Genomic DNA, 57,671 nt, shown 5'->3' on the forward strand with positions numbered 1-57,671 from the left:
GACGCAGATGGGTACAGGCGATACAGAAGTCACCCTTGATAAAGGTGAAGTCAGTATTCCTGATAGCTGGCATGTGGCGCATATGGCACAGGAAGTTGGTGCTACGACGCAGTCTGCAATTGATTATGTATTGAGCGGTGATGAGCAGTGGTATGAAATTAATGCTGCGCTAAACGATTTGAGCAGTGTCAGTGATGAGCAAATTGGTGTGCTACACCAGCAGTTCGATGAAATCGACGGATATCGTACGCCGACCAAAGCGGCACAAATTATGGCAGGTCTTGGTTTTAAGACTAGCCAGCATGAGCTGCCCGTAGAAGGGTTTTCTGGTGGTTGGCGTATGCGCTTAAACCTCGCCAAAACCTTGATGAGCCGTGCTGATTTGATGTTACTCGATGAGCCAACCAACCATTTGGACTTGGACGCTATCTTGTGGCTTGAAACATGGATCAATGCCTATATGGGTTTGGTCATTGTGATTTCGCATGACCAAGCGTTTTTGGATGCGACAGTCGGTCATATCCTGCATGTCGAGCAACAAAAAATCACTCTATATACTGGTAACTATCAGCAGTTTATCCGTACCCGTCACGAACGTATGGCGCAGCAGCAGCAAGCGTTTGAAAAGCAAGAAGCGACAAAGGCTCACTTGGATGACTTTATTCGTCGTTTCCGTGCTAAAGCCAGTAAAGCCAAGCAAGCACAGAGCCGTATTAAGCAGTTAGAGCGCATGGCAGAGCTGTCACCAATGATGGCTGACAACCCGTTCTCGTTCCAGTTCTATGAGCCAGCAAACATGAGCTCACCGCTGATTGAGCTGACCAACGCAGATATTGGCTATAGCGAGACACCGCTTCTACATAATGCCAATGTACAGGTAACCCCTGATACCCGTCTCGGCTTACTGGGTATGAACGGCGCTGGTAAATCAACGCTGATTAAAGCATTAGTCGGTGAGCTTGGCGTACTAACAGGGAAATATCGTGTTTCGGATACCCTAAAGCTAGGCTATTTCAATCAGCATCAAATGGATATCCTAGATGCCAAAGCAACACCTATAGAGATGTTACGTCGCCTAGCAGGTAAAACCTCCGATGCGATGCTACGCTCGTTTTTGGGTAGCTTTGACTTCCGCGGTGAGCGTATTGACACCCCAAGCGAGCTATTCTCTGGTGGTGAGCGCGCGCGTTTGACCTTGGCGTTAATTGTTTGGCAACGTCCAAATGTCCTTGTACTCGATGAGCCAACCAACCATTTAGACTTGCAAATGCGTCAAGCGTTGACCATAGCCTTGCAAGGTTTCCAAGGCGCAGTGGTACTGGTATCGCATGATCGAGAACTAATTGCCAATGTCTGTGATGAGCTGTATCTAGTACATGATGGCATCATCGAAGAGTTCGATGGCGACATTGGTGACTATGGCAAGTGGCTAGCAGAGAAGCGCAAGCAAGAGAACGCATCAGATAAGAATACCGGTAAGAAAAAAAGTAAAAAAGAGAGTAAGAAGTTTGTTTCACGTGAAACAGACAGTAGCCAAGTAAGCAACAAAGCATCTGATAACTCATCAAATAGTAAAGCTGCGACGCCTGCACTTAGTAAAGAAGAGCAGCGTAAGCTAGCCGCTGAACAACGTAAAATGACAGCACCTATCCGCCGCGAGATAGAGCAAACAGAAAAAACACTGGCTAAGATTGATAAGCAGCTTGTAACGCTGGAAGAAAAACTGGCTGATACAGATCTGTACGAAGAGAGCCGTAAGTCTGACTTGCTTGTATTGCTCAATGAGCAAACAGCGCTACAGCAGCAACATAGTGATAATGAAGAAAAATTACTACTATCAATGACGACTTTAGAAGAGATGGAAGCTAAGTTCGCATAAAGCGTTATAGATAGTTAGTTATATAGGCAGACATGAAAAAGGGATGGCATAAGCCATCCCTTTTTTATTACATTATTCCTTACGATATTTGCCATCGCCGTACGACAGTATTTCCATCGTGGTCGTACAAAGCTGACAGTTTATTTCACCAGCAGCGGCTTTTGATAAATCAAGGATACGACCTCTAATAAAAGGTCCTCTGTCCGTGATTTTTACAACGACGCTCTGCTTTGTCTTTTGATTGGTTACTTGTACCTTCGTGCCGAACGGTAACGTGCGATGTGCAGCGGTTAAAGAGTTCATGTTGAAGATGCTGCCACTCGCTGTGCGCTTGCCATGAAACTTACTACCGTAGTAACTGGTATTGGCAGCGAAAACTGTGGTGCTAAGTAGTAGCGATAAAGTGACAACCAAAGACTTGATTAAATAAGACATTTAATACCTTTAAGCAATTAATAAAATAGACAGATGCTCTTGCCTACGTTATCTATACTCCCTATGAGTATGAATAATAGGGGATTCTACAAGAGCTAGCTTGTCATATTATTACTGCTGTGTAAAAAACTCATGAGGTCAAATAGCTGTTTTTTAAGGAAAAATAGCTATTTTTTAGCAAAAATAATGATGACGTAGATACTAAAATTAGACTTATAAAGAGTGATTCTCATAAAGAAGCCGACAAAATACTGGAAAGCTATTAATACAATATAAATAGGTAATATATAAAGACCAAATCTATCGATATAGCATAATTATCGTTATGAAAGCTCAAGTAGAAATAGATAATATAATGTAAAAAAACCTTGCTATATTCTTACTATTTTGTAGAATGGATAAGGTTAGACATTATTCTAGAGTATCTATCAAATATACTCATAATAAGTTTGATTTTTTATCAAATAATCTATTTTTTATCGTCTTTCGAGGAAGTTTTATGTTAAAGAAAATTGCGATTGCTTCAGTTGTTGCTGCTATGATTCCATTTAGCGCAGCTAATGCCGATCTTGGTTCTAGCTTTAAAACGGCAGAAACTGGTCGCACTATCGAGCAGATTTATAAGCAGTGTGGTATTGGTGGTGCTTTGTTTGGTAATTCTAGCCCTATCTTAGCTATTATCTCTAACGTGACTTGGGATTTAGGTACTACGGCTGCTACTTCTGACTCTATGTCTCCTGAAACTTGCCAAGGTGGTAACGTTAGAGCTGCGGTTTTGATTAAAGAAGCCTTCCCAAGTGTTGAAAAAGATCTAGCTTCAGGCCAAGGTGCTCATTTATCTGCTCTACAAAGTGTTGCTAACTGTGATTCAGCCGCTAGCGTACGCGCACAGTATGGTCAATATACTCAGACTTCTGCCTATCGTACTGCTACGCAAGATCAAAATGCTGAGACGCTATTTAGCATCGTTAAGCAAAGCTGTACTATCTAAATATTGAAAGTGCTAGGTATTAAGTTTTTAGTTTAATACTCAAAATTTTGATAATTTAATGATAAAAACACGTAAACCTAGTGCTTACGTGTTTTTTATTGCTCATGTATTTATGGTATCTAAATAAAATGCAAAAGATGTTTTTATGGGTGGCTTGCTTGGCTGCAACGACTATTTGCAATGCGGAAGTTGATGAAACGAATGCCTATGCTTCAGATCCAGTAACAGTAGATAAAGAAAATAAATTCTCTTCTAGTAATGCTTCGTCTATCGCAGTAGATATGACTTCAAGTGATCGCGAGAACTTGTCAGATATTGTGCAAAGCGTACAACGACTCACTGAATCGCAGATACAAGAGCAAAACCGAAACTCTCAAAAAAATACCGCTATTGATCCCATAAAACTAAAATCATTGGCTAAGCACTCCCAGTGGCAACATTTATTGTTTTATAAAAATGGCAAGGCTGAAGTCATCTCACCAGATTTTTATTTAACCAATCCCAAGCCTCGTTCGAAACGTAATTTTGACCCCTATGCAGAGCTTATAGCAACGATAGAGCAAATGAATAATGAGGGCGTAGTTTGTAAGTATCCAGCCAGATATTTATGGCTTAATCATCATTTACCAGAACTGAACGTCGATCTCAAAAACTGCTCAAAATTACCCGATGCGAATCAAGAAATAAGCCTGATCCTAGTAAGCAGCTATCTAAAAAACCCAGCTTCTTCATTTGGTCATGTACTGGTCAAAACCAACACGTCTATAGATAATATAAATAATACGAACAGTGATGTTAGAGAGCTATCTAGCGAGGACTTACTTAATAATTCATACAACTTCGGCGCTCGTATTCCAGAAAATGAGAACGGTGCAATGTACGCGCTAAAAGGACTATTTGGGTTTTATGATGCTGGGTTTTCAGAGACGGAATTTTTTAAACAAGACGCGGTATACTCCAAGAACGAGCAACGTGATATGTGGGAGTACGTGCTCAATCTAGATGCCTTTGAAACACAATTATTGAACTATCATTTATACGAAGCAAAGTCCGCTCGCTTTGACTATTACTTCATCAAACAAAATTGTGGTTATCGCTCAGGAGAGATACTTGAGCTGATAAGCGACATAAAAACGACTGAGCGAGTAGGTCCTTGGTATGCGCCAGACTATGTATTCGATCAGCTATTAGAATACGATAACGGCGCTGATTCCTTAGTGTCTTCAGTACGCTATTTGCCCTCTGAACAAACGCAACTGCGCGAGAAGTTTGTACAATTATCTAAGCCAATACAAGCCGTCATAAACTCTGTCATTCGTACAGAAAGCACTGCCCCGCTTGCTACTTTAAACGCGGACGATAAGGCAATTGCGCTTGATTTTCTGATCTTACATCGTACTTATAAAATCACGCAAGACGATACACCGAAGCAGAGAGCTCTCAAAAGCGAATTGCTCAGTCAGCGTTTTGCGCTACCAGCTAGCAATGGTTTGGCTCAGCTGCCTGTACCAAACAAACCCTCTCCAGCATTGAGTAACAAAACCACGCAGACTACAGTCGTTTTATCTGAGGAGAGGGCAGAAGTTGGTTTATCGTTATTTGTAAAAGACCCACTGAACGCTCATACAGATATTGATAAACGTTTTGAAGCCGTAAAAGCGTCACTGGGTTATAGCTTTGATATGCATCAATGGACATTGACGGATTTCGTATTTTTAGACATGCAGCAGATTGAAGATCTTAGACAACCGTTATTAGGCGAACCTAAACTGTCTTGGCAACTAAAAACAGGTGCTCGTACAGATACGTTTACTGGTAATCGACATAGCCCTTACGCACAAGTTGGCGTTGGCGCAGGCGCTAAGTTTGGTAAACATATACTTGGCTATGGTATGGTCAATGCGACGGCCCATGATCAAGATAAACACGCAGATATCGGTATTGAGCTTGGCTTACGTATGAAACGTAATAACCAAAGTGCTGAATTGTCTTACGTAACTTCAAAGCGAGAAGGGCGCGCTGCTATTGATGTTGCCAAATTAACATTACGCCAGCAGCTATCAAAGAATAACGATGCTAGGCTTATAATGACATATTCAGACACTGTGATGGCCGATAATAGCGTAGTGTTAGGTGATTCAGATAAGATAGATGCTGCAGTCGCTTGGCATCACTATTGGTAATATTTATATAACGGTGTTTGTTGTAATTATTGTTATGATGATAAGTAGGCTACAAAAATTGCTATAGCAAAATCTAGTAGCCATTTATACCGTATCGTTTGAAATTGGCAGACTGATACCACTAATATGTTTTTATTTTGGGGAAAATAACATGGCAGAGAAAAACTACTATGACATTTTAGGGGTCAAAAAAGACGCCTCAGACGCTGATATCAAAAAAAAATACCGTAAGCTCGTTCGCCAGTATCATCCCGATGTCAGTGATCATCCAGATGCTGATAATAAAATTGCAGAAATAAACAACGCTTACGAAACGATCAGAGATAAAGACAAGCGCGCCGAATATGACGCTATGCTCAATAATCCGTTCGCAGGTCAAAGTAGATCAAGTGGGTTTGGTGGCAGTGGGCAAACTGATGCGGATCAAGGTGGGTTTCGCTGGAAAGATATCAAAGATCAGTTTGGTGACGGTGAGGCCTTTGGTGATGGTGGTTTTCGCTTCGATGACATTTTTTCAGCATTTGGTCGCGGCGCACGTGGGTCAACTGGTGGACAAACGGGCAGTCGCTCTCAAAGCAGCGGATTCGATCAATTTGGTGGTGGCTTTGGGACGCAAGACAGCAAAGGTCAAGATCAGCATGCCGAGATTACCGTTGATTTGTCTTCAGTATATAGTGGCGACGACTATAGTATTAAGCTAAACGTCCCTGTTCGTCAGCCCAATGGTAATGTCGACTACGATAATAAAACCCTTAAGATAAAAATTCCTAAAGGTATCACTGATGGTAAGCAAATTCGTTTAGCAGGGCAAGGTGCTGCTGGTAGCAGTAATGGCAAAAATGGCGATTTGTTTTTGAAGGTTAAAATTCGTCATGATGCCAGTATTCGTATAGAAGGCGCAGACATTTATCAAACTGTGAATATTGCACCGTGGGAAGCGGCATTGGGTGAAAAAATCAATGTCAGTACGCCAGCGGGTACGCTTGGTGTGACCATTCCTAAGAATAGCAAGTCCGGTAGCAATTTACGTCTTAAAGGCAAAGGTATTCCTGCCAAGCAAGCAGGCGACTTGTATCTAACTCTAAATATTGTCAATCCTGATGTCAGTAACGATGCGTCGATACAGGCTTATGAGCAGCTAAAACAAGCCTTTGCTGATACCAATATTAGTCGTTAAACGAGATTATGAGCAACCATTATTTATTACTGAAGTAATAGACGAATAGCAGAGATGAACACGATACCGATGAAATAAAGAGAAAACGAGGATAATAGCTATGAACCACTCGACTGAATTTACAGACATCATCATGAGCTTAGATGAACTGGTCTCTGCCTGTGGCCAAGAGCGCCAATGGGTCATCGAATTAATCGAAGAAAATATCATTGAATATGATGTACCAGAGCATGAAAAATTTACTGGTTATCAGCTGACGACAGTGCGCCGTGCATCGCGATTGAGTCGTGATTTTGAAGCCAGCGTACCTGCCATTGGATTGATACTTGAGCTGTTAGATGAGGTTGAGCAACTGCGCCAACTTAAACGTCAAATAGAGCAGCAAACACCAGTCATCGAAGTCGATATAGACAGTCTAAAGTAACCAAAACAGTAAAATACCACATAAAAAAAGGACCCTATAAAGGCCCTTTTTTTATATCTATATAAAACACGTCAGCAAAAATTAACGCGAATAAGTAGGATCCGCTGCTGCTGTAAACAACACATCAGTTGAAGAGTTCAAGGCAGTCTCAGCTGAATCCTGAATTACACCGATGATAAAGCCAATCGCAACTACTTGCATCGCAATATCATTTGGAATACTAAATAAACTAGCAGCGAGCGGAATCAATAGCAACGAACCACCAGCAACACCAGAAGCACCGCAAGCACTAATCGTAGCAACCAGACTGAGTAGCAGCGCTGATGCAAATGTCACTTCGATACCCAACGTATGAGCAGCAGCAAGCGTTAAGACGTTAATGGTAATTGCAGCACCAGCCATATTGATCGTGGCACCTAGTGGAATGGTCACCGAATAAGTGTCTTCATGCAATCCAAGCTTACGGGCAAGGTTCATATTGACTGGAATATTGGCCGCTGAACTGCGTGTAAAGAAGGCAGTAATTCCTGATTCGCGCAGACATCTGAATACGAGCGGATAAGGGTTTTTGCCCGTTTTAATAAGGACAATAAGCGGATTGGCAACCAACGCAATGAATAACATACAGCTGATTAATACCATCAAGATACGTGCGTAGCCTGCCAAAGAAGCAAAGCCTGTCTCAGCAACCGTGCTAGCGACTAGGCCTAAGATACCAAATGGGGCTAAAGCAATAATCCATTTAACCACTTGTGAGATGGCATCAGCGAAATCACCGACAACATTACGAGCAGTATCACTGGCTTGGCGCAGTGCAAAACCGATAATAATTGCCCATGCTAAGATACCAATGTAGTTGGCTTCGGCGATTGCATTGATCGGGTTGGCGACCAAGTTCATGAGCAAGTTCGTCAAAACTTCTTTTAAGTCAGCAGGTGGTACTTGTGCGATATCGGCGTTGATCAAGACCAGCTCTGTCGGGAACAAAAAGCTGGCACCGACTGCCGTTAGTGCTGCCAAAAAAGTGCCGAACATGTACATGATGAGCACCGGCTTTACGTAGACTTCATTGCCACTGCGATGTTGACTAATGGCTGCCATAACCAGAATAAATACTAGGATGGGAGCGACTGCTTTTAGGGCACCGACAAAGAGTGTACCGAGCAACCCTATGGCGGTGCCGATACTTGGCGCTAGCCAACCAATCAATACCCCTAACACCAAACCAATAATAATAAGCGGCACCAGCCCTATACGCTGATACATCGCAATTAATGAACGCATCTGTACACCCTCAAGTCCGTTAAAAGTAAGTGAATTGTCACAACAGAAAATTTATCGAAGAATGGTAGCATTTTTTGACATATTCGCATACCGCTCATAGCAGTAGCTGTCGCATGCAAATAGAGGAATAGTAGAGTTGTACAACTAGTATAAAAAAGAATGCAGCACCTATAGGCAAGAGCTGACTACTCAAAATACTTCATTCATAAGAAAGCAGAATTAGCGATATATAGCGTAAAGAGTATGTTTTGCTGCAAAAATAGAAGAAGATACGAGGGAAAATAAACGGCAGAGCTACACCTTAAAGTGGGTCAGATCGTAACCTAATTGCTGGTAGGCTTTATATTTGTTGCGACCTTCTTGTGTACTTGTAGCATCAGGTCGGATCAGCTCAAGGATTCGGGAAGGTTTTGAATTATTAGTAGCAGCCATAAAATCGTTGACGGGACGTGTCGTTGTATTGAGCACGATACCATTAAAATCTGCTGGCATATGATTGCCTAGTAGCACAGGCGCTAATACTTCAGAAGTAGCAATGTTACTATCATCAGTACCTCTATCACTGGTACTTTTATTGTCATTATCAGAAAGACATTGATGTGGTATAAAACTCGTAGGCTCTTGAGCCCAAAGTGCCGTATCTAGATTTGCTAGTAATGTCTCATCTTCAATTAAAATCAGCAAAGACTGAGCGCTTTTGTTAAGCGCCGTCTGAGTCAGCTGACAAATAAAGCCCAAGAAATCTTGGGCCTTACTTTCACTTAATACATAAAAACTAATTTTCATAAATGGATTAAGCCATCTCTGCGCTGTTTTTTAGATATTGCATAAACAGTGGCACAGGACGTCCAGTGGCTGCTTTGTCTTTGCCTGAGTTCCATGCAGTACCAGCGATGTCTAAATGCGCCCATGCTTGACCTTCTTCAATGAAACGCGATAAGAAGCAGGCGGCAGTTACGGCACCAGCACCTTTACCACCGATGTTTTGCATATCAGCGATTGGTGAATCAATCTGAGCTTGATACTCGTCATCTAAAGGCATATGCCAGATAAGATCGCCTGATAGGTTGCTGGCATTTTCTAAATCAAACAGCACATCTTCATCATTACTAAATACGGCTGAACGCACATGGCCTAGTGCAACCACACAAGCGCCAGTCAAGGTGGCAACATCGATGATGGCTTTTGGCTGATAACGCTGCACGTAGCACAAGGTATCTGCTAGTACTAAACGACCTTCAGCATCAGTATTTAAGATTTCGACTGATTTGCCATTCATCGCTTTAACAATATCACCTGGACGCGTTGCATCGCCTGATGGCATGTTTTCAGCACAGGCTAGCGCACCAACGACGTTGATTGGTAGACGCGCTTCACATAAGGCTTTGATTGTACCAAGTACTGACGCCGAACCACCCATGTCAAACTTCATCTCATCCATCGCCGCACCTGGCTTGATTGAGATACCGCCTGAATCAAAGGTAACGCCTTTACCGACTAATACGATAGGTGCGTCGTCATTGGTCGCTTGTGCATTGTCATTACTATTTTTGCTTGCATTTTTAGCTGACTTTTTGGTTGGTAGTTTATCGGCCAATGCCTTTAGACCACTTACTTTTGCGTTGCTAGTGGTTTGCTCGGTAGTGCCTGCATCTGAACTAAATTCTGATTTACCACGGTACTCCATGAGTACCAGCTTGCCTTCTTTGGTAGAGCCTTGTGCAACGGCCAAGAAGCAATGCATACCTAGCGCTGACATCTCGTCTTCACCTAGTACCTTCACGGTTAATAGATCAGGATAAGTTTTTGCAAGCTCTTGAGCTTGTTCAGCCATGTAAGCTGGGAAGCAAATATTGCCAGGCTCATTGGCCACATCACGAGTGAGGCTCTGACCAGCAAATACTGACTGAGCAAAGGCAAGTGCAGGCTGTAGTGACTCATCAGCTAATAGATAAACATCAGTCAATACAGGACTTGCTTGCTCAGACTTATACTTGTCAAAGCGGTAGCTAGCTGCCAACAGATTAAGGGCAAATTGACCAAAGTGGTTTTCTTCTAATGCATCACCTAAGGCGACAGTGATAGAAGACACACGCTTTTGTGTGCTGCTATAGATAGTGTTGGCGATTTTTTGCAGTACGGTGTTGTTGAACTTATCAGTGTTACCTACACCGACCAATAGCAGTTGTACAGGGTTTTGCTTAGTGGTCTTTTTATCACCTGCTAATGCGTAGTCAGCAACAGTCTCACAGGTAGTGCCCTTGAAGTGAGATACTTCAATCAGCTGCTCAATACGAGTGGTATATTCGGTTAGCACAGATTCAGCCAGAATGTTTTTCTTGTCATCGACTAAAACAACCAGACAAGCATCGTCTTTACTTTTGGCTTCTTTTTTCAGGATTTTTTGCGTATGGGTCTTTGGTAAATGCTGAGATAATTTGATATTCATATAGTTATCCTTATTAGAGTTATGAAAATTGCAGGATTTAAATGACTGCTTATACCTGTCAGATTATTAAATTATTTGGTCTGTTGAGCAATCACAGTAGTGTAGCATATTGCGATAATCGTGCGCAGTTAGCAAGTCTTGGGTAATACGTTTGAATTATTATGCTGTACTAACTTACGCTATGGTTTAACGGTTACATTATCATTTTTCGATGATGACAACATACTAGTCATTGACCAATTCATCGGTTGTTACCATCGCGGCAAATCTATCTTGTAGTGCTGCCATGGCAGTATCATGCATGATTTCAGCGCTTATCGGCTTTCTTGTAGCACTCGGTAAGTCGCGAGTGGCACAGGCATCGTGACAGACAAAACTATCGAAACCTAAATCAAATGCGGCGCGGACGCTTGAGCTGACGCACATATGACTCATAAAACCCGCAAAAATAATCTGCTTCTTTTCTGCTGCTGAAATCAGTGATTGTAATTGCGTATCATAAAAGGCATTCGGATGCTTTTTGGCAATCACTGTTTCACCATCTTGCGGCTGCAACTGTTCGACTATCTCAACGTTAGCTGATAAAGGATCAAAGACATTGCCATTCTCTGCGCCGTGATGAGTAATGTGGAAGATAGGTAAACCTTGCTGACGCGCTTTATCGAGTACTAGGCGCGCATTGGCGATGGCTTTTGCCCCAGCGTCCCCTAATGGCATAGCGCCATCGACATATTCATTTTGATAGTCGATAAGAACGAGTGCGCAATTTGACCAGTCAAGCGCATCAAAAGTGCCGCCAGCGAGCTCAAGTAGGGTAGAAGGTGTAGAGGTCGTTTTATTCATTAGTATTATTCTCCGTTTGACGATATAAGTATATTTTTCTATCAGTCAGTCTAGCAATTAATAACAGAGATAAATGTTCGATGATACGAATGACAAACAAACCTTTCTAAAATAAATAAAGCAAAAACTTAACGCCATAAATACTATCAATTCGATGTAATTTGAGGTTTTATCAATTATTTATCCAATATTTGCTATATTTATCACCTACTGTCAATAATGCGTTCTCAGCAAGGTGTAGGTAATGTTTTCAAACACATTTCACAGCCATTTTTAGGCAAAACATGCTAGCATTAGCGGCTATATTTGTCGCTTGTGTTTATTGAGTATGACTAACCAGTCGCTTAGTAACGTTTACCGTTATTTGAGTATGTAAATGACCCATATCATGCTGATGATATGTCGTCGTACGACCTAAATAGTCAATAAGCTCATCATCAATTGCGCACATACCAACCGTTTAAGAGTACCCATTGTGATATTACGCCGCTACATGACACAACAAGTTGCCTCGACCACTGCCTTAGTGTTGGGGTTTTTGGTAGTGATGATGCTCGGCGGTCGTTTGATACGCTATTTTGGCATCGCTGCTGAAGGTCGTTTGGACGTCAGCCTACTGTTTACTATCATTGGGTATAACCTACCGTATTTTTTAGAGCTCATTTTACCGTTAGCATTCTTTATCGCTTTGATGCTGGTATTTGGTCGCTTGTATGTTGATCAAGAAATGGCAGTGATCAATGCTAGTGGCGTGTCTCGAGGTCGGCTTGCTCGGTTAATGACACCGTTAATATTGGCGCTGTTCGTTGGTGAAGCGGCGCTATCTGTCGTTGGCAAGCCTTGGGGTGTTCGCTCGTCTGAGGCTGTGTGGCAGCAGCAAGCATTGACCAGTGCATTTGATTTGATTCGTCCGAACGAGTTTATCAGTAGCGGTAATTACCATTTATACGTGGGTAGTCTCAGCGATGATAAGAAAAAACTGCAAGATGTGATCTTGATCCAATCTGAACCGGCGAAAAAAGGTAGTGCTGCTGAAAGTGTTAATGCTACTGCCACTGCTACTGCCACTGCTACTGATATGAATAATACGATTGACAGTGAAACAGCCGAACAGATTGGCATCTCAGATATCCCTAAAGATATTATAAATAGTGGTGCAAAGGACATTAGCAAAGACACTATCACGCTGGCTAAGCGTGCTGAGCAAGTGGATACCGGCAATAGCGGCGTGACCCAGTTAGATCTGTTTCAGGGACGTCGTTACGAAGTTGGCGCAGGCAGTCTCAAATATAATCAAGTCGCTTTTGATCGTTATCGCATTACCTTGACTGAGTCTTCACAGGAAGTGATCACCGAAGACAATATTGAAACGCAAAAGATTGGACCATTATGGCAAGCCGCTACGAGTAGCTCACCATCAGGCACGAATAGTGCAATGCGTGCTGCACAAGGTGAGCTTGGCTATCGTTTGGCGCTACCATGGCTGATGATTATCGCGCCTATGTTGGCCGTGCCACTGGCGCAAGTCCGTCCGCGTCAAGGACGTTGGCTGCGCTTGTTTCCTTCTATCTTATTATTTGTCAGCTGTGCATTAGGTATCATCTCGCTCAAAAACGCAGTGAGTAAAGATAGCATCAGCGTATGGGCATATGCATGGCTCATCTTAGGGTTTATGGCATTGGCGCTTTATATGAATTGGGGTAGCCGCGTGCAACATCGATTGCGCTTTCGCAAACAAGAAAATAGGCTAGCCGCTGCCGCAACTGGTTCAGTTAGCGACATAGACAATCAGAACAACAGCTCACAAGGAGGGCAGTTTTAATGCGCTCTTTATTTGCTAAGTCAGCCAAGTCTAATCAATTGGCTAAAAAACCTGCCAATCTAAAAGTCCTCAGTCGCTATGTCAAACTCAACGCTCTATTGGCTATTATCGCTGCCGTCATTGGTTTATGGGCCTTGCAGCTGATTTTCTCTTACTTATCAGAGCTTGACTCGTTAGATGATAATTACACCATGGGCGAGGCGCTCAAATATATCTTTTATCGCTCGCCTTACTTTTTAGAGCAATTTATCCCAACGGGTGCGCTACTGGGTGCTGTCATAGGATTGGGCTTGCTGGCTAATAAAAGCGAGCTGGTCGTCATGCGCGCGGCTGGGGTCAGTATCTATCGTATCGTCGGTTGGGTATTGCAGCCCGCTTTGATATTTGTACTATTGGCATTAGCTATCAATCAGTTCGTTCTACCGTCTTCTAATCAGTTGGCAAAACAGATTAATGATGAAGACAGCACCTCACTGGTCACATCAGTGCGCGGTTACTGGACGATACAGCCACGTTTCGAAACCGCAGAGAATGGCAGTGCCACACCTGATGGTAGCGATATTTTATATATTGATTATGCTGATGTCGCGGGTAATATTGGCGAGGTGAAACGCTGGCATCTAGATAATAATGGCAATTTACAAACTGCTGTCCATGCGGAAGGTGGAAAGTATACTGGCCGTAAACCAATTGATGTGAATAGCGAAAAGCCAAGCGAGCAGTATCGTTACGAGTGGCAATTAAACGATATGGTTAAGCTCTCTATCAATCAAGGTTTTGAGAGTAGCCAAGCCGTTTCACCATCAGATACGCTAAGCTTACCCTTTGCCCCAGAGTCTGTGTATCTGCTGACGCGTAAGGCAGAGGATTTGTCATTGACGCAGCTGTATGAGCATCGTACGTTTATGCGTCAACAGGGCAATCGCTCTTTAGATCATGAAGTCGCATTTTGGCAAAAGCTACTATCGCCATTGTCGATATTGTCGCTAGTGATTGTCGCTTGCTCGTTTGTCTTTGGTTCGCTACGGACGCACAGCTTAGGCTTACGTATCGTCGTGGCATTATTGTTTGGACTACTATTCAGCTATATTCAGGACTTAGTCGGATTTGTATCGCTGGCGACAGGTTTTTCACCGATGCTTATGGTGCTATTGCCGATTATCGGCAGCGCGCTATTAGGCGGATATTTGATAAAACGCCAGATGTAAGATGACAGTTAATCATACAAAATAAAAAGCACGCTAAATTAGATTTAGCGTGCTTTTTTATGTCAATTTCAAACTTAATTTGAATAACTGGAACTTAATCAGGCAAAGCTAAAACTAGTCTTTGGTCGCCATCGTAATCGTATAGGTTTTACCTTGCTTGATTTTGTCGCTATTACCAAATACTTCGGTAAATGAGCGCTTAACAAATTGGCGTAGGCCATTAATCGTCACCACGTAAAAACGTCCACCTTTACGCATGCGTGCATAGGCATCGAGGAAGTATAAATAATGCTGCTCTTTACCGACTTTGGCTGGCAAGTTTGACATCACAAGGCTAAAGTCTTTGTCTTTTGCCACATGATTAAAACCATTTGATAAATGCACATCGACATTGTTTAGACCATTTTTTTCACAGTTACGACGTGCATATTCTACTGCCATAAAGTCTTTATCAATCAGCGTATGCTGACCATTTGGACATTCACGTGCTGCCGTCATACCAAGTACACCATAACCACAGCCTAAATCGATCGAATCATCATCTTGCTCAAAATCCACATAATCAAGAAGCATCAAGCTACCGTCATCGAGTTTTTGCGGTGAAAAAATACCCCACGTGGTCGCAAAATCAAACGGCTTACCCAGTACTTCTTGGCGAAAATTGATATCTTCGCGCCAGTGTTCGGCGTTTTTTAACAGGTCAGAAGGTGGTCTATGGCTCATGGGATTCTCGGATAATAGATAGGTAAAAGGTAGTGCGCAGCCCAGTTAGGTAGCATGTATATCATGACGCACTTTAATAAGGGTATTGTAACGAGAAAAGGGCAGGTTTGCAGCTATCTATTTATGGAACTGCATTTTGCGATATTGCAAAACTTTTTAAGAAAAAATGTTAGAGACATTAGATAAGAGGTATCGCTTAATATAGAATCGAATTTAACCTAATAGTCGCTAAGTATTATTTATGCCAGACATTATATTCGTATCTAAAGTAGACTTCTGGCTTGCACTGTTACTTTGGGGTTTGAGCTTATTTACTGTGTCTGTTCCATTATGGCAGTGGAAGCGAGATGCTCACAAATCCCTCATACAAACTCTATTAATGACGGTTACTCTCATACCTATTGCAGCACTAATGCTCATCCCTTTTTTCAGTACTAAGTACATATTAACGAATGACCAACTACAAGTAGATAGTGGGTTCTCTGTTCAAAAAATTGAGCTTACAGATATCACCTATATTATGCCGACTCGAAGTATGAGTTCTGCGCCAGCACTATCATTGGATAGGATTAAAATAGAATATCGGAACGAAGAAGTATTGATATCACCGAAAGATAGAGCAAGCTTTTATCAAGAAATACGAGCACGTAATCCCAAAATAGTGATAGATACAGCAGGCGAATAGAATAGTATTATCGTTAGCCGCATTCAGCTATACATCGTTCCTGATATGGAATTTTTCTTGAAATTACTTCCTCAAATTCTTCTTTAATAAATGATCAAATATAAACGGCCCAAATGGCAAGAATGAGCCGAGCACACCTGCAGGTAGCGCCCACAGCGGCATTTTTATTCTGCTCGCCGTAATGACCAGCACCACGATATAAGCAACGAATAATACCCCATGCACTGGACCGACATAGCTCACCGCTTCTGGAGTATCGAACATATATTTGAGTGGCATCGCGATACCAAGTAACAATAAAAAAGAAGTGCCTTCTAAATAACCCATGATAGTGAGGTTTCTAAGTGCAGAGTTTTGACGCTTCGTTAAAGCAGACGGTTGAGCTTGCGACACGATATATTCCTTTTACAATCATCAATAATATTAGATTTCAATGCTGCCCATATGACAATATGGTAAGGCTACCCACGTGGATGATGCTCGGCATGTAATTTCTGCAATCTTGCCGTTGCAACATGAGTATAGATTTGCGTGGTGGATAAATCGCTATGTCCTAGCAATAACTGCACACTTCTTAAATCTGCACCATGATTGAGCAAATGTGTGGCAAAGGCGTGACGTAGCGTATGCGGGGATAATTCTTTATCGATACTGGCAACTTTGGCGTACTTCTTAAGTAGATACCAAAAGTTCTGCCGCGTCATATATCCACCTTGCGCCGTCAAAAATACCGCTTGGCAATTCCCCGACTTCAAATGAGCAATCAAGTCGCCACGCCCATGAGACAGATAATCTTCCAATGCATCCGCTGCATATTCGCCGAGGGGCACCAGTCGCGTTTTATTGCCTTTCCCCGTGATTTGTAGCCAGCCTGAGTTTAGATTCACTTGCTCTAATGAGAGGTTAATCAACTCACTCACCCGCAGACCGCAGGCATAAAGCACTTCTAGCATGGCTTTGTCACGCAGTCCAAGTGCCGTACTGGTATCAGGTGCGGCAAGTAGATTATCGACATCCGCCTCGGCTAAGTCTTTTGGTAACGGTCGTCCGAGCTTTGGGCTTTTGATACGTTCACAAGGATTGTCTTCACGCAGATTACTGGCAATCATCCATAGATAAAACTGGCGCAAGCTTGAGAGCATGCGTGCTTGTGTACGTGGGGTTTTGCCATCTTGAGCAAGGAGTGACAGACAGTGCAGCACATCATCAGGCTGCCAGCGTGTCAGAGCGATAGGATTGGTCAGCTCACAAGAGCGTAGGTCGCGGACGTACGCATTACGAGTACGCGTCGCTAGACCGCGTGCCAGCATGGCTTGACGAAACTCAGTCATATAAGCTGGCTCATCATCGACCGCCAATGCTTTAGGCTGTCGTTGTTGCACGGCACGATCACGGCTCATAGGATAATACTCAGGTAGGGGTTAAGTTGGCAATAACAGACAGTTATTAAAATAATGCCAAACCTATCATGCCATTTTTTTCTTAACTAGATAGCGATATAGCGTTACGCTTGCAGGCGTATCATCATCGCTATCGATGGTGATTTCATCAGGATCAGCATCTAAGCTCACATTTTCAGCCAGTGTTTCTTGACCGATTAGCTCATGACCCAAATGACGACAGAAATTCGGAATGTCGCGCGTGGTAGCCGGATCCGTCGCCAATATTTCAATCACTTCACCGCCATCTGCTTTGCGAATGACGCGGTGTAGCATCATGACCGGCTCAGGACAAATCAGCCCTTGAGTATCTAAGTGATGGTGGATAGGCGTGTCTGGTATCGAAGTGGTCATAGTCATTATCATAAAGCTAAATAAGTGGGTTGGAGGACGAGTAGGGTAAGTAGTTTGCTTAAGTGCTTATTGCGGCGTACTTTGTAGGTCGTCTACGCTTCAGTACTTTCAGCCTCTTCGTCGGCATCAGGCGTATCAGCTATTTCTAAAAAGTTAAAAAACCGCTTAAAACTTACTTTAAATAAAAATGCCACGCCCAGCCAACAAGATAGTCCTAACCATGCAGTATCGGCAAAAATTAATCCACCAACCAATATAATGGTTGATACGCCAATACTCATGGCAATCATCGACGGTTGATTTAAGCGATAACGATAAACGACCAATGCATCGTAAATAGTAATAGGTATCGTGAGGGCTACTAGGGCATATGGCAAATTATAAAATAATTGATAAAGCAACTGGTTATCATGGAAGGCTTTGATACTAGCAATCGTGCCAAAGACCACAAATGCAAAAATAGCCGCATAAATGAGATAAATCGCTATTTGGTTGGCACGCTGTGCGCCTTTAATACGGGCAATAGCAAGTGGAGCAAAACCATGCTGTGACTTATGTTGCGAAGATTGGTCTGAGACAGTGGTCATAGTAATCAGTCATTTATCCGTTGAGAAGTACGATGTATCGAAGTGACATTATAGCCGCACACGTGTCTTTTACCTATTTGGCTGCTTTATTCTGCTTTGATCGCATCGATAGCGATACTGCTATTAGGATCAGCAAAATAGGTCGACATCAGAATACAAGCGGAGATATCATCGATTGGGTCGCGTTCGTTTTTGATCCAACCATTGTCCCATGCGATTTCTCTTGCTTCGATTGAAGTCAGCCGCTCATCACACAGTGATACGATCACTGGTAGATGTTGCTCCATCACTCTATGGGCCAGACGACGAGCGAATTTGTGCGCTCGTTTTGAGAGCATAGAGCTAGTGCCATCCATATTAAGCGGTAGACCAACCACGACTTGCGCCACGCCCCAAACTTTGATGATACCAATTAGATTGTCCCAATCTGGCTGACCGTTATTCATCGCCAATATGTCAAAGGCACGCGCTGTCTGCGTAATGGTATTACCGAGCGCCATACCCATCTTTTTGACGCCGTAATCTAGCGCCAAGATAAGATGCGGCTTTACTTCTGGCTCAATAGTTTCAGCAGTGCTATTGCTATCTTTATCGAGAGTATCAATATCAATGTCATTATCTATAGCGTCTGCGCTATTGGCTGTAACAGTACTATCTACCATAGTAATGGGTGTCCTTTATGTCTTTATCTAAATTCGTACAGCGTATGAGATTACGCATGACCTATGTCACTACTAAGGTAGTCGAAATTGACTCCGATTTTGTCGGCTGCGATTTGCCAGCGTTCTTCAAACGGTGTATCAAATAATAAGTTCAGATCAGCAGGGCAGACTAACCAGTCACCATTACTCAGCTCTTGGTCTAGCTGTTTTTTGCCCCAACTGGCATGTCCGAGGCACAGCTGATAGTGACCGACGCCTTGACCTGCGGCAATACGCTTTAGGATATCTTGGCTAGTCGTGATGCAAACGTTCTCCGAAATAGCAAAAGAAGACGCCCATTCCGGCTGACCAGTATGCAGCACAAAGCCAACCTCCGGATACATAGGGCCGCCTTCTAATGCCACATCCTCCATCACCTGTGGATTGGTCACTTCGATATCTAAATCTTCTAGCAACTTACCTACGCGAGATTGCTCAAGCGGACGATTGACCATCAGACCTAGCGCACCATGCTTGTCATGACGGCAAATATATATAAGTGCCTGCTCAAACCTTGGGTCTGACAGCTCTGGTGCTGCAATCAAAAAATGATGGGTCAAATTGGTTTTAGACATAGAAACAAACGCAACCTAATAATAAGGGTGAAAGACCACTATATGGTGATAATCAACAGAAAAGCAAGATTCGCACTAATTGCTACTAACAATCATACAGACTCAGCTAACCATGCGTTTTGATGAAAACGAATGATTATTCAACGTTAGATAGGTCAGATAAGCGTTATTTAACATCGGATAATAAGCTGCGGGCATGATCACGCGTGACATCAGTGATAATAACACCACCAGACATACGCGCTAGCTCGTCTACTTGCGCACTGTTGGTCAGTATGAGTAGCTCGCTTTCGGTCTGTTCTTGATGGTGCTTTTGTACCAAGATATGTTGATGCGCTTGCGCCGCGACTTGTGCTTGGTGTGTAATAGCCAGTAATTGCTGTGTTTGCCCAAGCGAGCGTAGCAGTTCGCCAACCACTTGCGCAGTACCGCCACTGATACCGACATCAACCTCATCAAATACCAACATAGGCTTGGCGGCATTGTTATCAGCATTGGTCGCTTGTAGTACTTGCATCACGAGTGCCATACGTGACAGTTCACCACCTGAAGCAATTTTATGTAGGGGCTGCATTGGCATACCGACATTGGCGCTGAATAATAAATCAATATCGTAGCAACCTTGTGCATTGTAATGACTAGGTTCGGCTTTCTTAGTAAAAACAAATTCACAGCGAGCATTGGGTAGCGCAAGCGGTTGTAGTTGTTTGATGAGTTGCTTACTAATTACCGGGGCAGCTTTTGTGCGCTCTTTATTTAACTGTGTGGCCAGAGCGAGATAGTCTTGCCAAGCCTGATCAATTTGCGCTGCCATTGCATCACTACTTGGCTCGTTCTCTAGCTGCTCTAATTGCGCCTCCCAGCCTTTTGCTTCATCAATTAAATCACTGGCGGGCAAGCTATGCTTACGTGACAAACGATGTCCTAAGCTGATTAGGTTGTCTAATGTTTGCAAGCGTTCAGGATCAGGGAGCTGCTGTTCGGCATAATCTGATAGCAGGGCAGTTACCTCAGTGATTTGCTGCTGTGCTAGATGCAGCTGCTCAGAGGCTTGTTCAAACGTTTGACTGACGCTTACTTGATTGTCACAGAGTTTGATCGCTTGCCCAAGCAAGGTCATGACGTCTGGCTCATCAGTATCATTGTCGAGCAAATGCAGACCATGACTAGCCTCTTGCATTAAGGCTTCAATGTTGGAGAGCTCTTCGTGTTCAGATTCAACTTCGGCGTAGTCCACAGCCAATAATGGCGCAATATCTGCTAATTGGCTCTGCAACAACTGAATACGATCTTGACGCTGGGCTTCGCGGCTCGCGATGTCATCTGCGCGACGTTTTAGCTGCTGATAGGCTTGATAGCTACTGGCAGTTTGGATGGCTAGCGGTGTTATCTGGGCCATCTCATCAAGCCATTGCACCACAAATTGCGGCTTGAGCAATGCTTGCTGAGCATGTTGGCTATGTATATTGACCAATAAAGTGCCTAAACTCTTTAGCTCCGCTAAGCTAACCGGTGAACCATTTAGCCATGCTTTTGAGCGGCCAGTATTGCTTAATTGTCGACGAATAAGTACTTCAGGCTCTTCTAGCGGTCGCTCATTTTTGGTAAACCACTCAGCGACGATACTGTTATTTTCTACATCGAATTGAGCGTAGATATCCGCATGCGCAGCGCCATGCCTGACCATCGCACTGTCTGCTCGCTCACCGACACATAGTGATAGTGCATCTAGCAATAACGACTTGCCAGCACCTGTTTCACCAGTGATGACATTAAAACCTTCAGCCACGCTCAGCTCATGCTGAGCAATCAACGCAAACTGATGTAAAGTTAACGATACTAGCATCAACGCCTCTCAGGACAGACAATGGACATCATATAAATCTTAGGAAGCCATCTATAAATAGGGTAAATAAGGAAGTGAAAATATCTATTTAAACTTGCTAATTAGATAAATATTGTAGGCAAATAGTATGGTGTTAAATGTGCGTAAATACAAACTTTAAGACGAGGTATAACAGAATTTATTATTGGGAGATTACCATAAAACTATTAAAAACTGACAATAAATCATCGACATAATACCTATGATATTAATCATTAGGGTCATTGGATATCCAAAGATAAGCATAGTATGAGAAGAAGTATTTTGACTGATAATGATAAAAAGATACCTAAAATGATGGTCTAGCATCCGCCTAGAAAAATACCAAATGAATATTAAACGAACGGGTAGATACTTGTCATCGAATAGAATTTTCCTCGTCGCTTTAACAAACTTTATAGATATAATGTGGTAGCATAATCTCACATAATGATAAACTCTTCTTATGAGTTTGATGCGCTATGCAACCTAATAACGAGTCATAATTTTGTAAAATTGTAGGCGTATAGTGGTGAAAAATATGCCACTCGATCATTATTCAAAAGCGTTTTCATAGAACCTGTGGCTACCTTTAGCGCGCAGATATCTATTATAGAGGGATAAAGTATTTAAAGCAGGCATGTTTGCTTACTGGTCGCGTATTTGAAGCCCAGTGCAACTCTGTCAGTACTTTAACCCGTTACTTATTTTTTAGTTTTGCCATAATTATTTGATAAGGAAGCCACTATGACAGCGGCGCAATTTACTAACGTAACAGTTAATGCCCAAGCGACAGTATCTTATGATGGTCGCTGCTCAAGCCATACCATTATGTTTGAGGATGGTCGTCATAAAACGCTAGGCGTTATCTTACCTTGTGACAACTTGGTTGAGCATTATCATTTTAGCACCAACACTTCTGAGCGTATCGAAATCACCAGTGGTGAGTGTGAAGTGAAGATCAATGGTGACGATGAATTCAGCTACTACCGTGCAGGTCAATCATTTGTCGTTGAAGGCAATAGCGGTTTTAACCTACGTACTGAAGAGATTGTTCAATATGTCTGTCATCTAGAAGGCTGATATTATTAATAGGGCGCTTGAGCTTTATTATTCTAGCGCCTGTTCTATCACACATTAGTATTTCGAGAAAATAAACAATATCGGATTGGTATTGTTTATTTCTTTTTTGACGTTTGGTTTACTGTTCTCTCATCATCAATGGGTCATGACACGTAAAATCTACGTTATCTTCTTTTATCCCGTCGCCTAGTGCGATATCCACTTTATATTTAGTAGGCCTATTATGGCAAAACCCATTTATTTTTACGGCATTCATGCCATTGATGCGTTACTTGAACATCGTCCTCTTGATGGTCTTAGTTTGTTTGTGCAGCAAGGGCGTGAGAGTGACAGTCATGTACAAGCTATCATGGCCGAAGCGGAAGCAAACGGTATTAGTATTCAACCGACCCAAAAAGACAAGCTAACGCAGTTGTGTGGTAGTCCGCAGCATCAAGGCGTGGTACTCAATGCTCGTCCGTTAGGTTTTGCTGATGAAGGTTTGCTTGATACTATTATTGGCCGTGAACAGTGCCTATTATTGGTACTGGATCAAATTACTGATGCACATAACTTTGGCGCTTGCCTACGTACCGCAGTGGCTATGGGTGTAGATGCAGTGGTTTGTCCAAAACACCATGCAGCGAGCTTAACGCCAACAGTTGCTAAAGTATCAGTTGGCGCAGCAGAGATGATGCCGATCGTCAGCGTTACGAACTTAGCACGCACGTTGTCGCAAATCAAAAATGCAGGCGTTTTCGTATTTGGTACGGCACTTAGTGAAGAGGCTAAGCCAATACATGCCGCTGACCTAACTGGCAAGACCGCTATTATTATGGGTTCAGAAGGAGAGGGTATGCGTCGCCTGACAATGGAAAGCTGTGATGAGTTAGTTTATATTCCAATGTCAGGAAACGAGCATGGTAATCTACAGAGCCTAAACGTGAGTGTTGCTACTGGCATGGCATTGTACGAGGTTAATCGCCAGCGAACTTTAGCTGCTGGGCAAGCGTAAGATACTCTTGGTGCAAGGGTTCTAACTGTAGATATAGAGAGGCAAGGTCGCTCTCATTGAGTATGACATTGTCTGCATGACGATTACGCTCTTCACGGCTCAGCTGATTGGTCATAATGGCCTTAATTTTTTGTATGCTTTGATCATCACGCTGACTGGCACGTGCAAGCTGCGTGTCTTCGGTCGCATCCATGACTAAAATACGTTGACATAAATTGGCCAGTCCTGCCTCTGCCGCCTCTATAAGTAGAGGCGCAGACAAGATTATATACGGTGAAGTACTAGCATCTAGCTGTGCTTTTGCTGTCTCACGTATTGCTGGATGAGTGATAGCCTCAAGCTCAATCAGCGCTTCAGGATTTGCGAATACGTGTGTACGTACAGCAGCCCTATCCATAACACCATCATCCGTCAGTATCCAATCACCAAATTTTTTCTGGATTTTCTGCAGAGTGGCGCTACCTTTAGCGACAGTCTCATGGGCGATTACGTCTGCATCAATAATATTGATGCCTTGCTCAGCAAACCAAGCACTAGCGGCAGATTTACCGCTACCGATACCACCCGTCAAACCAACTACGAGCTTCTTGCTTTTTGTTTGCATGGTTTGTGGCTGGTGTGAATAAGAGTGCGATGTATTTTTTGACATAATAATGGCTTATCTGAAAGATAGAACAATGAATGCAGCTATAAACTCACAATTGGCCTTTTAAGGCTTCGTTCATGAGTCACTGCCGAAAATTTACGACAATAATCTAGTGTATGTTATCAATTCTTAGACATACATACCGAGATACCAACTGACGATATTTGAGCCGTATAATAAGGCAACAATACCTGCAATAGCAATGTAAGGCCCGAAAGCAAAAGGACGGCTTTCACCTTGTTTTTTCATCAAGATCAGCCCAACGATAGAGCCAAGTAAAGACGATAGTAGGATGATTAAGGGTAACATCATAGGTCCGAGCCAAGCACCTAATACTGCTAGTAGTTTAAAATCCCCTTGACCCATTCCATGTTTCTTAGTGATTAAATAGAATACCTTGACTACTATCCATAGCGATAAAAACCCAAGTAGTAATCCCCATATTGATTGTGTTGGTGAGACGAACCAGCTTTGTGAATTCACCGCTAATCCTAAGCCTGCCAAAGGAAAGGTTAGACGATCAGGTAGTAGCTGTGTGTCAAAGTCGATACCTGTTAGAGCAACCAGTGTCCATACTAAAACCAATGCGGACAAACCTGTAGCATTTACCCCAAACTTATATATTACTAATACGGATAAGAGGGCAGTTACTAGCTCAACGAGAGGATAACGTAGACCGATAGCGGCTTTGCAATTTGAACAGCGTCCGCGTAGTAATAGCCAACTTACTAAAGGAATATTTTCATACCACTTAATTTTATGGGCGCAATGAGGGCAGCGTGAAGCTGGACGACTTAAAGTAATCAATTGGTCAGTAGCTACCATATTTGCTATGGGTAGCGTATGCTCGCGTGGCATATCTGCCTGTTCAGACATAAACTGGCTACACTCTTGTCTCCAACCATACACCATCATCAGCGGTATGCGATGAATCACAACATTTAAAAAACTGCCAACGCAAAGACCTAATAGACCAAATACGAATAAAGCTAGGGTACTGTTCTCTTGTAGTAACTGTATAAATTGCATCAAATAATTATCCTACTACTGAGCCCATCTGGAAGATTGGTAAGTACATTGCGATGACTAGACCACCAACTAATACACCTAATACTGCCATAATTAACGGTTCCATTAAGCTCGTCAAACCATCAACCGCATTATCAACTTCGTTTTCGTAGTAGACAGCAACTTTATCTAGCATTTCTTCTAAACTACCAGACTCTTCGCCAATACCAACCATTTGAATGACTAAACTGGGAAACAAGTTGGTCGAGCGTATAGAGAACTGTAATTGCTGACCAGTGGATACGTCATTTTTGATTTGCTGAGTAGCATTGTAAAAGACGACGTTGTTGGTCGCACCAGCAGTAGAGTCTAAGGCATCGATAAGCGGCACACCAGCGGCAAAAGTTGTAGATAGTGTACGAGAAAAGCGTGCAATAATCGCTTGATAGGCGATATTGCCAAATATCGGAGCTTTTAAGACAGCACGGTCTAAAAAGTCACGAAATTTCTTAGATCTTTTTTTAGCTTCTGAAAAGCCGATGATTGTACCGCCGATAGCAATGATAAGGATAAACCACCATGCCTGCATCCATTCGGACATGCCAACAACCATTTGCGTAAACGCTGGTAGCTCTGCGCCAAATGATTCAAATAGATCAGAGAATACTGGTACTACTTTTATCAATAGAATCATAGTAACAATGATAGCAACTACGATAACAGCAATAGGATACTTCATCGCCTTTTTGATTTTTGCTTTGAGAAGCTCGCTTTTTTCTTTGTAAGTAGCGACTCGTTCAAGCATCGTCTCAAGTGCACCTGATTGTTCGCCTGATTCAACAAGTGAGCAGAATAAATCATCAAAGTAACGAGGATGTTTGCGCAATGCAGAAGCAAAAGTACCACCTGCTTCAATATCTGCTTTGATTTGCAATACTAAGTCTTTCATACTCGGATTATCGAGGGAGTCGGCGACAATTTCAAAAGACTGAGTTAACGGTACACCTGCTTTCATCATTGTTGCCAACTGCCGAGCAAAAATAGCAATATCAATGGCTTTAATGGCTTTTTTGAAAGTATAAAGTGGCTTTGGTTTTTTCTTAATCCCTTTAACCGTGATACCTTGTTTACGTAGGGTTGCTTTCGCTAGCTCTAAGTTGCGACTGGTGGTTTCGCCCTTAACTTTCTGCCCGCGTCGGTTCACACCGTCGTAAACGAAATCTAATAACATATCGGTCTTAGCTTTTGCCATAGTACTACCCTCAAAATGGTCCAATATATATTGTAAATTTACAATAGAATACCAGACTTAGGATACCAGTCAGGCATACTTTATTTTAGCGTAAAAAACCAGTGGCTATCTGTTTTATTTTTAAAGATATACGATAAGGAACGTTGCTAGTTTATCACTCTTATAATAACTAAAAGTCAATATGCTAAGACATAAATTACGTGTTCTATGATTTTACTTATTATTCAGAAGTCACCCGCATCATTTCCTGAATACTTGTGACACCTTGCAACACTTTTAAAATCCCAGAACGTCGCAAGTCGCGGAAACCATTTTTGATGGCAGCGTCTTTAATATCTATTGCGTTACCATCTTCCATGATAATGCGTGAAATATCAGGGCTGACTTTCATCACCTCATAGATACCTACACGGCCTTTATAACCTTCACGGCATTCATTACAGCCGACTGGTTCATAAATGACATTATCAGTGTTATCTAAATCAGTATCGGTAAAACCAATCTCTAACAAGCTTTGACGCGGGATGTTAATAGGTTTTTTGCAGTTCTTGCAGAGACGTCGTGCCAAACGTTGAGCAATGACTAGGTTAACCGACGTGGCAATATTAAAGGAGGCGACGCCCATATTGCGTAGGCGCGTTAATGTTTCAGGTGCCGAGTTAGTATGCAAAGTAGAAAGAACCATATGTCCAGTCTGTGCTGCCTTAATAGCAATCTCAGCAGTTTCAAGGTCACGAATCTCACCGACCATGACAATATCAGGGTCTTGACGTAAAAAAGACTTAAGCGCATTGGCAAACGTGAGACCAACTTTGGCGTTAACATTGACCTGGTTAATTCCTTCAAGGTTAATTTCGACTGGATCTTCAGCCGTTGAGATATTGGTTGCGCCAGTATTTAAGATATTGATACCAGTATAAAGTGATACGGTCTTACCAGAACCAGTAGGACCAGTGATAAGCAACATGCCCTGCGGTTTGTGTAATGCCTCTAGAAACATTTCCTGCTGATCTGGTTCATAGCCCAATGCATCAATACCTAACATGGCTGATGATGGATCAAGGATACGCAAAACAAGCTTTTCACCGAATAACGTCGGTAATGAGTTTACCCGGAAATCAATGGCTTTATTCTTAGAAATTTTTAGTTTAATACGCCCATCTTGCGGTACCCGACGTTCTGAAATATCCATCTGAGACATGACTTTGAGACGTGCTGCAATTTTATTCGCAAGTTGAACCGGTGGGCTGGCCATTTTTTGCATGACGCCATCGACACGAAATCGTACTCTGAAAGACTTTTCGTATGGCTCGAAATGTAAATCAGAAGCACCCATACGGATAGCATCGACTAGCATTTTATTGACGAATTTTACGACAGGTGCTTCATCAACGCCGTCGTTCAGCTTAGTTTCGTCATTCTCTTTATCTTCGTCACCGTCTTCAAAGCCAACATTTAAATCACTATCAGAGAAGCTATCAAAGCTCTGCATCGTATCTGCGTATGCACTTTCGATACGCTTTTTAAGCTTATTTTCTTCGACAACAATGGTTTCTATCGACAGTCGAGAGTTAAAAGCAATCGCATCAATGGCGTCAACGCGTGTGGGATCACTCAGTGCGACAAACAGGCGTTGTCCTCGTTTAAAGAGTGGTAATGCATTAAACTTGCGAACGATTTTTTCATCAACCAAGTCTTTTGGAATAACATCAATGTTTAATGCATCAAGATCAAATAGAGGGTCACCGAAAGCTTGGGATAGCATTTGGGCAAGTAGATAAGCATCGGCTAGTTTATTGTCTACTAGATAGGGTACCAGTCCTATTTGCTGCTGTTGCGACTCAATCTGTGCCGTCTTCATGTTCGCTTCACTAACGACACCGTCGCTAATCAGCTGCTGCGCTAGACCGCCGTACTTACTGGTTGCGATAGACATTCTAACCTCTCCTTTGATACAAAATATTCTGTAGACTTGCTTGGTATTGCACGCTATATACTTGTTGTTGCTAGTTGATAACTCGCTATAACTGTCTTGCTTTGTTTATCTTATCTATCTGTATATCTATATATAGAACCAGCAACAATATTTGATTTTATAAACTCTGTAGTATAGAACTTTACTTTAGTTTGAAAAAATTATATATACCATTAGACGACTAGCTCGTAAAAATAACGGTCTATTGATGTATTGTCTGTAGATAAATTTGCAGAAGTGATTATGCTCATGGTGGCACGCTACTATAGCACTTACGAATTATTTGTTATACTGACGCGCATATTAGCCGAATTGGCATGAATACATGAGACAAGGTAAATAAGTATGCAAGCTTGGGTAATTGGCAATTGGAAACAGAATCCTGCGACTAACAGTGCTGTCAATGCACTATTGGACGACTTATTGACTAAAGTTAATACTGAAGAACAAGCCAACTCACAGGCGTCAAAAAATCGCTGTAAATTGATGGTAGCGCCAAGTTGTGTGCATTTAAGTACAGTGAGTACGCGTCTAGCAGATAGCTCAATACTCTGTGCAGCACAGGACGTTAGTACTTATAGTGCAAGTACAGGAGCCTATACGGGTGACTGCTCAGCCCAACAGGTAGCAGATGCAGGTGCTACTTGGACGCTACTTGGCCACTCTGAGCGTCGCCAATATCACAAAGAATCTCATGATTGCCTGATAAGCAAATTGTCTCATGCGTTTTCTCAGAACTTAGGCGTGGTGTTTTGTATCGGTGAAACGCAAGAGCAGTATGACAATGGTCAAACACTCGACGTTATCAATGAGCAACTCTCGGTGATTAAAGACTTGCTGACTCAGCAGCCAGAGTTAGCATCATCGTTATCTGAAAAGCTGCTCGTCGCTTACGAACCTGTGTGGGCGATTGGTACAGGTAAAGTGCCTACTGTGGCAGAAGTGAGTAAGACTCATCAGTATATCAAGCAAACGGTTGCAAGCTTTGCTGATATAACAAATACGATTACCGTGCTGTATGGCGGTAGTGTTAATGCTGATAATGCCAATAGCTTTGCTTCTGACGCTATGATTGATGGCGCGTTGGTAGGCGGTGCTTCATTAAAAGCAGAAAGCTTCCTAGCGATCGCCGACGCCTTTAACCAAGCCAATGCTTAAATGAATAAATAACGCTCAGATATCAAGATCATAGCTTATAGAGAGTATGGTTTTATCGGTTGGTAAAAGTAGGTTTAACACTGCCCTTGCAATCGTGTACAATGCGCCTTATTTATATAGTCGATTTGGCATTTGATCATGCCGATTGTCATTCTATTAACCTTACGTTTTATTTTCCGTTATCAGTCGTCATTACGCGGCAAAAGAGGCCACCATGTTTACGTTTATATTAGCCCTGCATATTATTGTGGCCATTGCCATGATCGGCTTGATTCTGATACAGCATGGTAAAGGGGCAGACGCTGGAGCTTCTTTTGGTGCCGGTTCATCAGGTACCGTGTTTGGCGCAGCAGGAACTGCTAACTTCTTGACGCGTGCCACGGCAGTACTAACGGTCATATTTTTTATTACGAGTATGACGCTTGCTGTTCATGCGCGTAAGCAAGCAGAAGATCAGTTTCGTCTAGATGCGCCAGTTTCAGCACCGCAAACGCCGCGTCCATTGACTCAAAATCCTGAGTAAGCCTCTTTTAAGTAGGCAGCGCTTGCTATTTTGGTAGGTTAGATTTACAATGCTTTCCTGTTTTCGCAACTCCTGTTCTATAGATGCCTACCTTAAGTATTATTGATTATAGACTGGATGATAGAAGCAGAGCAGTACAATGCGATTGTGGTGGAATGGTAGACACGCCATCTTGAGGGGGTGGTGGCGAAAGCTGTGGGGGTTCAAGTCCCCCCAATCGCACCAAGTTTTACAGACGCAGCATAGCGTCAGGTTGGATTTTTAGCAGATAATACTTAATTTATAATTAATTTAAAAAAAGTATTGACACTTCTACGAAACCTCCCTATAATATGCGTTCTAGATTGATGCGGGGTGGAGCAGTCTGGTAGCTCGTCGGGCTCATAACCCGAAGGTCGTTGGTTCAAATCCAGCCCCCGCTACCACTTTTTATACTGATGTTTTGTACACTAAATTTGTCAGTACCGATTAGCCCACCATTATGTTTGTGGGTTTTTTTGTATCTGAAGGTCAGTGTTATCGCGGTATCTATCCTACTTATGCTAAGCTCTAAGTCTATAGAGTACGATATTACTCGTCACTGGTCATCATCGGCCGCTACCGGCACGATGCTTCTTAAGCAACACTATCTTTTATTCCTCATACTTTTATCGATAGTAGTGCTTTATAAATAATAAAAGCATTGTTTGGCCGAGCTTGATGTTTTTTACGCTCGTCCCTATATAAATGCACAATATGTATCATATATTTGTGATTTAAAATTATATACTGACCGTGATTCTGATCATTATAAGATTACTATATACAGATAAGAGTCAATCCTTAATACGGTTTACTAAGTACGATAGATAAGTGAATAGGAAAATACAAAGAGATTATGAAGCTTTCGACTAAAGTTGCAGAACTGACTAATATTATTGCCCCTGCCGTGGCCGCTTGTGATGTGTCACTATGGGGTATCGAGTTTGCGCCACAAGGTCGTCGCTCTTTACTACGTATCTATATTGAGGCATTGCCAGAAGAGCAAGCCCAAGATAAACAAGTAACGATTGAAGACTGCGCGGCAGTAAATCACCAAGTAAGCGGTATCTTAGAAGTTCATGATCCTATCGCTGGTGAATACATCTTAGAAGTATCTTCACCTGGTTTTGATCGTGCGTTTTTCTCAGATGAGCAAATGCATGCGTATGTTGGTCAAACTGTGAGCTTGCGTCTGATTCAGGCTATCGGTACAGGCGATCAAAAGCGCCGTAAAGCCACAGGTACTTTAGATAGCATCGATGAAAACTCTTTAAAACTGACGTCAAGTGATGGCGAGCAGTTTGAGATTGCACTAAGTAATATTGATAAAGCCAATTTGATTTATGAAGATGCCTAGATTTTACTAGGGTAACTGTTTATAAATAGACAGTTTTATCTTCCAATAGCTTATGTGGCTTATAGCAACTATATAATAGCAGCACCCAAATTATAAAATTTAAGTCAATTAAAAAATGATAGGACAGGTATAGCATGAGTCGTGAAATCTTAACGGTAGTAGAAACTGTCAGTAATGAAAAGGGCTTAAATCCTGAAGATATCTTTGAAGCAATTGAAGACGCTTTGGTGGTATCGACTAAGAAAAAAGTATATACCGAGCAGCCAGAAGTGGCTGTACGGGTAGCGATCGACCGTGCAACTGGCGATTACGATACTTATCGTTACTGGACAGTGGTTGCAGATGAAGACCATGAAATGCCAGCTTGTCAGCTTGCTATCACCGATCTTGATCAGGAAGAATGGTCAATTGGTGATATTAAAGAAGAGCAAATTGAATCAATCGAATTTGGTCGTATTGCTGCTACTCAAGCCAAACAAGTCATCATCCAAAAGATTCGTGAAGCTGAGCGTGCATTAGTTGCAGATGCTTTCGAGCCACGTGTTGGTGAGATGATGTATGGCGAAGTCAAAAAACAGACTCGTGATGGCTATATCATCGATTTGGGTGACAATGCTGAAGGTTATTTGTCACGTGATCAAATGTTGCCACGTGAACAACTCCGTGCAAAGTCGCGTATCAACGCTATCTTGTACCATGTGAACCGTGAAAACCGCGGTGCACAGTTATTGTTATCTCGCACACATCCTGAAATGCTATCAGCATTGATGCAAAAAGAAGTGCCTGAGATTGCAGAACAAATTATCGAAATTCGTAATGTCGCTCGTCTACCAGGTACTCGTGCTAAAATAGCCGTGAAGACTAACGATCATCGTATCGATCCAGTTGGTGCCTGTATCGGTATGCGTGGTACACGTATCCAAGCAGTACAGCAAGAGTTAGACGGTGAGCGTATTGATGTGGTGGTATGGTCAGATGATCCTGCCCAGTTTATCATCAGCTCTCTAGAGCCTGCTGATGTAAGCAGTATCATTTTAGATGAAGATACGCAAACAGCAGATATTATCTTTAGCACCAATGATCAATTGGCACGTGCTATTGGCTCACAAGGTCAAAACGTACGTCTAGCGTCTGAGTTAACGGGCTATAAGCTTAATATGATGCTCGAAGAAGAGTATCAGCAACGTCAACAAAACGAATCAAAAGCGTTTATTGAATTATTCTATGAGCGCCTAGAAGTAGATAAAGATTTAGCACAGGCATTGGTTGATATTGGTTTTACCAGTATCGAAGAAGTGGCCTATGTACCAGTTGAGACTTTCTATGATATCGAAGGTCTAGACGATGAAGCGATTGATATGATTCAAGAGCGTGCTAAAGAAGTTGTCATCGCTGATGAACTGGTCAAACAACAGAACATGAAAGAGCCAAGTCAAGAGCTTCAAGAGCTTGAAGGTATGACAGTCAGTTGGGCTTATAAAATGGCGCAAAAAGACATCATTACTGTTGATGACTTGGCAGAACAAGCCGTCTTCGATCTAGAAGATATCGAAGGATTAGACTCTGAAACTGCAGGAAAACTCATCATGAAAGCTCGGGAATCTTGGTTCGATGAATAAGCGGTAACTGCATATCGCTGTCTTTTGGTGATATGCTATTGAGAATAAAGCGCTGATATCTATTTATAAGTATCAGCCTTAACCCAATCATTTGTAGCCAACAACTGAATTGAACATATAGCAAATAATAGACAGTAGGTGATAATAAATGGCAGATAAGACCGTCAAAGAACTGGCAGAAATGGTAGGCAAAACTACAGATGCTGTAAAGCAGCAACTAGTAGATGCTGGCCTGCCTGCTCGCGCAGAGGATGACCTAGTCACCGAGCTTGAGCAAGAAAAGCTGGTGACGTATTTAAAGCAAAGTCATGGTCAACAAGAAAAGCGTCGTATTAGTCTTAAATCTAAGACGACCAGTACTGCACGTGTGACCGGCTCTTCTGGTAAATCTAAGAGCGTCAACGTAGAAGTGCGTAAAAAGAAAGTATTCGAAAAGCCTGATCCAGAAAAGATGGCTGAAGAGCTAGCCGCTCGTGAGCAGGCTCTAATTGAGTCTCAAGAACGTGCAGCAAAAGAAGCCGAAGAACGCGCCGCTACTAAGAAAAAAGCGGAAGAGCGTCAAGCAGCAACGCTAGCAGCAATGCGTGCAAGCTTAGGATCTAGCAAAAAATCAGACGATAAGAATGATGATATTTCTACATCAGTTGTCGTCAAAAAAGGTGGCAAAGCGACTGCTGAAGTTAAGCCTAAAGAGCAGCCGAAAAAGAAAGTTGCTGCAACCAAGCCTAAAATTGAAACCGCTGCTGAACGTAAAGCTCGCGAGACTCGTGAAAAAGAAGAAGCGCGTCTGCGTGAAATCGAATTAGAAACCCGCCGTACACAAGCTGAAGAAGCGCAAAAGCGTACACTTGAGCAAATGCGCAAAATGGCTGGTAAATATACGGATCGTGAGCCTGTTACTGAAGTACGTAAAGATGAGCCATTGGCTGAAGGTTTGGTCGGTGATGCACTAGAAGAGTCTTTCGAAAAAGAGCGTCGCGAAATCAAACGTGGTTCGAACAGTACTGGTACTCGTGGTCGTCGTCGTAAGAACCAAGATGAGCGCGAAATCAAAAACCGCAAAAACGGTTTGCGTTCAACTCAGGCATCACAGCATAAGTTTGAAAAACCTGTTGAAAAAATTGTCTATGATGTCGAGATTAGTGAGCAAATTTCAGTTGCCGATCTTGCACAGCGTATGGCGGTTAAAGCTCGCGAAGTAACCAAATTACTTATGAAAATGGGTGAAATGGCTCGTGAGTCAGATACGATTGATCAAGCAACCGCAAGCTTGCTTGTTGAAGAAATGGGCCACAACCCAGTACCAGTTAGTGATACTAAAGTCGAAGATGACTTACAGTACGCAGTTGATGAACGTAGTAGTAATATCCAGACTCGTCCACCAGTAGTGACTATTATGGGTCACGTCGATCATGGTAAGACCTCACTACTAGATAAAATTCGTGAAACGAAAGTTGCGAATGGTGAAGCGGGCGGCATTACACAGCATATCGGTGCTTACCATGTAAAAACTGATCGCGGTGTTATTACTTTCCTTGATACTCCAGGTCACGCAGCGTTTAGCGCAATGCGTTCACGTGGTGCTCAAGCGACTGATATCGTTGTATTGGTTGTTGCAGCTGACGATGGCATGATGCCACAAACAGCAGAAGCCATTGATCATGCACGTGCAGCTGGTACGCCAATCATTGTTGCTATCAACAAAATGGATAAGCCGGGCGCTGATCCTGACCGTGTTCTTAATGAATTAACGACGAAAGAAGTTGTTTCAGAAGAATGGGGCGGCGATACACCAATGGCTCGTATCTCAGCCAAAACAGGCGAAGGTATTGAAGACCTACTAGAATTCATTAGCTTGCAAGCTGAGCTAATGGAACTAGAAGCGCCATTAGACGGTGCTGCTCAGGGTGTGGTTATTGAATCAAGACTTGAAAAAGGTCGTGGTCCTGTCGTTAGTGTCCTAGTGAAAAAAGGGACATTGAAACAAGGTGACTTGGTTCTAGCTGGTGAGCATTATGGTAAAGTTCGTGCATTGACCGATGAGCATGGCCAACGTATTAAATCAGCTGGTCCTTCTATTCCTGTAGAGATTTTAGGTCTGCCTGAGACACCTGCTGCTGGTAGCGAGTTCCTAGTTGTAACGGATGAGAAAAAAGCTCGTGAAGTTGCGGACTTTAGAACCAACCGTGAGCGTGAGCGTCAACTTGAGCGTCAAAATGCGATGCGTTTAGAAAGCATGTTTGATCAAATGGGCCAAGGCGATGTGTCATTCTTGAATATCGTACTGAAAACAGACGTACGTGGTTCACTTGAAGCACTACTAGCTGCCCTAAATGAATTGTCTACTGATGAAGTAAAAGTCAGAGTGATCAGTTCAGGCGTTGGTCCTATCTCTGAGTCTGACGTAACCCTTGCAGAATCGAGTGAAGCAGTACTGTTAGGTTTCAACGTTCGTGCAGATGCGACCGCACGTCGCAAAGCAGACACTGCCAATATGGATATTCGATACTATAGCGTAATCTATGGTTTGATCGATGATGTGAAATCAGCAATGAGCGGTATGCTTGCTCCTGAACATCGCGAGAAAATCCTTGGTGTTGCAGACGTTCGTGAAGTATTCCGTTCTAGTAAGTTCGGTGCTGCTGCTGGTTGTATGGTGGTCGAAGGTACAATCTATCGCAACAAACCTATCCGCGTATTGCGTGATGACCAAGTTATCTTTACTGGTCAATTGCAATCATTGCGTCGTTACAAAGAAGACGTCAATGAGGTACGTACTGGTATGGAATGTGGTTTGGCCGTTCGTGGCTATGATGTTGAAGCTGGCGATAAGATCGAAGTCTTTGAAATCCAAGAGTTCGCACGTACTATCTAAAGCTGTTGTTCGATAGCAGAGTATGTCTTAATGCAATATGCGTAACCCGCTGAGCTGTTTAGATACTTTGCTAGTATTCAGCCGTACTTAGGCCTAACAGGTACATCCTGCTAGGCCTTTTTTAGCACATATCAGTGCAACACCTATTAGTCAGCAGACTTATACAGTAATAAAATAAGCCCATTAAAGTAAGGTAATAACATGAACCAACGTTTACAAAGATTGTCGGATCAGATTCAGCGTGAGCTTGCTGTTCTTATTCGCGATGAAGTCAATGACCCTCGTCTAACAGGCTTTGTCACGATCTCTAGCGTCAAAGTTAGCCCAGATTTAGGTTATGCGGACGTCTATGTCACTATCATGGAGCCTGAGCTCAATGATGCTATGAACAAGACCAACCATGAAGAAAGCATCAAAGTACTGAATAAAGCGGCAGGATTTTTGCGTACAGAATTAAGCCATAGCTTAAAGACACGTACTACGCCGCGCCTACGTTTTCATTATGATGAAGTAACGGCTCGTGGTAACTACATGATGGACTTAATTAGTAAAGCCGTGACTAAAACCGAGCAAAACGAGAATGACGAGTAAATTATTATTATGTCTATAGCGTCTAAGCAAGTTGATAAACAAGCCAATATGACGCCTGAAAAAGTAAAAGTTTCAGGTGTCATATTGGTGGATAAACCCAAAGGTATGACCTCGCAGCAAGTCGTGTCAAAAGTGAAGTATTTATTTAAATCACCGATACACGATAGTAAAAAAGCAGGGCATACAGGAACGCTTGATCCGATGGCAACTGGCCTGCTGCCTATTTGTTTGGGTGAAGCCACCAAGTTTAGCCATTATCAACTGGATGCTGATAAATCTTATCAAGCGACTATCTTGCTAGGTAGCCAAACCGATACTGGTGATGCTGATGGCCAAATTGTAACGCATGCTTCTATCCCAGTATTCGACGAAGCGTCATTGGCGACTATTGCCCAGCAGTTTTTGGGTGCTCAGCAGCAGATACCACCAATGTATTCAGCGCTAAAAAAAGATGGCAAAAAACTGTATGAATATGCTCGCGCGGGTATTGAGGTTGATAGACCGCCTAGAGATATCACGATTAAAGCAATCAATTTACAGATGATAGATGATACCCAGATTAATCTCACGGTTACTTGTACTAAAGGTACTTACGTACGTGTATTAGCGGAAGATATTGCAAAGCAGCTAGGTACGCTAGGACATTTGACGGCATTGCGCCGTACACAGGTAGGTAACTTCAGCATTGATGATGCTATCGCTTTATCATCGTTAGAAGAGCATGGTTTAGAGGAGCGTCAGTCTTGGCTATTGCCTATCGATGCTTGTATTGATATCGATGCTGAACTGATGCTAACAGAGGAGCAATGCGCCCGCGTATATATGGGACAGCGCTTAAACGTATTTGATGAGCTAACAGGTAAGCTCAAAGATTATGTTACTAATATGGTTTCTAACCAGCCGTCTAATGATAGCTCTGTCGGTATCGATGATGACGCTAGTATCAATGGTAAAGCTGATACTGATCTTGATGTGCCTCAGCTCCTAGAGCACGAAATACCTGTTGATATACGTCTACTCAATGAGCAGGGAGAGTTTCTTGGTTTGGGGTCTGTAAGCTTAAACGGACGTCTACAACCTAAGAAATTGATTCAGCGCTAATAGTAACGTTTTCATCAATGTTACTTAAATAGAGAAACTACCACCTAACATTGGCCTGATTTACTAATAGTTTACACTAATCACATACCGTCACATTTTATTGCAGGTTTCGCCTATGGCGAAACCTGTTTTTTTTGTACTCTAGATTCATCAGATAGGGAATGCTGAGCTAAAAAATAAAATGGATAAATATTATAAAAATAAAAAATTGCTATAAAGCAAATAATTAAAATAATAGCCAATTAAAAGTAACCAATCAAAAGAAAAGAGTAATGCAGAAAGGACGCATTTGGATAAAAATAAAATAGTTCAAAGGAGAATGTACTGCCAAACAATAATAAAACTAACTTATAAAAATATACTGGCTCACAAAAACTAATAGATAAGAAGAAGGAAAGTTATGAAAACGATCGCTTTTTTACTACATAACCACTTTGAACAAGCAGAGTATGAAGACGTCAATAATCAGCTAAAAGACAAAGGCTATAAAACACTTCTCATAACAACAAATGATAAAAAAGAAGTGCAAGCCATGCAGCAAGACGTAGATAAGAGTGATACTTTTACTGCTGATATCTTTGTAGAAGATGCTAACGTTTCTGACTATGATGCATTGGTGTTACCAGGTGGTACTGTCAACGCTGATACTATTCGTGGTAATGAAAAGGCTCATCAAATTATCAACGCTATTAATGAGGCAGGAAAGCCATTAGCTGTTATTTGTCATGCTCCTTGGGCTCTCATCAATACAGGTATTGCTAAAGGCAAAACACTCACCGCTTATCCTACTTTGCAATTAGATCTAGAAAATGCTGGAGCAAACTACGTAGATAAGACAGTTCAGGTAGATGGTAATCTTATTACTTCGCGTAACCCAGATGATATACCCAATTTTGTTGATGCCATAGATAAAGCATTATCTTAGAACTTTGGCTTCTAACTAAAAAAATTTAATTAAGTACTACTAAATCTTAACTCTGTACAATTAATATTTATAACCATAACTAAGGAAGATACTATGTCAAATTCTAATCCAAATGACACTAAGCTTGAGCAACAACGTTCTGATTCAGCAGAAGCAGCACTTAAAGGTCAAACTGAAGACAATCATAATGAAAATAGTGAAGCAGCGGCAGAACGTATCGCAGCTAACTTAGAAAACGCGAAAGAAGACAAGTAAGTTTTTAATATGCCGCCTGTAATAGGGTGGCATTAATACGTTTATAGTTTGCACGTCTTATGATCGATGAGTGCAACGACAGTTAGTCCACAAAATAATAATTCAGGAGCTAGTATGAGTAATTCATCGAACAAGATGGACGAGCAGGAAAAAGAGATTGAAAAGCTTGCAGAAGAAATCAACCCAAGTGAGCATACTGCCCCAGACAGCTTAGCGGAAGTAACTACTGCCGCGCCTCTTGAAGATGATGGACTAGGCGGCAATGCGAAAGAAGCTGATGTTAATAAATAGACTACTTAGGTAGGATGTTAATAGCTAGTTATCTATAGGATACTAGATACTAGAAATTAAATGTTGCTTTACAAGTATTATGAAAAACTGCTGCTAGTTCAGCAGTTTTTTGTTATAATTACCCCCACATTTAAATTAGGTTTTGAATGAGGTACTGTAGTTAGCCCATTACTTTGATTGAGTAGTGCTATAGCTAAATGCAATGTACGATTCAAAACATACTAAATGGTTGTTAACTGAGCTTGTCGTACACTAGGTCAACTCTAGTAATGCAGGGTTGTCCTGAATGGCGTACAGGTTATTTTATTTATTATTCTATTGCTTTAATACTGACTCAAATTGCAGCCTGTATTTAAAGTTTTTAGCATTGCCGGAGATATTTATGCTAACTAATACCGATCGTGAACAAATCATCGCTCAATACCAACGTGGCGAAAATGACACTGGTTCCCCAGAAGTTCAAGTAGCTTTGTTGAGTGCTCGTATCAATGATTTGCAGAACCACTTTAAAGCACACAAAGCTGACCATCATAGCCGTCGCGGTCTTATCCGTATGGTTAACACGCGTCGTAAACTGCTTGATTACTTAAAAGGTAAAGACCTTGGTCGTTACACTACTCTAATCAGCCAGTTAGGTCTACGTCGTTAATCTAACGACAATAGTACGAGTGGATGCTGAATTTTTTGCTAAATCGCTTGGAAATTGTTTGTTGTTATCGATAAAATAGATTTTTCTAAAAACGGTGTGGAATAGTTTCACGCCGTTTTTTTATGCTTATTCGTTTTAGATACCGTGCTCAAATAGTAAGAGCTGTAACTCCTTTTATGGAATAGCTAAGAGGAATATTGGTATAAACTGTACTAGCCAAGCCCCAAATACGGTATTTTCTGACGATAATTGCGCTACTGTGCAATTAATTGGTCAATGGCTATAAATCACTGTAAAATAATGCCTTGTGAGTTTGATAGCGCATCTGCTACAGATATGGCGATTATTAATAAGATATTCATTATTTGGCTTGGTTAATCAGCGCAGATAGCTGATATTTGAAAGTTCAGAAAATAGCCTGTAGGATTTTTAGCATCGAAGTCTTTTGACTTAATGTCTTTTTGATAGTATTTATAGTAAAGCCAAAATTGCACGACCGAATATACATAATAGTACGATGTCTAACTCAGACAAATATATGAGATAACCAAGTAACGTTATTGGCATTGGTTGCGATGATTTCTAATAGAAAGCATGTCAACTGATAGCCATATACACAGAATTTTAATGACAGATATCAGCTTTTTTGACGCTGATATCAGTTTTGTCAGTCAACATTAGGAAGATTATATGACAATGTTCAACACCATTAAGCGTGAATTTCAGTATGGCAACCAGCAGGTTGTTATCGAGACAGGCCGTATTGCCCGTCAAGCGAACTCTATTTTAGTACACATGGGCGGCGTAACAGTATTAGTTGCAGCAGTCGTGAAATCAGAAGCTAAAGAAGGTCAAAACTTCTTTCCGCTAACGGTTAATTATCAAGAAAAAATGTATGCAGCAGGTAAAATTCCAGGTGCTTACGGCAAACGTGAAGGCCGTGCGAGCGAATTTGAAACGTTGACTTCACGCTTGATTGACCGTCCGATTCGTCCGCTATTCCCAGAAGGCTACGTAAACGAAATCCAAATCACCGCAACAGTTGTATCATCAGATAAAACTCAGTCTGCAGATATCGCTGCACTAATCGGTGCCTCAGCAGCATTGGCTATCTCTGATGCGCCATTTAATGGTCCTGTTGCTGCCGCTCGTGTTGGTTTCATTAACGGCGAATACGTTCTAAACCCAACATCTGAGCAGCTTGAAACCAGTGATCTAGACTTGGTTGTGGCTGGTACTAAGTCTGCGGTATTGATGGTTGAGTCTGAAGCGGCAGAGCTGTCAGAAGACCAGATGTTAGGTGCAGTATTGTACGGCCATCAGCAACAACAAATCGTTATTGATAACATTGCTTCAATGGCTGAAGAAATCGGTACTGCTAAGCAGCAATACTCTGCTCCTGAGCGTGACCAAGCCCTTACCAGCAGCATGAAAGAGCAGTTCGGCGAGCAAGTTGCTGACGCTTATACCATTACTGATAAGCAAGCACGTTACACGAAGCTTGATGAAATTAAGCAGTCAATTATTGATGCACTTGCTGGTGATGCTGAGTCAGAAACTTATGCTGATACCGTATCTGAGCTTAAAGAAATCTATAACGACCTTAAATATCGTACTGTTCGTGACAACATCTTGTCAGGTAAGCCGCGTATCGATGGTCGTGACCCTGAGACAGTTCGTGCGCTTGACGTACAAGTTGGTGTATTGCCATATACGCATGGTTCAGCATTGTTCACACGTGGTGAGACGCAGGCATTGGTTACTACCACACTTGGTAACAGCCGTGACGTCAACATGATTGACTCACTAGGTGGCACGATTCGTGACCATTTCATGCTGCATTATAACTTCCCACATTTCTCAGTTGGTGAAACGGGCCGTGAAGGTATTCCAAAACGTCGTGAAATCGGTCATGGTCGTCTAGCACGCCGCGGTGTACAAGCGATGTTGCCAGATAGTGAGCGTTTCCCGTATGTGATTCGTGTGGTATCAGAAATCACTGAATCTAACGGTTCATCTTCTATGGCTTCTGTTTGTGGTGCAAGTCTGGCATTGATGGACGCAGGCGTACCATTAAAAGCACCAGTGGCTGGTATCGCGATGGGTTTGGTTAAAGAAGGCGATCGTTTTGCTGTATTGTCAGACATCTTGGGTGATGAAGATCATCTAGGTGATATGGACTTTAAAGTGGCCGGTTCTAAAAATGGTATCACTGCACTTCAGATGGATATCAAAATCGAAGGTATTACCCCTGACATCATGGAGCAAGCGCTTAAACAAGCCCATGCAGGTCGTATCCATATCCTAGAAGCAATGAACCAAGTATTGCCTGAGAGCCGTACTGAAATCAATGCTCATGCACCAAACTACGCGGTTATCGAAATCAACCCAGACAAGATTCGTGACGTTATCGGTAAAGGCGGCGCAACTATCCGTCAGCTAACGGAAGAAACTGGCGCGGTTATCGATATCGATGATGCTGGTACTATCCGTATCTTTGGTGAAAACAAAGCAGCGACCAAGGCAGCTATCGGTAAAATCGAAGCACTCACTGCTGAGGTTGAAGTTGGTAAAACTTATGAAGGTACCGTTGCTCGTATCGTCGACTTCGGTGCATTTGTAAATGTCTTGCCAAACACGGATGGCCTAGTACACATTTCACAAATCGCAGAAGAGCGCGTAGAGAATGTATCAGACTATCTAAAAGAAGGTCAGGTCGTTAAAGTACTCGTACAAGACGTTGATAACCGTGGTCGTATCAAACTGACTATGAAAGGTGTTGAGCAGAACTAATACTCAATATCTGATGTGGTTTAAGTAATAAAAAACCGCCTTGAGATGCTCAGTAAGAGTATTCAAGGCGGTTTTTTTATGTGTCCAAAAAGATGATGACTGGCTAGCTAGAAGGCCATTTATAACTCAATGCTTTTAGGCAGGTGTATATCGATACGAAGTTTTGGTAGGTCTTGTAAGTACTCAGTTAGTAATGGCAAAGTATCAGCATGCCAGTCTAAGGGCAGGGTATCTGCTGTATTACTTTCATTGAATACGATATCACTTAGTTTGCCAGAGATAAGTGGCCGCGCAAGCAATGCAACTCTGCGTATGCCTTGGTAACGTATAAGCGGGATCATTTGCTGTTGCAAATCAGTCAAAGCAGCAGTCAGCCAACGTGTGCGCGCTGGATGATAAGGATGGTTTGATATCACAAGGTTGGCAATATAGTTTGGCTGGTTACCGTTACTACTGATACCAAGTCCGACCTGCTCACGTGTACGCTTATTAATTAAGCAGCTACCAACATTCAGACTACCATCGCGGCACGCACGATGATAGCGACTATGATTATCAGGAAATAGAGTTTTCGCTCGTGTAAGTACAGGATCTAAAACGACACCAGCATTGTTAACAGGTAAAACAAGCAACTGTGCACTACTATTTAGAATAGAGGCATGTGTGAATTGCAAAATCGCCATCGTAAGCCTCTCTATAACCAAATTAAGTATACGGTTATTGAACCGTCGCTTTATTAGAGTCGTTTGCTTCTAACTGAGCAATTTGTTGTTCGAGTAGCGCAATTTGTTCGGCCTTCATATCAGTCAATTGCTTATTCATAGCCACTTGTTCAGCGGCTAACTTTTCTTGTTCGGCCAGTCTCTGACGTTCATCCTCTAAACGATCAATCTCTTCTTTAGCCAAGCTATCATTTTCTGGTAGAGGCGCATCTAATATAGCAGTAGGATTTGGTATCGCCGTACTGTCATTATTTGCTTCTTCAGAGTGTTTGTCAGTGAGTACACCATCGTCAATCACAGAGTCATCTGCTACTTCCGAAGTGCTGTCTGTGACTAATTCTGTCTGCGTTTGCTCAGTTGCTAGTGCTGAAGTAGCGTTATCTATAGGGAGTGTGGACTGAGTGCCAGACCTTTCTACGATAAGGTAGACAATGACGATAAGTAGCAATACTGAGATAAGTATTGCAAAAATTTTCTGACGTGATGTAGTCTGTTTTTTCTTAGAAGTGTGGGTTGATGAAGGCCGGATGTTGTCTGGTTTCATATTGTGATCGATTCAAGTCAAGAATATAAGTAGCCATACTATAGCAAACTCAAAATAAAAAGCCTATCTATTGATAGATAGGCTTAATAGTCCATTAAATAATAAAGTATTTAATCTGTTTTTAAGTATGAAAACTAAATCGCTAAGGCTTAAATTTTACAGTGCCGCTAGTGCCAGTTGCCATCGCATCACGTGCCATCTGATCTTCTAAATGGTTCTTTGCACTAATGGCATCAGGGTCGGGGCGGTGCTCTGTGTGTCCACACTGAGTACATTCAATATACTCATCTGGGGCAGGGGTGACGATATTGACTTGCACCACAGCGTCCATCTCCTGACATTTCGGACAACGTACCCCTGCTAAAAATCGGCGCTTAGGGCTAGATGATTGATAACGCATTTAAATGACCTCACGAGTCGTTTGAGTATTTGCGGCATCAATATTTTTAACATCAGTGAAACCATTATGGCGTAGCAAGGCATCGATACTGGCGCTACGACCGCGGAAGTTTTCAAAGTTGGTCTTGGCCGGGAAACTGCCGCCAACAGATAAGATAGATTCACGGAACGCTTTGCCTGTCGCTGGGTTGAAAATACCGTCTTCTTCAAACTTGCTAAACGCATCAGCTGATAGCAGTTCCGCCCATTTATATGAGTAATAACCTGCAGCATAACCACCCGCGAAGATATGACTAAAACCATTAGCAAAGCGGTTATAGTCAGGTGTTTGCATAACGGAGATATCATTACGGACAGTATTGAGCGTCTCTAAAATGCCATCGTAATTAAGCGCTGGCGTATGAGCGTGAATGAGCAAGTCAAATAGAGCAAACTCTATCTGACGCAGCGTTTGCATGCCACTTTGGAAATTTTTGACTGCTAGTAGTGCATCGAGCTTGTTTTTAGGTAATGGCTCACCAGTCTCAACGTGGCTGCTGATAAGGGCGATACCTTCAGCGTCCCAAGCCCAGTTTTCCATAAACTGACTAGGAAGTTCGACTGCATCCCACTCGACGCCATTGACACCAGCGACATCGCCCACCGTCACTTGGGTTAATAAATGATGTAAGCCATGACCAAACTCGTGGAATAAGGTTAATACTTCATCATGAGTCAATAAACTAGGTTTGCTATCAAGTGCTGGCGTGAAATTTCCAACCATAAAGCAAACGGGCAGCTGCTGATGGTTCAGTTCTTCGTAACTATAGCGAGATTGGAAACCACTCATCCATGCACCGCCACGCTTACCGCTACGTGCAAATAAGTCAAAGTAGAAGCCACCGAGCAAGCGATCATCAGCATCGAATAATTGATAAAAGCTTACATCGTCATGCCAGCGAGAGACTGAGTCACCTTCTGTCTCTTTATAGCTTTGCTCTTGTACTTTTATACCGTATAGACGCTCAACGATAGTGAACAAGCCATTAATCACTTTGGGTAATGGGAAATATGGACGAATTTCCTCCTGGGATAAGCTGAACTCACTTTGTTTTACCTTTTCAGCGATATAGGCGCTATCCCATGGTTGCAACTCGTCAATGCCATAATCGCTTGCGTATTTCTGTAGCTGTGCCAAATCTGCTTTGGCAGCAGGGTTTGCTTGCGTTGCTAAGTCACGTAAGAATGTTTCAACTTCTAAGACACTGTCTGCCATCTTGGTCGATAGCGATACTTCGGCATAATTTGCAAAACCAAGTAGCTTAGCTTTTTGTTCACGTAATGAGAGGATTTGACTCATATTGTCAGCGTTATTTAATGAGTTGCCTTTTGCATTGGTATGCGTATCAAACTCAGAAGCACGCGTAACATAAGCACGATACAGCGTCTCACGTAGGCTACGATCGTCCGCATGAGTCATAATCGCTAGATATACAGGGATATTTAAACTGGCCACATAATAAGGAGTAGGAAGTGCATCTACATCGTCTTGGTTAAGAGCACCGCTAGCAAGCTCACGTGCTTTGTATTGCTCGCCTGCATCTGCCAATAGTGCCAAGCCACTCTCTGTTAACCCCTTTAACTGAGAGTCTTCTAAAGGCAGGGCAAATGCTTGCGTCGCATCCAAGATATTGTCCGAAAAGGTTGCAGACAGGGTCGATAACTCGCTTTGGATAGCGGCAAACTTTTCTTGCTCAGCTTGAGGTAACGCAACGCCTGATAACTCAAAACTACGTAATGCCAGTTCGATTGCACGTGCACGAGCAGGCTCTAACGTAGCAAAGAAATCTGTGTCATTGACGATAGTTTGATAGCGATTAAACAAAGGCTGATGCTGTCCAACTCGCGTACCGTAAGCAGATAGCTTTGGTAGCAGCTCATGATGAACATGACGAATCTCATCGTTGCTCATCACGCTATTGAGATGCGACAAAATACCCCAGCTACGATCTAATGCCAGATTAATATGGTCAAAACTCATCACATCTGCCAAAGCTTGTTCAGCGCTTATTTTTTCAGCACTGTCGCTTTCTATCACGGTTAAGGTATCTAAAAAAGCATTGGCAGCATCAATAGCGTCAATCACTTGGCTCTGTAATGTATGTGGCGCAGTGTCGGCAAAATCGACAAGGCGTAAATCTAAAGGAGAAGGTGTCATATAGGTATCCGATATCAATGAATTATTATTAATCAAAATGAGAAAAGTCTGGCTACTATTGAAATATACAGTGTGTTCTTATTTTATATATAGATTATATAAAAGATGGGTTCGTTTGGTAAAAATACAACCTAAGCACTTTTATACGATTCAACTAATTAGGACAGTGCTAGCAATCTGAAAGTAGATGTCGAGATTCTGGTATTTAGATTCAACTTCTCAAGATAATTATCTGAATATGTAGCTATGTTCGTTAAGGCAGTTCTTTAACAATATAGAGTGCTCTACTTACAAAGCGCTATCATTTGCTTGCAAATTAACCCTACAGGGAGTGGGGTATAGCTGTTAGCATCAAGATAATGGAATTTAAATATTATGCATCGATAAGATGTAAGAAAAACACGGATAGAAATTTCTACACTCATAAAAATATATGAGTGAAGAGATATATAAATTTAAAAATGAATGATAATAAAACAAGGAGCAATATATGAAAGCGACTCTTAAAAGTTTACGTGAAACTAAAGCTAACCCTGCAGTAAGTATCTTTGTTAAAACGCATCGTGAACATCCAGCTAGTGAGCAAGATCCTATCGCTCTAAAAAATCAATTGAAAGTTGCCGAAGATCGTTTGACGAAAGAGTACGATAAACGCACAGCGACTACCATTCTAGATAATATTCAAAATAAAATAAATGAGCTCAATCACAATTATAACCTCGATACGTTGGCTATATTTGCTAGTACAGATGATGTGCAAGTCATCCGTATGCCAATTGATACGACAGAGCGCGTTGTGATTTCAGATAGATTTGCTACGCGTGACTTGGTCCGTGATATGGCAAGTGCGGTTCATTATTATACGGTGGTCTTAACCCGTGACAATGCGCGTTTGATTGAAGCCTCTAATGACCGCGTCGTGAGAGAGTTCGATAAAGATGACGATGCACAAAACAACATGGAGAACATTCAGTTCCCTGTCGAAAACAACGGACTATACACAACAGGCGACGGTGGCTCAGATCGTTCATCAAACAACGAAAGCAGTCACTTAAAAGAATTCTTTAACCAAGTCGATAAAAGCGTCCAAGAGTTATGGGGCGAGCATAAAATGCCTCTTGTGATAGTTGGTGATGCAAAAAATATTGGCTACTACAAAGAAGTCTGTGATCGTCCAGATAATATCATTGCTACAGTATCGAATGCGACTAATTTAGAAGATAGTAGCGCTCAGCATATCGTAGATAGTGTGCAAGAAGCCGTAGAAGAGTATCGTACCTCACTGCACAAAGCTGCGTTGGGTGAAATAGATAAAGCTCGCGGTGCGAATATGTTGCAGACTGATTTACAGGAGGTATATCGCAGTGCCTTCCAAGGGGCTGGCGAGACACTTTATGTACGCCGTGGTTATATACAGTCCGCTAAGATTGACGAAAAAGCACAAACGTTAAGCCCTGCAAATGATGCGACTACGGAAGGCATCACAGATGATGCAATTGGTGAAATCATCGAACACGTCATCCACAATGGCGGCAAAGCTGTATTTATGCCACAAGATATCATGGGTGAAGATCAACCAATAGCGCTAGTAACTCGCTACTAATCTGACGATGACACCTATACGCGATGTTCATTTATGAATCAGCCATTTATGAATTAGCCATTGATAATACATAGGTGTAATATGAGAGCATTGGTTCAATACGAGCCAATGCTCTTTTTATGTCTGTCATTACCATCACTATGGGTGCTATCGTAGCTGAGCTATTGATCTTTACTCCATAAATAATGAGCGTACAACTAACCAAACTATGACTACCACCTCTTTTGTTTTAACCAGCTACAACATCCATAAAGGCATGTCACCGCTGAATCGCCAAGTGAAGATGCAAGGTATTGCTCAGGCGCTAGAATCTGTGGGTTCAGACGTACTGTGCCTACAAGAAGTGCAAGGCCAAAACCTTAAACGCAATATGCAATACAACGAGTACCCAGATCAATCGCAGCATGAATGGTTCGGCGAATTTTTAGATTTGCAAAACAGTTACGGTAAAAACTCAGAGTACGAAAACGGCCATCACGGCAATGCAGTATTGAGCCGCTTTCCGCTAGACCCCAAACACAATGTAAATATTACGGTCAACAAGCTTGAGCAGCGCGGTGTCTTGCACTGTGAGGTACAGCCTATCGGTTGGGAGATGCCAGTTGTCGTATTGTGTGCACATTTAAATTTATTTGAGCGTGATCGTATCAAGCAGTATCAAGCGATTAGTGACTATGTTCGAAATGAGATTGCGCCAAATCAACCGCTCATCTTGGCAGGCGATTTTAATGATTGGAAAAAGATGTCTTGTGACAAACTGGCATCAGATCTCGGTATGATAGAAGCGTTCAAACATTGTCATGGCAAGCTGTTGCCAACCTTTCCCGCAAAACTGCCAGTACTCAGCTTAGATCGTATCTATGTGCGCAATTTGCTTGTGAAGGATGCTTGGGTACATACTGGAAAGCCTTGGTCATCGCTATCGGATCACCTGCCTATCAGTGCAGAGCTGATGCTACCCTAATACCTAACTATAATAATTCGTCTAAATGTATTATATTGGCAATCTATCAATATATGAACAATTGTCTTTATTGATCATATTATTGATTAACCATGTTCTCGATTGAAAGTGCTATTAACAGTACAACGTTTCAATAAAATGAATAACAAGTACAGCCTGATAAACAAAATATAAGGATATTCTACGATGGCAACAGCGTCTACTACTGATAACAATCAACAAGCTAACCATAACATACCTAAGACTCAGCACGCCGTACTCATACGCGAGTTCGGTGAGCCTGAAGTAATGAAATACTAAGATGGTGCTGATGTTCCTGAGCCACAGGATGACCAAGTACTAGTAAAAATTGCCTATGCCGGAATTAACCCTGTCGATTATAAGACCCGTCAAGGTAAAGGCTGGGGTGCGGGAAACATCCGTAAAGACAAGTTTGAGAATGATCAGCCAGCTATTTTAGGGTTCGATGTAGCAGGCGAAGTAGTCAGCAGTAATAGCGATGAGTTTGCTGTGGGCGATAGAGTAGCGGCCTTGACCTTTACCGGTGGCGGCTATGCGCAATATGTGGCAGTAGATGCCAAGTTGCTTGCGAAAGTACCAGACAATGTCAGCTTAGAGCAGGCAGGTGCTTTGCCTTGTATCGGACAAACGGCGCTACAGTTTGTAGATTTTGCTGATATAAAAACAGGCGAGCATGTGGTTATTAATGCACCAGCAGGCGGTGTCGGTCATTTGTTGATCCAACTGCTTATGAATAAAGTGGCGCAAGATAACATCAAGGTGACGGTAATTTGCTCGCCAGAAAAGTACGCCAAGCTTGATGAGTTGATAGACGTATCTAAGCTGGCGGGCTGGATAGATTATACCAAAGATGAAGATTTCCCTGACCTACAAGCCGACGTGCTACTTGATTTAGTCGGCGATGAAGCAGGTGTCCGCGCGCTTAGCGTTCTCAAGACAGGTGCTCGAGTAAATGTGTTGCCAACTATCTGGGTTGATAAGCTCAAAGAAGCCGGTCAGCAAAAAGACTTAGCAGTAGCAGGCTATAAAGCGCAGCGTAGTGGTCAAGATATGGCGCGTGTTTTACAGGAAGTAGCCGATGGTAAGCTAACTTTAAAAATTCAAAAAACTTATCCACTCTCAGAAGTTGTTGCAGCGCACCATGAGCTACAAAAAGGCGATGCTTTTGGCAAGATTGTCTTAGCGGCAGCTGAGTGAATGTCAAGATTGCCCAAATATTAGGTAGTGTTTGGTAGGATTTATTAGTAAGGGGATATCTGTTGAAACCCAGTAAACTTAACTGATGACTTAACAAATCATACAAAAGTTTTATTTTGGACAACAGAACGTCCCTGTAGTCTTCGCTTATTTATCATAGGATAGAAAGCGAACGTTACTAATAAAGGAAATAATATGACTATCAACAATAAGGCTATCAATAATAAGACCAGCAATGAAAAAACAGATGACCACATTGCTTATGAAGCAAAAGTTCGTGCAGAGATAGAAGCGTGGAAAAACCCTGATAAAGGGATTTTGGATAAGACGCTCGCAGTGCTTAATACCCCTGTGGTAGCAGCCGGTGATGCGTTAATGGAAGCCCCGCAATTTGGCGATTCTCTAAAAAAAGCAACTGAAGAAACGATTACTGCTTTGAGTGATGCAGCCAATTGGACATTGGACACTCAAGACGTTATCGATAGCTATCAAGAAGAAGCAGATATTAATGACTCCTCTATCAAAACGCTTGGCGACATTAAACGTCTACCTATTGCGGTTGTAGATAAACAAGTTAAGCTTTTTAAAAGCAAATATGTAGCGCTAACCAGTGCGCAAGGGGTGACTACAGGGGTTGTAGGCTGGGCAGGTATCCCTGCTGATGTCGTTGGGCTTATTACAGCCAACCTACGTGCGATTGGAGAATATGCAACGTACTATGGCTTTGATATCAATGATAAAGGCGAGCAGCTATTTGCGATGTCTTTGTTGGCTGTAGCAACTTCTGACTCTGTTGAAGAGCGTAAAGCGGCGTTAGATGACACTCATGCGATGATTAAAGATCCAGAGACTCAGGCATTCAATCAGATTAATGAAGAAGTTATCTCTCGTGTACTGCGTCAAACAGCGACTAAAGTAGCCACTAACATCGTTAAGACAAAAGCGGCGCAAATCATTCCAGCGGTGGGTGCAGTAGTCGCAGGTGGTGTTAATGCTAGCTACACTGCCAATGTTTGTGAAGCTGCTTATCAGTGTTACCGTGAGCGTTTTTTGGAGCGTCTCGCATAAACACTTAATGGCTCGTTAAGTCAGCGATAGTATCAAGATGTAAGCATATGCCGAAACGTTAGACTGATTCGCCCAGCATCGACCGTCTTTGTCTTAGTGATCGTATGCTTCCAAAAGGTCTGTGTGTCACCGTGCATCACAACGAGCTGACCAGACTCAAGATAAAGTTCAACTTTGTCTTGAGTTTTTTTATGCTTAAAAACAAGTTTGCGTGTGGCACCGAGCGATAAGGAGGCGATGACTGGTTGATGACCGAGCTCTTTTTCGTCATCAGCGTGATAGCCCATACCATCAGCGCCAGAAGGATAGTAATTAAGCAGGCAGGTGTTGAAATTAGCAATGACACCGATTTCTACTAAAGCTTGCTCAATTTTCTGTTTCACGTGAAACACTTTATCTAACCATGGAACGGTTTGTCGCACGTGTCCCGAGTATTGATAATTGGCATTTTTGTCTCCCATCCAGACAATTTTCCTAGTAGTCATATGGGTCTTACCAAATAACGTCACGATGTCTGGTTGCCAAGGTAGCTCATTTAGTAGAGTATTATAAAGGGCAGTGGCATCGTCGATAATCACGCCTAGATCATTCACCTTACCCTCATAGGGTAGTAAGTTATCCGTGGGTGCAGGGGCAAAGAGGTCAGTCATAATTTAGTCGTTGTAAATCCTTATTTACTGCTTTGGTAGTGCTCGTTGATGATTTGAGCACATAGTTCAGGCGCTTCCATTGGTAATAGATGACCATAATCTGACAGCGAAATAAGACTGCTATCTGGGACAAACTTTTTCCATTGCTTTCGTACTCTGTCATTGATGAACAGGGTAGGTTTGCCTGTAATCAACGTGTAGGGACAGCGTAGTTTTTTGAGTGCGGCATCGATATGAGGTGCGCCAAAATAATTGGCCAGCTCTTGTTCTGGTGCAAACATAAGCGTATAGCTACCATCTGTGTTTTTGCTCAGGCTTTGTTCAGCAAATACTTGCAAATGCTCATCGCTGATACGCTTATAAGCACGCTGCGCACGTAGGCTCTCGTAATAACTATGGGTACTTGGCCAAGTAGATTGCTTGGTTAACGTGCTTTTGAAAGGCTCGCGGCTCAGTAGGATAGAGCGTGGCAAAAGGTTATATAAGGTGGCTTGGTGTTTGGTAAATGTGACAGGCTCGATCAGGTACAACTGCGAAAACAGCTCTGGACGTTTGGCAGCTGCCATCGCTGTGGCCGTCGCCCCTTGCGAGTGACCAATACCTACGACAGGCTTGTCTTGGGTCTTTTCTAAAAACTCAATCAGCATATCAGCATCTTGCTCGCGCGTGAGGCGGCGGCTTTGTGGCTTATCGTACCAATAACCACGCAGGGCGAGGGAGCAGACCTCAAAATTACTTGTCAACGCGCTTAACAATGGCGTATAGGTACCAACCGTAAAGCTGTTACCACCATAGAAGTGCGCCGGTGCGCGTGGAGTAGAGCTTGAATCTAGCGGCTGATTAAATTGGCTAAGGTCATAGTAGCGTGCCTGTTTTCCGCCAAGATTAATACGGTTTGTGAATGCTTCCATAAAATAAACACTTCCTTGTGACTTATTTTGAGTGATTTTTTCGTAGTTTGTCTTCTTATGATTGCTCTTAATGAATCTTAGTTGTCTTCACCTAAGAAGCCACCGCTTTGACGTTGCCACAGTCGAGCGTAGACACCGTTTAATGCTAACAGTTCATCATGACTACCTTGCTCAATGATACGGCCTTGATGCATAACGACCAGTCTATCCAGTGCGGCAATAGTAGACAGGCGATGGGCAATAGCAATAACAGTCTTGCCGGTCATGATATCATTTAAGCTTTCGGTAATGGCATATTCAATCTCAGAATCTAGCGCACTGGTGGCTTCATCTAAAAGTAAAATCGGCGCATTTTTTAGCATAACACGTGAGATAGCAATACGCTGACGTTGACCGCCAGATAGTTTGACTCCGCGTTCACCCACTTGGGTATCAAGTCCTGTATTGCCTTTATCATCGTACAGATCTTTGATGAAATCCCATGCCTGAGCTTGTCTGGCAGCGATCATAATCTCTTCGTCAGTAGCATCAGGACGACCATAGGCGATGTTTTCACGCACGGTACGATGTAGCAATGACGTATCTTGAGTCACCATACCAATCTGTTGGCGCAACGACTCCTGCGTAACCGCATCGATAGCCTGACCATCAATCAGGATTTTACCGCTATCCACATCAAAGAAACGCAATAGCAAATTGACCAAGGTCGATTTACCAGCACCTGAGCGCCCAACCAGACCAATCTTTTCACCCGGCTTAATATCTAAGTGGAAGTTGTCCAACAGTTTGATATATGAGTTAGGAGCGCGCTTAGCGATGCTAGTACCATCGACAGGCTCGCCAGTTTGTCCATTGTCTTCTTCGTCATTCTCATAACTGAAGTCAACATGATCGAACACGATACGCCCGTCTGTGACAGCTAGGGCTGGCGCGTCAGGTTTATCAATGATTGTCTGCGGTGCTGACAACGTACGCATACCATCTTGAACTGTACCGATACTCTCAAACAAACTGGCTGTCTGCCACATAATCCAACGCGTCAAACCATTTAGACGTAATGCCATCGCAGTCGCAGCAGCAATAGCACCAACACCAACTGCGCCTTGTTGCCACAAGTACAATCCAATACCTGCGGTACTACTGACCAAGATCACACTGATAAGATGGGTCGATACTTCTAAATAGCTGACCCAGCGCATCTGTGCATGTACTGTACCTAGAAACTGTCCCATGGCATTTTTGGCATAACCCAGCTCACGACGCGAATGGCTAAATAGCTTTACGGTCATGATATTGGCATAAGCATCAGTGATTCGTCCTGTCATCAAGGCACGGGCATCCGCTTGCACAATCGCTGTCTCCTTGAGCTTAGGGATAAAGTACCAAATGGTAATGGCAACTAAGACGAGCCAAATAATAAAAGGAATAAGTAGTAAGCTGTCTAAATTAAACAAAATCACCCCTGAGGTGATAAAGTAGACAGAGACATACATAAACATATCGGTGACGGTCATTACGGTATCGCGTACTGCTAGGGCTGTCTGCATTACCTTAGCTGAGACACGACCCGAAAACTCATCCTGATAAAACTGCATGGATTGCCCAAGCATTCGCTGATGAAACCGCCAGCGCATCTGCATAGGAAACACGCCTTGCAAGGTCTGAAAATGGATAAATGATGACAAGGCGATCCACAATGGGCTCACTATCATGACAGCGAGCATGATGAGTAGCATATCGCCTTTTTCTACCCATAGATTTTGTGGCGTATAAACGCCCAACCAATCGACGATATTACCTATCCAAGCAAACAGCATGGCCTCGTAAATACCGATACCAGCGGACAAAATCATAAAAATTAGTAGCCAGCCGCGTAAGCCATTGGTACATGCCCACAAAAACTTCAGCATACCATCTTTAGGTGATGGCAATGGCATGGGTGTGTCTGGAAAGGCGGGTAGGCGGTTTTCAAAAAAGCGAAATAAAGCATTCATAGGCAGTAATAAAACATCAATAGCAGTACGTCAAGATGAACGAGAGCACTCGTTATCTAGAATCTTTACTTTTGTGATTGGGATTAGGTGCTATTTTAGCAAAATTACTAATCATACCTGCATGCTAATTGTAATTTACTTAAGAATAGCTGTGTCTTTAGTGCCTTAGTCACAACAATAATAAATAGATTGCTGTGGAAAACATATTTTGTTACATTCCACATCCAAACTTATTCATATTTTAAATATTGCTTTTATAAGCATGATTTCATTGCGAAAATCAGCTGATTAGCAGGCATTTTATTTAATGGTTTTTATAAATGTACGAACAGTAATAACTCAACATTGAAGTTCAAAAGGTAGCAGTGAATGATGTATTTAATAATAGCGGTGCTATGTAGCGTCGCCGTCTCAGTACTTTTGAAAATATTGCGCCAGAAAAATATAGATATTCGTCAGACCATCGTGGCAGGCTATCCTGTGGCTTTTTTACTGACTTGGGTATTACTAAAACCTGATGTAAGTGCCATACATGCGCTTGATAGCGCTTGGGCAATCATCATTGCGCTTGGAGTACTATTACCTGCCGTATTTATTATTCTGGGACGGGCTATTGAAGCGGTGGGGATGGTAGCAACCGACGCGTCTCAGCGCTTATCACTCATTATTCCTATCGTAGCGGCTTTTTTGCTATTCGGTGAGGTGCTGACTGGTACACGTATACTTGGATTGGCGTTAGGATTTTTGGCATTAGGTGCGCTTGTCTATCGACCACAGCATAACGATATTACTCGGCAAGCAAAGCATACGCCACTGTGGTTATTCGGGGTATGGGCAGGCTACGGCATTATTGATATTTTGTTCAAACAAGTTGCCAAACAAGGGGCAGCTTTTCCGTTGACTCTACTGGTTAGCTTTGGCGTAGCAGGTGTATTGCTTTTAATCTATTTACTTGTCACACGGGTACGTTGGCAAAAAAAAGCTCTTACGACAGGTCTACTGCTCGGCGCATTAAACATGGGCAATATTTATGCCTATGTGCGGGCACACCAAGTGCTGCATGATTCTCCTAGTATTGTTTTCACTGGTATGAATGTCGGTGTTATTGCCGTAGCGACATTGATCGGCGTAGGTGTATTTAAAGAGCAGTTGAACCGTATTAATATAATAGGATTAGTATTGGCAGTCTGCTGTGTAGGGGTACTGTTTTTGGCGTAATGCACATTGTCTAAAAGTATTGGTTTCATGATTTTTTGGCTATATTGTCACGTATCCTATATAGGCATACAAATCATCCTATGATAAGGTTATCTACAAATAACACGGCTTGTATGGAATAAAAAAGCTTAGTTTATGATATTTAATTTAACCAATAAAAATAGGATGCAGGCTCAATGGAATACGATAAGCAATTACAGCGTATAAAAAATAGTTCAGGTTTTATTGCTGCTCTTGATCAAAGTGGCGGCAGCACACCGAAAGCGTTAGAGACTTATGGTGTCAGCAGCGACGACTATGATAACGATGAAGCCATGTTTGATTTGGTTCATGAAATGCGTGCTCGTATCATGACGTGTGACTGTTTTGATAGCGAGCGTGTACTTGGTGCAATTTTATTTGAAGATACCATGGAGCGCGAAGTCAATGGTAAGTCGACAGCTAATTACCTATGGGAAGATAAAAATATCGTACCATTTTTAAAGGTAGACAAAGGTCTGGCTGAGCAAATGAGCGGCGTACAAGTTATGAAGCCAATCCCGAATCTAGATCTATTATTAGATAAAGCAAAAAACTATCCTGTATTCGGTACTAAAATGCGCTCAGTCATCTATGAGCCAAATGTCGATGGTATCGAGCTTGTGGTACAGCAGCAGTTTGATGTGGCTAAGCAAATTATCTCAAAAGGCCTGATGCCTATCGTCGAGCCAGAGGTCAATATTGAGAGCACTCAAAAGCATAAGTGCGAGTTACTGTTGAAGACAGATATACTGCGCAATCTGGAACGCTTGAATGATGAACATCAAGTGATGCTTAAGCTGACGTTACCAGAAGAGGCAGGGTTTTATCAGGAGCTGATTGACCACCCTAAAGTGTTAAAAGTTGTGGCGTTATCTGGTGGCTATAGTCGTAGCGATGCTTGTGCCAAGCTAAAACAAAACCCAGGTATGATTGCGAGCTTCTCGCGTGCTTTTACCGAAGGCTTGAGTAAGCAACAAAGCGATAGTAAATTTGCTGAGACAATTAATGCTTCAATTGAAGAGATTTATGAAGCATCTAAAGTGTAAACATAGTAAATGAAAATTCGCACATAAAGCATAAGTAAATAAGCCAAAAAAAGCCCTACTAGATAAGTGTGCAAATACTTAAATAGTAGGGCCTTTCTTATTTCAAAAGTATAGGTTATTAACTCTACACCTCTTTATATAACTGACGTCCTTCGTTGTTATATTTTTTAGTCATCTCGGCCATGCCTTGGCGAATTTCCTCAGCAGTGGCTTCACCCACTTGTCCGACGAGTTCTGTATTTACTTCTTTGATTAGGTGACCAGCATCGGTTAGGTCACCCGTTTGCGGCGTTACTTTTTGGTTAGCGGTATCTTTATCCAGTCCTGCTGCATATTCACGCACGTTTTGAGTGATTTTCATTGAACAAAACTTAGGA

General features: G+C 42.4%; 53 protein-coding genes, 2 tRNA genes and 1 pseudogene (2 of these 56 cut by a window edge). 31 read left to right on the top strand and 25 right to left on the bottom strand.

What is annotated here, in order from left to right; translation table 11 throughout:
* Positions 1-1,879, top strand: the 3' portion of a protein-coding gene (locus tag HCZ91_RS05180; protein WP_179798561.1) for an ATP-binding cassette domain-containing protein. 143 nt of this gene lie to the left of the window's left edge; 1,879 of the gene's 2,022 nt are visible here — the last part of the coding sequence; its start codon lies beyond the left edge, outside the window; it ends in the stop codon at positions 1,877-1,879.
* Positions 1,880-1,951: 72 nt separating this feature from the next.
* Here HCZ91_RS05180 and HCZ91_RS05185 read toward each other — a convergent pair whose 3' ends face one another.
* Positions 1,952-2,314, bottom strand: a complete 363-nt coding sequence (locus HCZ91_RS05185) for a septal ring lytic transglycosylase RlpA family protein (RefSeq protein ID WP_057757673.1) — start codon at positions 2,312-2,314, stop codon at positions 1,952-1,954.
* A 499-nt stretch (positions 2,315-2,813) separates the two neighbouring features.
* On the opposite strand from HCZ91_RS05185, the gene HCZ91_RS05190 reads away from it, so the two are divergent.
* The 4 genes from HCZ91_RS05190 (at position 2,814) to HCZ91_RS05205 (ending at position 7,089) form a co-directional block, all read left to right on the top strand.
* Positions 2,814-3,305: a DUF3015 family protein gene (locus HCZ91_RS05190; protein ID WP_179798562.1), complete on the top strand. Its 492-nt coding sequence runs from the start codon at positions 2,814-2,816 to the stop codon at positions 3,303-3,305.
* 128 nt (positions 3,306-3,433) lie between these two features.
* Positions 3,434-5,488: a DUF4105 domain-containing protein gene (locus tag HCZ91_RS05195; RefSeq protein WP_179798563.1), complete on the top strand. Its 2,055-nt coding sequence runs from the start codon at positions 3,434-3,436 to the stop codon at positions 5,486-5,488.
* A 151-nt stretch (positions 5,489-5,639) separates the two neighbouring features.
* Complete coding sequence (locus HCZ91_RS05200) at positions 5,640-6,665, top strand: DnaJ C-terminal domain-containing protein (protein WP_179798564.1); 1,026 nt, start codon at positions 5,640-5,642, stop codon at positions 6,663-6,665.
* Between the two features lie 100 nt (positions 6,666-6,765).
* Positions 6,766-7,089, top strand: coding sequence for a chaperone modulator CbpM (locus tag HCZ91_RS05205; protein ID WP_179798565.1), 324 nt, complete (start codon positions 6,766-6,768; stop codon positions 7,087-7,089).
* An 81-nt stretch (positions 7,090-7,170) separates the two neighbouring features.
* On the opposite strand, the gene sstT is transcribed toward HCZ91_RS05205, so the two are convergent.
* The 4 genes from sstT to HCZ91_RS05225 all read right to left on the bottom strand — a co-directional run bounded on the left by sstT (position 7,171) and on the right by HCZ91_RS05225 (position 11,665).
* On the bottom strand, positions 7,171-8,373 hold the full coding sequence (sstT, locus tag HCZ91_RS05210) for a serine/threonine transporter SstT (protein WP_057757687.1): 1,203 nt from the start codon (positions 8,371-8,373) through the stop codon (positions 7,171-7,173).
* A gap of 294 nt (positions 8,374-8,667) precedes the next feature.
* Positions 8,668-9,159: a DNA polymerase III subunit chi gene (locus HCZ91_RS05215; protein WP_179798566.1), complete on the bottom strand. Its 492-nt coding sequence runs from the start codon at positions 9,157-9,159 to the stop codon at positions 8,668-8,670.
* A gap of 7 nt (positions 9,160-9,166) precedes the next feature.
* Complete coding sequence (locus HCZ91_RS05220) at positions 9,167-10,822, bottom strand: leucyl aminopeptidase (protein WP_179798567.1); 1,656 nt, start codon at positions 10,820-10,822, stop codon at positions 9,167-9,169.
* 225 nt (positions 10,823-11,047) lie between these two features.
* A complete protein-coding gene (locus HCZ91_RS05225) occupies positions 11,048-11,665 on the bottom strand; it encodes a cysteine hydrolase family protein (RefSeq protein ID WP_179798568.1) in 618 nt (205 codons plus the stop codon).
* Between the two features lie 493 nt (positions 11,666-12,158).
* Here HCZ91_RS05225 and lptF point away from each other — a divergent pair, with 493 nt between their 5' ends.
* Positions 12,159-13,487 carry an LPS export ABC transporter permease LptF gene (gene lptF, locus HCZ91_RS05230; RefSeq protein WP_179798569.1) on the top strand — a complete coding sequence of 443 codons (1,329 nt, stop codon included), beginning with the start codon at positions 12,159-12,161 and terminating at the stop codon, positions 13,485-13,487.
* Complete coding sequence (gene lptG / locus HCZ91_RS05235) at positions 13,487-14,695, top strand: LPS export ABC transporter permease LptG (protein ID WP_179798570.1); 1,209 nt, start codon at positions 13,487-13,489, stop codon at positions 14,693-14,695. Before lptF ends, lptG begins: the two co-directional genes overlap by 1 nt.
* A 114-nt stretch (positions 14,696-14,809) precedes the next feature.
* Here lptG and HCZ91_RS05240 read toward each other — a convergent pair whose 3' ends face one another.
* The gene (locus HCZ91_RS05240) at positions 14,810-15,418 is read right to left on the bottom strand and encodes a methyltransferase (RefSeq protein ID WP_102092644.1); all 609 of its coding nucleotides are present in this window, start codon (positions 15,416-15,418) and stop codon (positions 14,810-14,812) included.
* 241 nt (positions 15,419-15,659) lie between these two features.
* On the opposite strand from HCZ91_RS05240, the gene HCZ91_RS05245 reads away from it, so the two are divergent.
* A complete protein-coding gene (locus tag HCZ91_RS05245; RefSeq protein WP_179798571.1) occupies positions 15,660-16,103 on the top strand; it encodes a PH domain-containing protein in 444 nt (147 codons plus the stop codon).
* A gap of 63 nt (positions 16,104-16,166) precedes the next feature.
* Here the strand turns inward: HCZ91_RS05245 and HCZ91_RS05250 are convergent, their stop codons facing one another.
* The 7 genes from HCZ91_RS05250 to recN all read right to left on the bottom strand — a co-directional run bounded on the left by HCZ91_RS05250 (position 16,167) and on the right by recN (position 21,605).
* Positions 16,167-16,496: a DUF3817 domain-containing protein gene (locus HCZ91_RS05250; protein ID WP_346342180.1), complete on the bottom strand. Its 330-nt coding sequence runs from the start codon at positions 16,494-16,496 to the stop codon at positions 16,167-16,169.
* A gap of 68 nt (positions 16,497-16,564) precedes the next feature.
* Positions 16,565-17,503, bottom strand: coding sequence for a site-specific tyrosine recombinase XerD (xerD, locus tag HCZ91_RS05255; protein WP_179798572.1), 939 nt, complete (start codon positions 17,501-17,503; stop codon positions 16,565-16,567).
* A 66-nt stretch (positions 17,504-17,569) separates the two neighbouring features.
* On the bottom strand, positions 17,570-17,896 hold the full coding sequence (tusA, locus tag HCZ91_RS05260; protein ID WP_114701432.1) for a sulfurtransferase TusA: 327 nt from the start codon (positions 17,894-17,896) through the stop codon (positions 17,570-17,572).
* A gap of 92 nt (positions 17,897-17,988) precedes the next feature.
* Positions 17,989-18,483 (bottom strand): hypothetical protein, encoded by a 495-nt coding sequence (locus HCZ91_RS05265; protein ID WP_179798573.1) that lies wholly within the window; start codon positions 18,481-18,483, stop codon positions 17,989-17,991.
* Between the two features lie 86 nt (positions 18,484-18,569).
* Entirely contained in the window at positions 18,570-19,145 is a 576-nt protein-coding gene (ruvX, locus tag HCZ91_RS05270) for a Holliday junction resolvase RuvX (RefSeq protein WP_257019979.1), read from the bottom strand.
* Positions 19,146-19,195: 50 nt separating this feature from the next.
* Positions 19,196-19,759 (bottom strand): YqgE/AlgH family protein, encoded by a 564-nt coding sequence (locus HCZ91_RS05275; RefSeq protein ID WP_101204671.1) that lies wholly within the window; start codon positions 19,757-19,759, stop codon positions 19,196-19,198.
* 166 nt (positions 19,760-19,925) lie between these two features.
* On the bottom strand, positions 19,926-21,605 hold the full coding sequence (gene recN / locus HCZ91_RS05280; protein ID WP_179798574.1) for a DNA repair protein RecN: 1,680 nt from the start codon (positions 21,603-21,605) through the stop codon (positions 19,926-19,928).
* Positions 21,606-22,370: 765 nt separating this feature from the next.
* Here recN and HCZ91_RS05285 point away from each other — a divergent pair.
* Positions 22,371-22,706: a pyrimidine/purine nucleoside phosphorylase gene (locus HCZ91_RS05285; RefSeq protein WP_057757729.1), complete on the top strand. Its 336-nt coding sequence runs from the start codon at positions 22,371-22,373 to the stop codon at positions 22,704-22,706.
* A gap of 223 nt (positions 22,707-22,929) precedes the next feature.
* Positions 22,930-23,700 (top strand): 23S rRNA (guanosine(2251)-2'-O)-methyltransferase RlmB, encoded by a 771-nt coding sequence (rlmB, locus tag HCZ91_RS05290; protein ID WP_102078746.1) that lies wholly within the window; start codon positions 22,930-22,932, stop codon positions 23,698-23,700.
* Here rlmB and coaE read toward each other — a convergent pair.
* From coaE to pilB, 4 genes are all read right to left on the bottom strand, one after another.
* Positions 23,663-24,349, bottom strand: a complete 687-nt coding sequence (gene coaE / locus HCZ91_RS05295) for a dephospho-CoA kinase (RefSeq protein WP_102092650.1) — start codon at positions 24,347-24,349, stop codon at positions 23,663-23,665. The genes rlmB and coaE overlap by 38 nt on opposite strands.
* Before the next feature lie 126 nt (positions 24,350-24,475).
* Complete coding sequence (locus HCZ91_RS05300) at positions 24,476-25,375, bottom strand: A24 family peptidase (protein ID WP_179798616.1); 900 nt, start codon at positions 25,373-25,375, stop codon at positions 24,476-24,478.
* 7 nt (positions 25,376-25,382) lie between these two features.
* Positions 25,383-26,606, bottom strand: a complete 1,224-nt coding sequence (locus HCZ91_RS05305) for a type II secretion system F family protein (RefSeq protein ID WP_179798575.1) — start codon at positions 26,604-26,606, stop codon at positions 25,383-25,385.
* 220 nt (positions 26,607-26,826) lie between these two features.
* Positions 26,827-28,542, bottom strand: a complete 1,716-nt coding sequence (pilB, locus tag HCZ91_RS05310; protein ID WP_179798576.1) for a type IV-A pilus assembly ATPase PilB — start codon at positions 28,540-28,542, stop codon at positions 26,827-26,829.
* Between the two features lie 384 nt (positions 28,543-28,926).
* Here pilB and tpiA point away from each other — a divergent pair, with 384 nt between their 5' ends.
* From tpiA to pnp, 14 genes are all read left to right on the top strand, one after another.
* Positions 28,927-29,739 (top strand): triose-phosphate isomerase, encoded by an 813-nt coding sequence (gene tpiA, locus HCZ91_RS05315; RefSeq protein WP_179798577.1) that lies wholly within the window; start codon positions 28,927-28,929, stop codon positions 29,737-29,739.
* 214 nt (positions 29,740-29,953) lie between these two features.
* Complete coding sequence (secG, locus tag HCZ91_RS05320; RefSeq protein ID WP_021814138.1) at positions 29,954-30,262, top strand: preprotein translocase subunit SecG; 309 nt, start codon at positions 29,954-29,956, stop codon at positions 30,260-30,262.
* Positions 30,263-30,403: 141 nt separating this feature from the next.
* Positions 30,404-30,487 (top strand) — tRNA-Leu (locus HCZ91_RS05325).
* A 123-nt stretch (positions 30,488-30,610) separates the two neighbouring features.
* Positions 30,611-30,687: transfer RNA gene (locus tag HCZ91_RS05330), tRNA-Met, on the top strand.
* A 452-nt stretch (positions 30,688-31,139) separates the two neighbouring features.
* Positions 31,140-31,640, top strand: a complete 501-nt coding sequence (rimP, locus tag HCZ91_RS05335) for a ribosome maturation factor RimP (RefSeq protein WP_057757748.1) — start codon at positions 31,140-31,142, stop codon at positions 31,638-31,640.
* Positions 31,641-31,774: 134 nt separating this feature from the next.
* Entirely contained in the window at positions 31,775-33,259 is a 1,485-nt protein-coding gene (nusA, locus tag HCZ91_RS05340; RefSeq protein WP_057757751.1) for a transcription termination factor NusA, read from the top strand.
* A 148-nt stretch (positions 33,260-33,407) separates the two neighbouring features.
* On the top strand, positions 33,408-36,134 hold the full coding sequence (gene infB / locus HCZ91_RS05345) for a translation initiation factor IF-2 (RefSeq protein WP_179798578.1): 2,727 nt from the start codon (positions 33,408-33,410) through the stop codon (positions 36,132-36,134).
* 201 nt (positions 36,135-36,335) lie between these two features.
* Positions 36,336-36,725 carry a ribosome-binding factor A gene (locus HCZ91_RS05350; protein WP_102078739.1) on the top strand — a complete coding sequence of 130 codons (390 nt, stop codon included), beginning with the start codon at positions 36,336-36,338 and terminating at the stop codon, positions 36,723-36,725.
* A 9-nt stretch (positions 36,726-36,734) separates the two neighbouring features.
* Positions 36,735-37,826 carry a tRNA pseudouridine(55) synthase TruB gene (truB, locus tag HCZ91_RS05355; protein WP_179798579.1) on the top strand — a complete coding sequence of 364 codons (1,092 nt, stop codon included), beginning with the start codon at positions 36,735-36,737 and terminating at the stop codon, positions 37,824-37,826.
* Between the two features lie 400 nt (positions 37,827-38,226).
* Positions 38,227-38,751, top strand: a complete 525-nt coding sequence (locus HCZ91_RS05360) for a type 1 glutamine amidotransferase domain-containing protein (protein ID WP_102078737.1) — start codon at positions 38,227-38,229, stop codon at positions 38,749-38,751.
* Between the two features lie 93 nt (positions 38,752-38,844).
* Positions 38,845-39,006: a hypothetical protein gene (locus tag HCZ91_RS05365; RefSeq protein ID WP_166739220.1), complete on the top strand. Its 162-nt coding sequence runs from the start codon at positions 38,845-38,847 to the stop codon at positions 39,004-39,006.
* 114 nt (positions 39,007-39,120) lie between these two features.
* On the top strand, positions 39,121-39,297 hold the full coding sequence (locus HCZ91_RS05370) for a hypothetical protein (RefSeq protein WP_179798580.1): 177 nt from the start codon (positions 39,121-39,123) through the stop codon (positions 39,295-39,297).
* A gap of 382 nt (positions 39,298-39,679) precedes the next feature.
* The gene (gene rpsO / locus HCZ91_RS05375; RefSeq protein WP_045443035.1) at positions 39,680-39,946 is read left to right on the top strand and encodes a 30S ribosomal protein S15; all 267 of its coding nucleotides are present in this window, start codon (positions 39,680-39,682) and stop codon (positions 39,944-39,946) included.
* A gap of 690 nt (positions 39,947-40,636) precedes the next feature.
* On the top strand, positions 40,637-42,739 hold the full coding sequence (pnp, locus tag HCZ91_RS05380) for a polyribonucleotide nucleotidyltransferase (RefSeq protein ID WP_101204658.1): 2,103 nt from the start codon (positions 40,637-40,639) through the stop codon (positions 42,737-42,739).
* A gap of 119 nt (positions 42,740-42,858) precedes the next feature.
* Here the strand turns inward: pnp and HCZ91_RS05385 are convergent, their stop codons facing one another.
* From HCZ91_RS05385 to HCZ91_RS05400, 4 genes are all read right to left on the bottom strand, one after another.
* Complete coding sequence (locus tag HCZ91_RS05385) at positions 42,859-43,422, bottom strand: hypothetical protein (protein ID WP_179798581.1); 564 nt, start codon at positions 43,420-43,422, stop codon at positions 42,859-42,861.
* 34 nt (positions 43,423-43,456) lie between these two features.
* Positions 43,457-44,005, bottom strand: a complete 549-nt coding sequence (locus HCZ91_RS05390) for a hypothetical protein (RefSeq protein WP_179798582.1) — start codon at positions 44,003-44,005, stop codon at positions 43,457-43,459.
* A 142-nt stretch (positions 44,006-44,147) separates the two neighbouring features.
* Positions 44,148-44,405 (bottom strand): YheV family putative metal-binding protein, encoded by a 258-nt coding sequence (locus HCZ91_RS05395; RefSeq protein WP_134292263.1) that lies wholly within the window; start codon positions 44,403-44,405, stop codon positions 44,148-44,150.
* On the bottom strand, positions 44,406-46,601 hold the full coding sequence (locus HCZ91_RS05400; protein WP_179798583.1) for a M3 family metallopeptidase: 2,196 nt from the start codon (positions 46,599-46,601) through the stop codon (positions 44,406-44,408).
* Between the two features lie 490 nt (positions 46,602-47,091).
* On the opposite strand from HCZ91_RS05400, the gene HCZ91_RS05405 reads away from it, so the two are divergent.
* The 5 genes and pseudogenes from HCZ91_RS05405 to HCZ91_RS05420 all read left to right on the top strand — a co-directional run bounded on the left by HCZ91_RS05405 (position 47,092) and on the right by HCZ91_RS05420 (position 51,454).
* Entirely contained in the window at positions 47,092-48,204 is a 1,113-nt protein-coding gene (locus HCZ91_RS05405) for a hypothetical protein (protein WP_179798584.1), read from the top strand.
* Positions 48,205-48,412: 208 nt separating this feature from the next.
* Positions 48,413-49,168 carry an endonuclease/exonuclease/phosphatase family protein gene (locus HCZ91_RS05410; protein ID WP_102091367.1) on the top strand — a complete coding sequence of 252 codons (756 nt, stop codon included), beginning with the start codon at positions 48,413-48,415 and terminating at the stop codon, positions 49,166-49,168.
* A 342-nt stretch (positions 49,169-49,510) separates the two neighbouring features.
* A pseudogene (locus HCZ91_RS13925) lies at positions 49,511-49,729 on the top strand (alcohol dehydrogenase catalytic domain-containing protein); the annotation flags it as partial.
* A gap of 3 nt (positions 49,730-49,732) precedes the next feature.
* A complete protein-coding gene (locus HCZ91_RS13930; protein ID WP_346342181.1) occupies positions 49,733-50,386 on the top strand; it encodes a zinc-binding dehydrogenase in 654 nt (217 codons plus the stop codon).
* Between the two features lie 195 nt (positions 50,387-50,581).
* Positions 50,582-51,454, top strand: coding sequence for an EcsC family protein (locus tag HCZ91_RS05420; protein ID WP_179798585.1), 873 nt, complete (start codon positions 50,582-50,584; stop codon positions 51,452-51,454).
* A 32-nt stretch (positions 51,455-51,486) separates the two neighbouring features.
* Here the strand turns inward: HCZ91_RS05420 and HCZ91_RS05425 are convergent, their stop codons facing one another.
* The 3 genes from HCZ91_RS05425 to HCZ91_RS05435 form a co-directional block, all read right to left on the bottom strand.
* Positions 51,487-52,104 carry an alpha-ketoglutarate-dependent dioxygenase AlkB gene (locus HCZ91_RS05425; protein WP_179798586.1) on the bottom strand — a complete coding sequence of 206 codons (618 nt, stop codon included), beginning with the start codon at positions 52,102-52,104 and terminating at the stop codon, positions 51,487-51,489.
* Between the two features lie 20 nt (positions 52,105-52,124).
* Complete coding sequence (locus HCZ91_RS05430; protein WP_179798587.1) at positions 52,125-53,015, bottom strand: alpha/beta hydrolase; 891 nt, start codon at positions 53,013-53,015, stop codon at positions 52,125-52,127.
* Positions 53,016-53,092: 77 nt separating this feature from the next.
* Positions 53,093-55,009, bottom strand: a complete 1,917-nt coding sequence (locus tag HCZ91_RS05435; protein WP_179798588.1) for an ABC transporter ATP-binding protein — start codon at positions 55,007-55,009, stop codon at positions 53,093-53,095.
* Positions 55,010-55,378: 369 nt separating this feature from the next.
* On the opposite strand from HCZ91_RS05435, the gene HCZ91_RS05440 reads away from it, so the two are divergent.
* Complete coding sequence (locus HCZ91_RS05440; RefSeq protein WP_179798589.1) at positions 55,379-56,227, top strand: EamA/RhaT family transporter; 849 nt, start codon at positions 55,379-55,381, stop codon at positions 56,225-56,227.
* Between the two features lie 176 nt (positions 56,228-56,403).
* On the top strand, positions 56,404-57,294 hold the full coding sequence (locus tag HCZ91_RS05445; RefSeq protein ID WP_179798590.1) for a fructose bisphosphate aldolase: 891 nt from the start codon (positions 56,404-56,406) through the stop codon (positions 57,292-57,294).
* A 124-nt stretch (positions 57,295-57,418) separates the two neighbouring features.
* Here the strand turns inward: HCZ91_RS05445 and thiC are convergent, their stop codons facing one another.
* Positions 57,419-57,671, bottom strand: partial view of a phosphomethylpyrimidine synthase ThiC gene (gene thiC, locus HCZ91_RS05450; RefSeq protein ID WP_218870057.1) — the final stretch only. The gene runs 1,862 nt beyond the window's last position; 253 of the gene's 2,115 nt are visible here — the last part of the coding sequence; its start codon lies off the right edge, out of view; the stop codon is at positions 57,419-57,421.

It is taken from the genome of Psychrobacter sp. BI730, from assembly GCF_013414195.1.
GTDB lineage: Bacteria > Pseudomonadota > Gammaproteobacteria > Pseudomonadales > Moraxellaceae > Psychrobacter.

Bases quoted from the DNA above. Each gene is read 5' to 3' on its own strand.
- HCZ91_RS05185 (WP_057757673.1), bottom strand. From the start codon at position 2,314: ATGTCTTATTTAATCAAGTCTTTGGTTGTCACTTTATCGCTACTACTT.
- HCZ91_RS05190 (WP_179798562.1), top strand. From the start codon at position 2,814: ATGTTAAAGAAAATTGCGATTGCTTCAGTTGTTGCTGCTATGATTCCA.
- HCZ91_RS05195 (WP_179798563.1), top strand. From the start codon at position 3,434: ATGCAAAAGATGTTTTTATGGGTGGCTTGCTTGGCTGCAACGACTATT.
- HCZ91_RS05200 (WP_179798564.1), top strand. From the start codon at position 5,640: ATGGCAGAGAAAAACTACTATGACATTTTAGGGGTCAAAAAAGACGCC.
- HCZ91_RS05205 (WP_179798565.1), top strand. From the start codon at position 6,766: ATGAACCACTCGACTGAATTTACAGACATCATCATGAGCTTAGATGAA.
- sstT (WP_057757687.1), bottom strand. From the start codon at position 8,373: ATGCGTTCATTAATTGCGATGTATCAGCGTATAGGGCTGGTGCCGCTT.
- HCZ91_RS05215 (WP_179798566.1), bottom strand. From the start codon at position 9,159: ATGAAAATTAGTTTTTATGTATTAAGTGAAAGTAAGGCCCAAGATTTC.
- HCZ91_RS05220 (WP_179798567.1), bottom strand. From the start codon at position 10,822: ATGAATATCAAATTATCTCAGCATTTACCAAAGACCCATACGCAAAAA.
- HCZ91_RS05225 (WP_179798568.1), bottom strand. From the start codon at position 11,665: ATGAATAAAACGACCTCTACACCTTCTACCCTACTTGAGCTCGCTGGC.
- lptF (WP_179798569.1), top strand. From the start codon at position 12,159: ATGACACAACAAGTTGCCTCGACCACTGCCTTAGTGTTGGGGTTTTTG.
- lptG (WP_179798570.1), top strand. From the start codon at position 13,487: ATGCGCTCTTTATTTGCTAAGTCAGCCAAGTCTAATCAATTGGCTAAA.
- HCZ91_RS05240 (WP_102092644.1), bottom strand. From the start codon at position 15,418: ATGAGCCATAGACCACCTTCTGACCTGTTAAAAAACGCCGAACACTGG.
- HCZ91_RS05245 (WP_179798571.1), top strand. From the start codon at position 15,660: ATGCCAGACATTATATTCGTATCTAAAGTAGACTTCTGGCTTGCACTG.
- xerD (WP_179798572.1), bottom strand. From the start codon at position 17,503: ATGAGCCGTGATCGTGCCGTGCAACAACGACAGCCTAAAGCATTGGCG.
- tusA (WP_114701432.1), bottom strand. From the start codon at position 17,896: ATGACCACTTCGATACCAGACACGCCTATCCACCATCACTTAGATACT.
- HCZ91_RS05265 (WP_179798573.1), bottom strand. From the start codon at position 18,483: ATGACCACTGTCTCAGACCAATCTTCGCAACATAAGTCACAGCATGGT.
- ruvX (WP_257019979.1), bottom strand. From the start codon at position 19,145: ATGGTAGATAGTACTGTTACAGCCAATAGCGCAGACGCTATAGATAAT.
- HCZ91_RS05275 (WP_101204671.1), bottom strand. From the start codon at position 19,759: ATGTCTAAAACCAATTTGACCCATCATTTTTTGATTGCAGCACCAGAG.
- recN (WP_179798574.1), bottom strand. From the start codon at position 21,605: ATGCTAGTATCGTTAACTTTACATCAGTTTGCGTTGATTGCTCAGCAT.
- HCZ91_RS05285 (WP_057757729.1), top strand. From the start codon at position 22,371: ATGACAGCGGCGCAATTTACTAACGTAACAGTTAATGCCCAAGCGACA.
- rlmB (WP_102078746.1), top strand. From the start codon at position 22,930: ATGGCAAAACCCATTTATTTTTACGGCATTCATGCCATTGATGCGTTA.
- coaE (WP_102092650.1), bottom strand. From the start codon at position 24,349: ATGTCAAAAAATACATCGCACTCTTATTCACACCAGCCACAAACCATG.
- HCZ91_RS05300 (WP_179798616.1), bottom strand. From the start codon at position 25,375: ATGCAATTTATACAGTTACTACAAGAGAACAGTACCCTAGCTTTATTC.
- HCZ91_RS05305 (WP_179798575.1), bottom strand. From the start codon at position 26,606: ATGGCAAAAGCTAAGACCGATATGTTATTAGATTTCGTTTACGACGGT.
- pilB (WP_179798576.1), bottom strand. From the start codon at position 28,542: ATGTCTATCGCAACCAGTAAGTACGGCGGTCTAGCGCAGCAGCTGATT.
- tpiA (WP_179798577.1), top strand. From the start codon at position 28,927: ATGCAAGCTTGGGTAATTGGCAATTGGAAACAGAATCCTGCGACTAAC.
- secG (WP_021814138.1), top strand. From the start codon at position 29,954: ATGTTTACGTTTATATTAGCCCTGCATATTATTGTGGCCATTGCCATG.
- rimP (WP_057757748.1), top strand. From the start codon at position 31,140: ATGAAGCTTTCGACTAAAGTTGCAGAACTGACTAATATTATTGCCCCT.
- nusA (WP_057757751.1), top strand. From the start codon at position 31,775: ATGAGTCGTGAAATCTTAACGGTAGTAGAAACTGTCAGTAATGAAAAG.
- infB (WP_179798578.1), top strand. From the start codon at position 33,408: ATGGCAGATAAGACCGTCAAAGAACTGGCAGAAATGGTAGGCAAAACT.
- HCZ91_RS05350 (WP_102078739.1), top strand. From the start codon at position 36,336: ATGAACCAACGTTTACAAAGATTGTCGGATCAGATTCAGCGTGAGCTT.
- truB (WP_179798579.1), top strand. From the start codon at position 36,735: ATGTCTATAGCGTCTAAGCAAGTTGATAAACAAGCCAATATGACGCCT.
- HCZ91_RS05360 (WP_102078737.1), top strand. From the start codon at position 38,227: ATGAAAACGATCGCTTTTTTACTACATAACCACTTTGAACAAGCAGAG.
- HCZ91_RS05365 (WP_166739220.1), top strand. From the start codon at position 38,845: ATGTCAAATTCTAATCCAAATGACACTAAGCTTGAGCAACAACGTTCT.
- HCZ91_RS05370 (WP_179798580.1), top strand. From the start codon at position 39,121: ATGAGTAATTCATCGAACAAGATGGACGAGCAGGAAAAAGAGATTGAA.
- rpsO (WP_045443035.1), top strand. From the start codon at position 39,680: ATGCTAACTAATACCGATCGTGAACAAATCATCGCTCAATACCAACGT.
- pnp (WP_101204658.1), top strand. From the start codon at position 40,637: ATGACAATGTTCAACACCATTAAGCGTGAATTTCAGTATGGCAACCAG.
- HCZ91_RS05385 (WP_179798581.1), bottom strand. From the start codon at position 43,422: ATGGCGATTTTGCAATTCACACATGCCTCTATTCTAAATAGTAGTGCA.
- HCZ91_RS05390 (WP_179798582.1), bottom strand. From the start codon at position 44,005: ATGAAACCAGACAACATCCGGCCTTCATCAACCCACACTTCTAAGAAA.
- HCZ91_RS05395 (WP_134292263.1), bottom strand. From the start codon at position 44,405: ATGCGTTATCAATCATCTAGCCCTAAGCGCCGATTTTTAGCAGGGGTA.
- HCZ91_RS05400 (WP_179798583.1), bottom strand. From the start codon at position 46,601: ATGACACCTTCTCCTTTAGATTTACGCCTTGTCGATTTTGCCGACACT.
- HCZ91_RS05405 (WP_179798584.1), top strand. From the start codon at position 47,092: ATGAAAGCGACTCTTAAAAGTTTACGTGAAACTAAAGCTAACCCTGCA.
- HCZ91_RS05410 (WP_102091367.1), top strand. From the start codon at position 48,413: ATGACTACCACCTCTTTTGTTTTAACCAGCTACAACATCCATAAAGGC.
- HCZ91_RS05420 (WP_179798585.1), top strand. From the start codon at position 50,582: ATGACTATCAACAATAAGGCTATCAATAATAAGACCAGCAATGAAAAA.
- HCZ91_RS05425 (WP_179798586.1), bottom strand. From the start codon at position 52,104: ATGACTGACCTCTTTGCCCCTGCACCCACGGATAACTTACTACCCTAT.
- HCZ91_RS05430 (WP_179798587.1), bottom strand. From the start codon at position 53,015: ATGGAAGCATTCACAAACCGTATTAATCTTGGCGGAAAACAGGCACGC.
- HCZ91_RS05435 (WP_179798588.1), bottom strand. From the start codon at position 55,009: ATGAATGCTTTATTTCGCTTTTTTGAAAACCGCCTACCCGCCTTTCCA.
- HCZ91_RS05440 (WP_179798589.1), top strand. From the start codon at position 55,379: ATGATGTATTTAATAATAGCGGTGCTATGTAGCGTCGCCGTCTCAGTA.
- HCZ91_RS05445 (WP_179798590.1), top strand. From the start codon at position 56,404: ATGGAATACGATAAGCAATTACAGCGTATAAAAAATAGTTCAGGTTTT.